At 62.1% G+C, this 45,606-nt stretch carries 39 protein-coding genes and 1 pseudogene; 16 read left to right on the top strand and 24 right to left on the bottom strand.

Annotation, left to right across the window (positions count from 1 at the left end; translation table 11 throughout):
• Positions 1 to 145: 145 nt before the first annotated feature.
• A complete protein-coding gene (acnB, locus tag AC3WN7_RS07465) occupies positions 146 to 2,746 on the bottom strand; it encodes a bifunctional aconitate hydratase 2/2-methylisocitrate dehydratase (RefSeq protein WP_095966963.1) in 2,601 nt (866 codons plus the stop codon).
• A 454-nt stretch (positions 2,747 to 3,200) separates the two neighbouring features.
• On the opposite strand from acnB, the gene AC3WN7_RS07460 reads away from it, so the two are divergent.
• A complete protein-coding gene (locus AC3WN7_RS07460; RefSeq protein ID WP_102673627.1) occupies positions 3,201 to 3,671 on the top strand; it encodes a DUF1289 domain-containing protein in 471 nt (156 codons plus the stop codon).
• A 131-nt stretch (positions 3,672 to 3,802) separates the two neighbouring features.
• On the opposite strand, the gene AC3WN7_RS07455 is transcribed toward AC3WN7_RS07460, so the two are convergent.
• Entirely contained in the window at positions 3,803 to 4,666 is an 864-nt protein-coding gene (locus tag AC3WN7_RS07455) for a universal stress protein (protein WP_095966965.1), read from the bottom strand.
• Between the two features lie 162 nt (positions 4,667 to 4,828).
• Between AC3WN7_RS07455 and AC3WN7_RS07450 the strand changes: the two genes are divergently transcribed.
• Positions 4,829 to 5,437, top strand: coding sequence for a MiaE family protein (locus tag AC3WN7_RS07450; RefSeq protein WP_102673626.1), 609 nt, complete (start codon positions 4,829 to 4,831; stop codon positions 5,435 to 5,437).
• A gap of 75 nt (positions 5,438 to 5,512) precedes the next feature.
• Here the strand turns inward: AC3WN7_RS07450 and AC3WN7_RS07445 are convergent, their stop codons facing one another.
• Positions 5,513 to 7,756 (bottom strand): TonB-dependent siderophore receptor, encoded by a 2,244-nt coding sequence (locus AC3WN7_RS07445; RefSeq protein ID WP_102673625.1) that lies wholly within the window; start codon positions 7,754 to 7,756, stop codon positions 5,513 to 5,515.
• 108 nt (positions 7,757 to 7,864) lie between these two features.
• Complete coding sequence (locus AC3WN7_RS07440) at positions 7,865 to 8,353, bottom strand: GFA family protein (RefSeq protein WP_095966967.1); 489 nt, start codon at positions 8,351 to 8,353, stop codon at positions 7,865 to 7,867.
• A gap of 341 nt (positions 8,354 to 8,694) precedes the next feature.
• On the opposite strand from AC3WN7_RS07440, the gene AC3WN7_RS07435 reads away from it, so the two are divergent.
• The 3 genes from AC3WN7_RS07435 (at position 8,695) to AC3WN7_RS07425 (ending at position 11,904) form a co-directional block, all read left to right on the top strand.
• Complete coding sequence (locus tag AC3WN7_RS07435; protein ID WP_102673624.1) at positions 8,695 to 9,579, top strand: LysR substrate-binding domain-containing protein; 885 nt, start codon at positions 8,695 to 8,697, stop codon at positions 9,577 to 9,579.
• 100 nt (positions 9,580 to 9,679) lie between these two features.
• The gene (aguA, locus tag AC3WN7_RS07430; protein ID WP_007976289.1) at positions 9,680 to 10,804 is read left to right on the top strand and encodes an agmatine deiminase; all 1,125 of its coding nucleotides are present in this window, start codon (positions 9,680 to 9,682) and stop codon (positions 10,802 to 10,804) included.
• 2 nt (positions 10,805 to 10,806) lie between these two features.
• Positions 10,807 to 11,904, top strand: coding sequence for an extracellular solute-binding protein (locus AC3WN7_RS07425; protein WP_102673623.1), 1,098 nt, complete (start codon positions 10,807 to 10,809; stop codon positions 11,902 to 11,904).
• A gap of 132 nt (positions 11,905 to 12,036) precedes the next feature.
• Here AC3WN7_RS07425 and AC3WN7_RS07420 read toward each other — a convergent pair whose 3' ends face one another.
• The 6 genes from AC3WN7_RS07420 to AC3WN7_RS07395 form a co-directional block, all read right to left on the bottom strand.
• Positions 12,037 to 12,654 carry a DNA-3-methyladenine glycosylase family protein gene (locus AC3WN7_RS07420; protein WP_102673622.1) on the bottom strand — a complete coding sequence of 206 codons (618 nt, stop codon included), beginning with the start codon at positions 12,652 to 12,654 and terminating at the stop codon, positions 12,037 to 12,039.
• 4 nt (positions 12,655 to 12,658) lie between these two features.
• Positions 12,659 to 13,471 (bottom strand): isocitrate lyase/PEP mutase family protein, encoded by an 813-nt coding sequence (locus AC3WN7_RS07415; protein ID WP_102673621.1) that lies wholly within the window; start codon positions 13,469 to 13,471, stop codon positions 12,659 to 12,661.
• Positions 13,472 to 13,506: 35 nt separating this feature from the next.
• Entirely contained in the window at positions 13,507 to 14,589 is a 1,083-nt protein-coding gene (locus AC3WN7_RS07410; RefSeq protein WP_102673620.1) for a bifunctional transcriptional activator/DNA repair enzyme AdaA, read from the bottom strand.
• Between the two features lie 70 nt (positions 14,590 to 14,659).
• Positions 14,660 to 15,616: a Dyp-type peroxidase gene (locus AC3WN7_RS07405; protein ID WP_172435744.1), complete on the bottom strand. Its 957-nt coding sequence runs from the start codon at positions 15,614 to 15,616 to the stop codon at positions 14,660 to 14,662.
• A 32-nt stretch (positions 15,617 to 15,648) separates the two neighbouring features.
• Complete coding sequence (locus AC3WN7_RS07400; RefSeq protein ID WP_095966974.1) at positions 15,649 to 16,269, bottom strand: LysE family translocator; 621 nt, start codon at positions 16,267 to 16,269, stop codon at positions 15,649 to 15,651.
• 90 nt (positions 16,270 to 16,359) lie between these two features.
• On the bottom strand, positions 16,360 to 17,256 hold the full coding sequence (locus AC3WN7_RS07395; RefSeq protein WP_102673619.1) for a DMT family transporter: 897 nt from the start codon (positions 17,254 to 17,256) through the stop codon (positions 16,360 to 16,362).
• An 89-nt stretch (positions 17,257 to 17,345) separates the two neighbouring features.
• Between AC3WN7_RS07395 and AC3WN7_RS07390 the strand changes: the two genes are divergently transcribed.
• Both AC3WN7_RS07390 and AC3WN7_RS07385 read left to right on the top strand, forming a co-directional pair.
• Positions 17,346 to 18,677, top strand: a complete 1,332-nt coding sequence (locus tag AC3WN7_RS07390) for an aminotransferase-like domain-containing protein (RefSeq protein ID WP_102673618.1) — start codon at positions 17,346 to 17,348, stop codon at positions 18,675 to 18,677.
• 86 nt (positions 18,678 to 18,763) lie between these two features.
• Positions 18,764 to 19,351, top strand: a complete 588-nt coding sequence (locus AC3WN7_RS07385; protein ID WP_102673617.1) for a LysE family translocator — start codon at positions 18,764 to 18,766, stop codon at positions 19,349 to 19,351.
• Positions 19,352 to 19,530: 179 nt separating this feature from the next.
• Here the strand turns inward: AC3WN7_RS07385 and AC3WN7_RS07380 are convergent, their stop codons facing one another.
• The 5 genes and pseudogenes from AC3WN7_RS07380 to AC3WN7_RS07360 form a co-directional block, all read right to left on the bottom strand.
• Complete coding sequence (locus tag AC3WN7_RS07380) at positions 19,531 to 20,364, bottom strand: AraC family transcriptional regulator (protein WP_102673616.1); 834 nt, start codon at positions 20,362 to 20,364, stop codon at positions 19,531 to 19,533.
• A 33-nt stretch (positions 20,365 to 20,397) separates the two neighbouring features.
• Positions 20,398 to 20,901 carry a VOC family protein gene (locus AC3WN7_RS07375; RefSeq protein ID WP_102673615.1) on the bottom strand — a complete coding sequence of 168 codons (504 nt, stop codon included), beginning with the start codon at positions 20,899 to 20,901 and terminating at the stop codon, positions 20,398 to 20,400.
• A 103-nt stretch (positions 20,902 to 21,004) separates the two neighbouring features.
• Positions 21,005 to 23,494 (bottom strand): TonB-dependent siderophore receptor, encoded by a 2,490-nt coding sequence (locus AC3WN7_RS07370; RefSeq protein ID WP_102673629.1) that lies wholly within the window; start codon positions 23,492 to 23,494, stop codon positions 21,005 to 21,007.
• A 99-nt stretch (positions 23,495 to 23,593) separates the two neighbouring features.
• A complete protein-coding gene (locus tag AC3WN7_RS07365) occupies positions 23,594 to 24,577 on the bottom strand; it encodes a FecR domain-containing protein (RefSeq protein ID WP_102673614.1) in 984 nt (327 codons plus the stop codon).
• Positions 24,574 to 25,097: pseudogene (locus AC3WN7_RS07360) on the bottom strand (sigma-70 family RNA polymerase sigma factor). The gene AC3WN7_RS07365 and the pseudogene AC3WN7_RS07360 overlap by 4 nt, the downstream one beginning before the upstream one ends.
• 367 nt (positions 25,098 to 25,464) lie before the next feature.
• On the opposite strand from AC3WN7_RS07360, the gene AC3WN7_RS07355 reads away from it, so the two are divergent.
• The 5 genes from AC3WN7_RS07355 to AC3WN7_RS07335 all read left to right on the top strand — a co-directional run bounded on the left by AC3WN7_RS07355 (position 25,465) and on the right by AC3WN7_RS07335 (position 30,662).
• Positions 25,465 to 26,619 carry an NnrS family protein gene (locus AC3WN7_RS07355; protein ID WP_102673613.1) on the top strand — a complete coding sequence of 385 codons (1,155 nt, stop codon included), beginning with the start codon at positions 25,465 to 25,467 and terminating at the stop codon, positions 26,617 to 26,619.
• Positions 26,620 to 26,791: 172 nt separating this feature from the next.
• Entirely contained in the window at positions 26,792 to 27,247 is a 456-nt protein-coding gene (locus AC3WN7_RS07350) for a (2Fe-2S)-binding protein (protein WP_102673612.1), read from the top strand.
• A 7-nt stretch (positions 27,248 to 27,254) separates the two neighbouring features.
• Positions 27,255 to 29,423 carry a xanthine dehydrogenase family protein molybdopterin-binding subunit gene (locus tag AC3WN7_RS07345; RefSeq protein WP_102673611.1) on the top strand — a complete coding sequence of 723 codons (2,169 nt, stop codon included), beginning with the start codon at positions 27,255 to 27,257 and terminating at the stop codon, positions 29,421 to 29,423.
• Position 29,424: 1 nt separating this feature from the next.
• The gene (locus tag AC3WN7_RS07340) at positions 29,425 to 30,006 is read left to right on the top strand and encodes a hypothetical protein (RefSeq protein WP_102673610.1); all 582 of its coding nucleotides are present in this window, start codon (positions 29,425 to 29,427) and stop codon (positions 30,004 to 30,006) included.
• 74 nt (positions 30,007 to 30,080) lie between these two features.
• Positions 30,081 to 30,662: a GGDEF domain-containing protein gene (locus AC3WN7_RS07335; protein WP_102673609.1), complete on the top strand. Its 582-nt coding sequence runs from the start codon at positions 30,081 to 30,083 to the stop codon at positions 30,660 to 30,662.
• 121 nt (positions 30,663 to 30,783) lie between these two features.
• Here AC3WN7_RS07335 and AC3WN7_RS07330 read toward each other — a convergent pair whose 3' ends face one another.
• Positions 30,784 to 31,209: a VOC family protein gene (locus tag AC3WN7_RS07330; RefSeq protein WP_015095381.1), complete on the bottom strand. Its 426-nt coding sequence runs from the start codon at positions 31,207 to 31,209 to the stop codon at positions 30,784 to 30,786.
• A 113-nt stretch (positions 31,210 to 31,322) separates the two neighbouring features.
• Here AC3WN7_RS07330 and AC3WN7_RS07325 point away from each other — a divergent pair, with 113 nt between their 5' ends.
• A complete protein-coding gene (locus AC3WN7_RS07325; protein WP_102673608.1) occupies positions 31,323 to 32,183 on the top strand; it encodes a LysR family transcriptional regulator in 861 nt (286 codons plus the stop codon).
• Positions 32,184 to 32,365: 182 nt separating this feature from the next.
• On the opposite strand, the gene fabI is transcribed toward AC3WN7_RS07325, so the two are convergent.
• From fabI to gloB, 8 genes are all read right to left on the bottom strand, one after another.
• Positions 32,366 to 33,160 (bottom strand): enoyl-ACP reductase FabI, encoded by a 795-nt coding sequence (fabI, locus tag AC3WN7_RS07320; protein ID WP_008028639.1) that lies wholly within the window; start codon positions 33,158 to 33,160, stop codon positions 32,366 to 32,368.
• Positions 33,161 to 33,179: 19 nt separating this feature from the next.
• The gene (locus AC3WN7_RS07315) at positions 33,180 to 34,790 is read right to left on the bottom strand and encodes an ABC transporter ATP-binding protein (protein ID WP_095966988.1); all 1,611 of its coding nucleotides are present in this window, start codon (positions 34,788 to 34,790) and stop codon (positions 33,180 to 33,182) included.
• 1 nt (position 34,791) lies between these two features.
• A complete protein-coding gene (locus AC3WN7_RS07310) occupies positions 34,792 to 35,811 on the bottom strand; it encodes an ABC transporter permease (protein ID WP_007979115.1) in 1,020 nt (339 codons plus the stop codon).
• A gap of 1 nt (position 35,812) precedes the next feature.
• Entirely contained in the window at positions 35,813 to 36,886 is a 1,074-nt protein-coding gene (locus AC3WN7_RS07305) for a microcin C ABC transporter permease YejB (RefSeq protein ID WP_007979116.1), read from the bottom strand.
• Between the two features lie 4 nt (positions 36,887 to 36,890).
• Positions 36,891 to 38,732 carry an extracellular solute-binding protein gene (locus AC3WN7_RS07300; protein ID WP_102673607.1) on the bottom strand — a complete coding sequence of 614 codons (1,842 nt, stop codon included), beginning with the start codon at positions 38,730 to 38,732 and terminating at the stop codon, positions 36,891 to 36,893.
• Positions 38,729 to 40,549, bottom strand: coding sequence for an extracellular solute-binding protein (locus AC3WN7_RS07295; RefSeq protein WP_409077333.1), 1,821 nt, complete (start codon positions 40,547 to 40,549; stop codon positions 38,729 to 38,731). The genes AC3WN7_RS07300 and AC3WN7_RS07295 overlap by 4 nt, the downstream gene beginning before the upstream one ends.
• 225 nt (positions 40,550 to 40,774) lie before the next feature.
• The gene (locus tag AC3WN7_RS07290; RefSeq protein WP_095966991.1) at positions 40,775 to 42,205 is read right to left on the bottom strand and encodes a transglycosylase SLT domain-containing protein; all 1,431 of its coding nucleotides are present in this window, start codon (positions 42,203 to 42,205) and stop codon (positions 40,775 to 40,777) included.
• Between the two features lie 99 nt (positions 42,206 to 42,304).
• Complete coding sequence (gene gloB / locus AC3WN7_RS07285; RefSeq protein ID WP_095966992.1) at positions 42,305 to 43,072, bottom strand: hydroxyacylglutathione hydrolase; 768 nt, start codon at positions 43,070 to 43,072, stop codon at positions 42,305 to 42,307.
• A 65-nt stretch (positions 43,073 to 43,137) separates the two neighbouring features.
• Between gloB and AC3WN7_RS07280 the strand changes: the two genes are divergently transcribed.
• The 3 genes from AC3WN7_RS07280 to dnaQ all read left to right on the top strand — a co-directional run bounded on the left by AC3WN7_RS07280 (position 43,138) and on the right by dnaQ (position 45,393).
• Complete coding sequence (locus AC3WN7_RS07280; protein ID WP_095966993.1) at positions 43,138 to 43,896, top strand: class I SAM-dependent methyltransferase; 759 nt, start codon at positions 43,138 to 43,140, stop codon at positions 43,894 to 43,896.
• Positions 43,897 to 43,988: 92 nt separating this feature from the next.
• On the top strand, positions 43,989 to 44,441 hold the full coding sequence (gene rnhA / locus AC3WN7_RS07275; RefSeq protein WP_007979123.1) for a ribonuclease HI: 453 nt from the start codon (positions 43,989 to 43,991) through the stop codon (positions 44,439 to 44,441).
• Positions 44,442 to 44,634: 193 nt separating this feature from the next.
• The gene (gene dnaQ / locus AC3WN7_RS07270; protein ID WP_007979124.1) at positions 44,635 to 45,393 is read left to right on the top strand and encodes a DNA polymerase III subunit epsilon; all 759 of its coding nucleotides are present in this window, start codon (positions 44,635 to 44,637) and stop codon (positions 45,391 to 45,393) included.
• Positions 45,394 to 45,606 lie beyond the last annotated feature (213 nt).

The raw sequence follows: 45,606 nt of genomic DNA, 5'->3' as shown, positions 1-45,606 counted from the left end.
CGTCATGACATTCAGCATTGATGTTGACTGACCCACCGCCTTCGCGAGCAAGCCCGCTCCCACAGGGTTTTTGGTGTTTGAACTGGATGCATAAAAAAACGCCGCTCATCTCACGATGGGCGGCGTTTTTCATTGCGTTGCAGCGTTAGGCTTGAACGACCGGGATGTTGGCGTTCGCAGCAGCCTCACGGAACTCGGCGATCTGGTCGAAGGACAGGTAGCGGTAGACATCGGCCGCCATGCTGTCGATCTTGCCAGCGTATTCCATGTACTCCTCGACGGTCGGCAGGCGACCCAGGATGGAAGCCACGGACGCCAGCTCAGCCGAAGCCAGGTAGACGTTCGCGCCGTCACCCAGACGGTTCGGGAAGTTACGGGTCGAAGTCGACACAACGGTCGAGTTCGGCTCTACACGTGCCTGGTTACCCATGCACAGCGAGCAGCCCGGCATTTCCATGCGCGCGCCGGCCTTGCCGTAGATGCCGTAGTAGCCTTCTTCGGTCAGCTGGTGAGCGTCCATCTTGGTCGGCGGCGACAGCCACAGACGGGTTGGCAGCTGACCCTTGACCTGTTCCAGCAACTTGCCGGCAGCGCGGAAGTGACCGATGTTGGTCATGCACGAACCGATGAACACTTCGTCGATTTTCTCGCCAGCAACGCTGGAGAGCAGGCGAGCGTCGTCCGGGTCGTTCGGCGCGCACAGTACAGGCTCCTTGATGTCGGCCAGGTCGATCTCGATGACTTCGGCGTATTCGGCGTCCTTGTCCGCTTCCAGCAGCTCAGGGTTGGCCAGCCAGGCTTCCATCGCTTGAGCACGACGTTCCAGAGTACGTGCATCGCCGTAGCCTTCGCCGATCATCCAGCGCAGCAGGGTAATGTTGGACTGCAGGTATTCGGCAATCGACTCTTTGGACAGCTGGATGGTGCAACCGGCAGCCGAACGTTCAGCCGAGGCGTCAGACAGTTCGAACGCTTGTTCTACGGTCAGTTTAGGCAGACCTTCGATCTCCAGGATGCGACCGGAGAAGGCGTTCTTCTTGCCTTTCTTCTCTACGGTCAACAGGCCAGCCTGGATCGCGTAGTAAGGAATGGCGTGAACCAGGTCACGCAGGGTGACGCCTGGCTGCAGTTCGCCTTTGAAGCGAACCAGGATCGACTCAGGCATGTCCAGCGGCATGACGCCGGTGGCTGCGGCGAACGCAACCAGACCGGAACCGGCCGGGAACGAGATGCCGATCGGGAAACGGGTGTGGGAGTCACCACCGGTACCGACGGTGTCTGGCAGCAGCATGCGGTTCAGCCACGAGTGGATGATGCCGTCGCCCGGACGCAGGGAAACGCCGCCGCGGGTCATGATGAAGTCAGGCAGGGTGTGGTGGGTGGTCACGTCGATCGGCTTTGGATAAGCCGCGGTGTGGCAGAAGGACTGCATCACCAGATCGGTCGAGAAGCCCAGGCACGCCAGGTCTTTCAGTTCGTCACGGGTCATGGGACCTGTGGTGTCCTGGGAGCCCACGGTGGTCATCTTCGGTTCGCAGTAGGTGCCCGGACGGACGCCGGTCACGCCGCAAGCCTTGCCGACCATTTTCTGTGCCAGGGTGAAGCCCTTGGTGCTTTCAGCCGGTGCTTCAGGCTTCTTGAACAGGGTCGAAGGTGGCAGACCCAGCTCGGCGCGAGCCTTCTCGGTCAGGCCGCGGCCGATGATCAACGGAATACGGCCGCCGGCGCGAACTTCGTCCAACAGGACCGGGGTCTTCATTTCGAAGGTGGTCAGGACTTCGTCGGTGCCGTGCTTGCAGACTTTGCCAGCATGCGGGTACAGGTCGATCACGTCGCCCATGTGCATGTTGGAAACGTCGAATTCGATTGGCAGTGCGCCGGCATCTTCCATGGTGTTGTAGAAGATCGGAGCGATCTTGCTGCCGAAGCAGAAACCGCCGGCACGCTTGTTCGGCACGTAAGGAACGTCGTCGCCGAAGAACCACAGCACCGAGTTGGTGGCCGATTTACGCGAAGAACCGGTACCGACCACGTCGCCGACGTAGGCGATCGGGAAGCCGGCGTTGCGCATTTCTTCGATCTGCTTCATCGGGCCGGTGACGCCTTGTACGTCAGGCACGATGCCGTCGCGAGCCATTTTCAGCATGGCCAGGGCGTGCAGCGGGATGTCCGGACGGGACCAGGCATCAGGCGCAGGGGACAGGTCGTCGGTGTTGGTTTCGCCGGTGACCTTGAACACGCGCAGGCTGATCTTGTCGGCCAGGGTCGGGCGCTTCACGAACCACTCGCCGTCAGCCCAGGATTGCAGCACGCCTTTGGCGTGAACGTTACCGTTCTTGGCTTTTTCAGCGACGTCGTGGAAGGCATCGAACATCAGCAGGGTGTGCTTGAGTTCTTCGGCAGCTACTGGCGCCAGTTCGGCGTCGTCCAGCAGGTTCACCAGGGTCACGATGTTGTAGCCGCCCTGCATGGTGCCGAGCAGTTCAACAGCGCGCTTCTTGTCGATCAGGGGGGATTTGGCTTCGCCTTTGGCGATGGCGGACAGGAAGCCGGCCTTGACATAGGCCGCTTCGTCCACGCCTGGCGGAACGCGGTCGGTGATCAGGTCAACGAGGAATGCTTCTTCGCCAGCCGGGGGATTTTTCAGCAGCTCGACCAGGCCTGCAGTTTGTTCGGCGTTAAGCGGCTGGGGAACGATACCCAGTGCTGCGCGCTCTTCGATATGTTTGCGGTAGGCTTCAAGCACAGTTATTACCCTCATCAGTGGTCCCAAATGGGTGTCCGGGACGCTCATCCCGAAATTGCCGTACTCATGCGCTGCATGGCGTTGTGAGCCACTTAGCCAGAATTACCGACAATTCCTTACAGAAGCTGCTTTCAAAGTTTTACGCCTGCAGAACGGGAGCTGATGAGGGTTGGCGTTGGGCTTTTCCCCGCTGGAAAAACCCCTCGCCAACACCGCTCTGAAGGAACGACTGTGCTCGTGACGCTTTGAAAACAGCTTCTAACGGACATTGGCGCCTAAAAAGGCAGGCTGATTCTACGGCAAAAAAAAATTTAAGGTAAGTCAGGTTTTATTGGACTTTGGTGGCGGCCGCTAAACGCCGATTCAGCCATGGCCCTGAACTTTGAGGGGTGATCAATGGTGGACAAAGGACTAACATGCCGGCCTGTTCTGCTTTTTCGCGTTTTGCCTACCTATGCCCAATCAGACCATCAAGACGCCGTGCGTCGGCCTTTGCTCCACTGTTTACGGTGACCTGGTGTGCCGTGGCTGCAAGCGTTTCCACCACGAAGTGATCCACTGGAACGGTTACAACGAGGAGGAAAAGCGCGCTGTATGGCTGCGTCTTGAGCAATTGCTGTCGCAAGTGATGGCCGCCAAGGTGGAAATTTTCGATCCGGCGCAGCTGCGGATGCAGCTGGAGCAACGCAAGATCCGTTTCGTACCCCATCAGTCGGAATATTGCTGGGCCTACCAGTTGATCGCCCGGGGGGCGCGGGTGATCAACAACCTGGAAGCCTACGGGATGGTGTTGCTGCCGGAGTTTCGCGACTGGAACCTGCCGGAACTGCGCGATGCCATTGATCGGGAATTTTTCCTGCTCTCCGAGGCGCATTACCAGCGCTACATTGCGCCGGGGTTTCTGAGGGATGCGTTTGGAGGCTAAATTTTTTAAAAGCTTCGCGAGCAAGCCCGCTCCCACATTTATCCCCGGTTTTACACAAAAGTTGTGTCTGCTGAAGATCCAGTGTGGGAGCGGGCTTGCTCGCGAAGACGGCCTTTCAATCACCACATATCTCAGTGCTTGCCGGCAATCTCCTCAAGATGATCTTCGATCTCCTGCGGCTTGAGCACCAATACGTCACTTTCAACCGCATCGAGCACCACTTCCGCCGTATTGCCGATCAACGCGCCTGACAACCCGCTACGCGCCACGGTGCCGATGACGATCACGGCCGCCTGCAGCTTGTGCACCATGAACGGAATCAACACGTCCGCCGGACCTTCCTCGATGTGCAGGTGATCATCGTCGATGTCGAACTCGGCCTGGAACGACTTGCATTGCTCACGGTAGCGCGCCTGGATGGTTTCGCTGAGTTGAAAGGTCGGGTCGGCCGACGACAGCATCGGCGACGGGTGGGCGCTGATCACGTGCAAACGGGCCTTGGCCAGGGTTGCGATGTCATAGCCATGATCAATGATGGTGTTGTGCAGGTGGCGGTGTTCGAGGTCGGTGTTGCCGACGTCGATGGCTGCCAGGATCACTTTGTCTTTCCATGAGCCAGCGGTTTTCACCAGCAGTACCGGGGAGGGGCATTGGCGCAGCAACTTCCAGTCCTCGGGTGTCAGCAGGGCCTTTTTCAGGGCGCTGTCGGGATAGTGCTGCTTTACCACAAGACCGCAGCCTTCGGCTTGCTGCACATCGACGATGGTTTGATGCAGGCTCTGGTTCCAGGCCTGCTCAGTGGTGACGTTGTATCCGTCTCCCTGTAAAGCGGCCTTGAGCACACCCAACATGCCACTGTGATCATGCTTGGGGTCGCACACCAGCAGATGCAACTGCGCCTGGGTCACGCCGGCGATCAGCTTCGCCCGCTTGAGCGCGAGGCTTTCGGAGTGTTCGGGGTCGATGACCACCAGAATGCTGCGTACGGCTTGCATGAGCGCGATCTCCTGAAAATAAAAAAGCACGGCGTTGCACAACTATAGTTGCTGCCTGCGATTCGGGGACTTGATGCATATCAACGGTTGGCGACTGGTGGTCTGCGGGCAGGCCGGTATAATCGGCGCCCTTCGTTTTGAACCTATTTGTCCGTGAGCCCCATGATCCTTCCCGAAATTCACGAGTTCCTTGGCTGCCGCACTCCCGACGGCTGGGTTCAAGCCGCGCTGGCCGATCAGGAAACCTTGCTGATCGACCACAAGAACTGCGAATTCAAGGCCGCCAGCACCGCGTTGAGCCTGATCGCCAAGTACCATTCCCACGTCGACCTGATCAACATGATGTCGCGCCTGGCCCGTGAAGAACTGGTGCACCACGAGCAGGTCATGCGCCTGATGAAGCGCCGCAAGATTGCGTTGCGCCAGCTGTCCGCCGGGCGTTATGCGTCGGGTCTGCGCAAGGTGGTGCGCAGTCACGAGCCGGTGAAACTGGTGGACACCTTGGTGGTGGGCGCCTTCATCGAGGCCCGCAGTTGCGAGCGTTTCGAAGCACTGGTGCCGCATCTGGACGAAGAACTGGGCAAGTTCTATTTCGGCCTGCTCAAGAGCGAGGCCCGGCATTTCCAGGGATACCTGAAACTGGCCTACCAGTACGGTGACGCCAGGGACATCGCTCAGGTGATCGACAGGGTCCGCGCCGCCGAACAGGAACTGATCGAATCCCCGGATGTGGAATTCCGTTTCCATAGCGGCGTACCGGCCGCAGCCTGATCAACTGGTGCGGTTCTGACGCGCTCCCACAGGTATTGTGCTTGACTGACTGGCTTTTTTGTCAGGTCTTCAGCTTCAGAAATCCCACGTGGTGGTCAACATCACGTTGCGTGGTTCGCCATAGTACGTGGTGTCGAAGTTGCCCAGGCCCGTCAGGTAGCGTTTGTCGAAGACGTTGTTGGCGTTGACGGTGAAGCTCAGGTTCTCGTTGAACTGGTAGCGGCTCATCAGGTCGACGAGGGTGTATCCGCCTTGCTTGATGCGGGTGTAGTCGCCCACGGTCGGGCTGTAGATCTTGCCGTAGAACGCGCTCTGCCAGCTGATGCCGCCTCCGATGGTCACCTTGTCCAGTGCGCCGGGCAGGCGGTAGGTGGTGAACGTACGCACGACGTGTTCCGGTTTGCTGGTGGACAGCGGGAAGCCGAAGATGCGCTGTTCATCGGCGTCACGGGTGCGGGCGTAGGTGTAGCCGGCCGACACGTTCCAGCCTTCGGCCAATTCACCGGCCAGTTCCAGCTCCACGCCTTTGGTGGTCGCGCCGTCAACGGCTTTGTAGATGCCTTCGTTGGTCACCGGGTTGGTGCCGATCGATTCGGCGAGGTTGTCTTGCTCGATGCGGAAGAAGGCCAGGCTGGCATTCAGTCGCCCGTCGAAGTAGGCGGCTTTCAGGCCGGCTTCGTAGCTGTCGCCTTCGACCGGCGCCAGGGTCGAACCGTTGATGTCCTTGTAGGTTTGCGGCTGGTAGATGCTGGTGTAGCTGGCGTAGGCCGAGTAGGTGTCGTCCAGGTCATAGACCACACCGGCATAAGGCGTGACCACGCCATGTTCCTTGTAGCTGGCATGGGTGTCATCGAGGCCCGCACCCGGATAGTACGAATAGTCTTCGTTGTACTTGAAGGTGCTCAAGCGGCTGCCGAGGATGATCGACAGGTCATCGGTCGCGTGCAGACGCGTGGCCAGGTACAGGCCGTTCTGGCTTTGGGTGCGTTCGTACTTGCCGTTTTTCGGGAAGTCCTGTTCCGGCAGATCGCCATTCCAGTCGTAGATGCTCCCCGGGACCATGGCGAAGGCACTGGTGTCGAAGGTCGCGCCGGTCTGGCGCGAGTGGGAGGCCATGAAGCCGGCCACCAGTTCATGCTCGCGACCACCCAGGGAGAAGGGGCCGGTGACGTTCACGTCAGCGGTGTTTTGCACGCGGTGACCTTCCCAGCGACCCCAGTACAGGAACATGCCTTCACCGGTGGCACGGTCCGGGTTGCCGCCACTGGCCGAGGCCAGGCGAGTGTCGTGATCGGTGGTTTTCTGGTCGAACGTGGCCTTGAACGTCCAGTCGTTGGCCAGGGCCTGTTCCAGGGAGGCGAAGTAGGTGATGTCGTCGAAGTCGCGACGACTCCAGTCGGCACCCGGGTTGAAGTGACGCGGGAAGTCGGTACGGCCGCCGTCCGAGAAGTACACCGGGTTGCCGGTCCAGGACGAGCCTCGCGGGGTGGCGCTGGACTTGTCGATGCCGAAGGTCAGCAGGGTGTCGGGCGTCAGGTCGGCTTCGAGGACGCCGTAGAACAGGTCCTTCTTCTGGCTGTAGTGATCCTGGTAGGAGTTCTTGTCGGAATAGGCGCCGACAAAGCGGCCACGCACGCTGCCGGAATCGTTCAGCGAACCGGAAATGTCGCCGACGCTGCGATAGGCATCCCACGATCCGACGGTGCCGCTGATCGACGCCTTGAATTCCTTGGTCGGCTTCTTGCGGATCAGGTTGACGGTGGCGGACGGGTCGCCCGAGCCGGTCATCAGGCCGGTCGCACCCTTGACGATTTCGATGCGGTCCAGGCTGGAGGCGTCGTCGCTGTTGTTAGGGTTTTCACCGTAGACGCCGTCATAGGGGATGTTGATGCCGTCGTACTGGAAGTTGGTGATGGCAAAGCCACGGGCGGAAAACTCGGTGCGGTCACTGTCGTACTTTTGCGTCGAAATCCCGGGGGTGTTGCGCAGCGCGTCGCCGATGGTCTGCACGCCGCGGTCGTCCATCTGCTGGCGGGTGATGACGGTCACCGATTGCGGCGTTTCGCGGATCGACAGGGGCAGGCCGGTGGCCGAAGACGTTGAACCGGTGGTGTAGGAGTGGGTGCCTTCGGTGGTGGCGCCCAGCGCCTGGGCGGAAATGTTCGTTGCGCCCAGCTGCAGTACGCCGTCGTCCTTCGCCGGCTTCTTCTCGGCATCGGTTTCAGCGGCGTGGGCGGCGAGGCTCATCAGGGCGGCGGGCAGGGCCAGCGCCAGAGGGCACAGGGCAAAACGGAAACGGGCGACAAGCGGGTGCGACATGGGGATCCCTTTGCATCGAATCGATCGGTAGTTGAAGTGCTTCTGAGGGGTTAACCGAACGAAAAATGCAAAGGGGAACTGCCGCCTGAAAAAACTGATCATTATTTCTCAGCGAGCCAGGCCGAGACGCTGATGCCACTGGGCGATGGATTCTTCAGGGTACAGATCGAACTGCTGATCCCCGGGCTGCGCCTGGACCTCCACCCACGGCGCTTTCGAGCCGAGCATCAGGTGCGTGTGCTCCGGCGGTACCGGCAGCGGTGTGTCGATGGCGCAAGCGAACGGGTGAATCAGTTCCGGCCACTGCGGGCTGAACAGCCACAGGCCCGAGCCGCAGACCGCACAGAAATGCCGCTCGGCGCTGCTGCTGTGGGCGCGTTTGTCGCCTTCTTCCTTGAGCCGCGCATGGTAAATCGCGATGTGCTTGCGCCCGCGCACCTTGAGGCTGGCGGCATCGCCACCGAGGTTGATCGCATAGCCGCCACCGCCCTGGGTCTTGCGGCAGATCGAGCAGTAGCAACGCTGGTAGGGGTAGGGGTGGGCGCAGGTCAGGCTGAACGACACCGCGCCACAATGGCAGGAACCTTCGAGTTGCATGGGAGCCTCCGGCTGTCTTGAGCGTACCCGGGACAGCCTAGACCCTTAGCGTGAGTGGACAGGCGCGAAAAGCCAGGGTGATTTCGGCTTCGCCACTTTGTGCGCGGGTCACGTCCAGCATGTGCCGGGTGCGGGTGGATGTCATGATCCATAAGGGAAGGTGATGGGTGGGTGGATTTGTGGTGAGTGGGCCGGCCCATTCGCGAGCAAGCCCGCTCCCACATTTTGAATGCGATCCCCTGTGGGAGCGAGCCTGCTCGCGAAGAACGATAACGCGGTCCCACTGGACGCCTGCCACAGGCCAAGTCAGCATGTCCCCCTCGAAACCGGGACACGACCTGATGCGACGATTACCTTCCCTGGCAGCCCTGCGAACCTTCGAATGCGCCGCCCGCCATGCCCATTTCGGCCGGGCGGCGGCCGAGTTGTGTGTCACCGACAGCGCGGTCAGCCACCAGATTCGTCAGCTCGAGGAGCAGCTCGGTGTGCCGCTGTTCATGCGCGAAGGCCGGCAGATTCGCCCGACCCTGGCCGCCGGGCGCCTGATGCAGAGTTTGCAGCAGGCTTTCGAACTGATTGGCGATGCCTGCGACGAGCTGCGCGATCCTTCATCGCTTGCGGTGCTGCGTCTGGCGGTGACCGCCGAGCTGGCGCAAAAGTGGCTGATGAGCCGTCTCACGGATTTCTATGCGCGCTATCCGCACATCACCCTGCATCTGTACGAACAACCGATCGACGCCACGGCCCCGGGGGAAGACATCGACCTGGCGATCACCTACGGCACCGGCCCGGTGGACAGCAGCGCGTATTTCGTCCGGCCACTGCCGGCGTTGCAGTTCTTCCCGGTGTGCAGCCCCGGCCTGTTCAACCAGGGCTCGCTGAAAACCCCGAAGGACCTGGCCCGTCACTGCCTGCTGCACGACGACCAGGACGGCAAGACCTGGACCGCGTGGCTCACCAGCCACGCCGGCGACCAGCGCCCCGACCGCCAGTTGTATTTCGCCCATGCCGGGCTTGCGCTGGAGGCGGCGGCGCAAGGGCAGGGCGTGGCCATGGGCGACAACCTGACGGCCCAGGAAGATTTGCTCAGCGGTCGCCTGGTACGGCCGTTCACGTCGAGCATGACCGCCCTGGGCCAATACGCGCTGGTGTGCGAACGGGTGCGGCTGGAACGTCCGGCGGTGGCGCAGATGCTGGAGTGGTTCAACGATCAGTTGCTCGATTGATGAGTTGAATTCAAGTATTCCGAAATAATCATCGTTGGCGAGCCAGTCGCCAACACCCTTAGCCTGTGGTCATTCCAATCCCTGCTGAAGAGGTTTGACCATGGCCCGTTTGCTCGACACCACTCCCAAACAGGACGGTTTCCGTCTGCCCGGCGAATTCGAAGCCAAGTCCGGTTGCTGGCTCGGCTGGCCGGAGCGCACCGACGTCTGGCGCAACGGTGCCAAGCCTGCGCAGAAAGTCTGGGTGCAGATCGTCACCGCCATTTCCATGAGCGAACCGGTCACCGTGTGCGCCTCGGCGGCACAGTTCGCCACCGCGCGCCGCCAGTTGCCACCGCAGGTGCGTGTGGTGGAAATGACCTGCAACGACACCTGGTTCCGCGACAGCGGCCCGTGCTTTGTGGTCAATGACCAGAGCGGCGAAGTGCGCGGCGTCGACTTCGAGTTCAATGCCTACGGCGGACTCGACGGCGGCCTGTACTACCCGTGGGACAAGGACGACCAGATCGCGAGCAAGATCCTCGAAATCGAACGCTTCGACCGCTATCGCGCCCCCTTGATTGCCGAACTGGGCGGCATCCAGAGCGACGGCCAGGGCAGCATCCTCACCACCGAGCAATGCCTGCTCAATCGCAACCGCAACCAGCATCTGGGCAAGGACGAAGTCACCCGTCGCCTGACCGACTACCTCGGCGCCGAGCAGGTGATCTGGCTGCCGCGGGGCTGCAAGTTCGACGAAACCGATGGCCACGTCGACGACCTCGCCTGCTTCGTGCGCCCCGGTGAAGTGGTGCTGCAATGGACCGACAACCGCGACGACCCGCAGTGGGAAATCTATCAGGAAGCCTATGACATCCTGCGCAGCACCCGCGACAGCCGCGGCCGCGAGCTGATCGTGCACAAGCTGCCGCAGCCGGATGTGCTGGAGTGGACGGCCGAAGAAGCCGAAGGGCTGGACCAGCAGGACAGCACCCATACCCGTCAGGCCGGGACCAAGATTTGCGCGTCGTACATCAACTACTACGCCGGCAACAGCGCCATCGTGGTGCCGCTGTTTGGTGATCGCAACGACAAGGTGGCGCTGGCGACCCTGGCCGAGCTGTTCCCGAAACACAGCATCGTCGGCATCGAAAACTCCCGGGAAATCCTCCTCGGCGGCGGCAACGTCGCGTGCATCACCATGCCGCAGTACGCCGGCACTGCTTGCAACAAAAAGGGAGTCTGACCATGGGCCTGCACAAACTGACTCAAGCAATACTGCTGGTGCTTGCACCCCTGTGTGTGCAGGCCGCCGACACCGCCAAGCCGGTGGTCAACCTGTATATCTGGGGCGAGTACCTGGCCCCGGATACCCTGAAAAACTTCGAGGAAAAAACCGGCATTCATGTGGTGGTCGACCACTTCGATTCCCTGGAAACCGTCGAGACCAAGCTGCTCACCGGTCGCAGTGGCTACGACCTGGTATTGACGGCGGGGCAGCACCTGTCGCGCGCCATCGAGAGTGGCGCAGTGCAGACGATCGACAAGCAGCAACTGCCGCATTTCGCCGGCGTCGGCGAGGAGTTCCGCCAGCACATGGCGGTGTTCGATCCAGGCAACCGCTATGCCGGGATCTACGCCTGGGGCACCACGGGCGTGGGTTATCAGGAACAGGCCGTGCAACAACGCCTGGCCGACGCGCCGACCGACAGTTGGGCGATGCTGTTCGACCCGGCCGTGGTGTCGAAATTCGCCGATTGCGGGGTCAGCCTGCTCAACGATCCCAATGAAGTGTTCGCGGCGGTCATGAAGTACATGGGGCTGGATATCAACCGCCAGAACCTCGACGACCTGAAACTCGCCGAGCAGCAACTGGCGAAAATTCGGCCGTACATTCGCTACTTCGACAACGACCTGAACATCAGCGACCTGGCCAACGGCAACACCTGCGTGGCGATGTCGTGGAACGGCAACGTGGGCATCGCGGCGGGCCAGGCCGAGGCGGCGGGCAAACCCTATTCGCTCAAGTACCGGATTCCCAAGGAGGGCACGTTGATCTGGTTCGATGCCATGGTCATTCCCAGGGATGCGCCGCATCCGAAGGCCGCTCTTGCCTTGATGGACTACCTGATGACCCCGCAAGTGATCGCGCCGATCACCGACACCATCCATTACGCCAATGCGATCACGGCGGCCGATGGCTTGATCGACCCGGCGATCCGCAATGATCCGGGGACGTATCCACCGGCCGCGGTCAAGGCTTCGCTGTACACCAAGAATGACAATGGCAAGGCGTTCAACCGGGCGTTGATCCGGGCGTTCAGCCGGTTGAAGTCGGGGTTGTGATTGGCCCTTGATGGTGTGTTGACTGGACTGACGTCTTCGCGAGCAAGCCCGCTCCCACAGTTGACCGCGATCTCATTTGAGAACTCGGTCAACTGTGGGAGCGGGCTTGCTCGCGAAGAACGATAACGCGGTTTACTTGTTTGGAACCCGCCACAAATACCAGGAGGCCACCGTCCGATACGGGCTCCACGCCGAGCCGATCTCGATCATCTGCTTGCGCGTCGGCTGCACCTCCAGGCCCTTGAGCCGGCGATAACCCTCACGCACGCCAAAGTCGTCGGCCGGCAGGATGTCCGGGCGTTCCAGGCTGTAGATCAGCAGCATCTCCACGGTCCAGCGCCCGACGCCGCGCAACGTGATCAACCGCTCGATCAGCGCTTCATCGTCCATGGCCAGCGCCGTGGCGTAATCCGGCACCACGCCGTCCAGCGATGCCTGGGCGATACCCTGGATGGTCGCGATCTTGCTCGCGGAAAACCCGCAACTGCGCAATCGGTCGAAATCCGTGGCGACGATCTGTTCAGGCCGGGGAAAGGCGCCCGAACCGAACAGCGCCAGCAGCCGCCCGACAATCGCATCGCCGGCCTTGGCGTGCAGTTGCTGATAGGCAATCGCCCGCACCAGCGACTCATAGGGATCACGCGCCGCATGCGGCTGGTGCAGGCACGGGCCGATGGCGTCGATGTGGCGGCGCCAGTCGTCATCGATGGCGGCCAGGAACTCACTGGCGGCCCGATAGCCGTCGGCCATGGGCTCAGGCTTTCCCGGACGGTTTCAACAGGGCGTTGATTTCGCCATAGGTGAAAGCCTTCAGGTTGTGGCTATCGAACTTGCCGGTTTGCAGAAAGCTTTGGGCAATGCCGGCCATGGCACCGTAGAGGAATTCGGCGATGCCGGAACCGGCGCTCAGACGGCGTACGCCGAGCGCTTCAAGCGCTTCGGGCGACGGCAGGCCCGGGACCCCCAGCACATTCAATGGCAACGAGGTGCCGTGGCACAGCGCCTTGATCTCGTACTCGGCGGTAACGCCCGCCGCAAACAGGCCATTGGCACCGGCTGCCTGATACAGCGCGGCGCGCCTGAGGGTTTCGGCGACGCGGTCTTCGGCAGGCACCAGGCCGCGCAGGTAGACATCGGTGCGCGCATTGATGAACAGGTTCACGTTACGTCGATCGGCCACCTGGCGCGCGATTTCAATCTTGCGGATCAGCAACTCCGGCGGCGAGGAACCGTCTTCGATATTGATCCCGACCGCGCCGGCGGCGATCACCGCGTCAACCACCTGTGCCACCCGCTTCAGGTCGTCGGAGTAACCGGCCTCTATGTCCACGGTCAGCGGCACCGAAATGACCCGGGCAATCGACTCGACGGTTGAGACCAGGCGCTCAAGGGGCAGGGTGTTGCCGTCCGGGTAGCCATGTACCCAGGCCACCGCGGCGCTGCTGGTGGCCACCGCCTTGTTGCCCAGTTGCTCCACCAGCCGCGCCCCGGCGGCGTCGGCGACGTTGGTGAGGATCAGCAAACCCTCGTGATGCAGTTGGTGCAGTTGATGGTCGAGCCTGTCCATCGAGTTTCCTTCCTTATGAAAAGCCTGTGGGGGGATCAGAGCGTCAACTGCTCCGTGAGCTGCACCGCAGCGTTTTCCAGCCTGAGCAGGAACGCCTTGCGTGGCTGGCCTCCAGCGTAGCCGGTCAGCGAGCCGTCGGCGCCGATCACGCGGTGGCACGGCACGACAATCGATAAGCGGTTATGCCCGTTGGCCAGGCCTACCGCCCGACTGGCACCGGGCTTGCCCAAGGTCGCTGCAAGGGTGCCGTAGGTGGTGGTCTGGCCGTAGGGGATCTTCGCCAGTTCCGCCCAGACGCGGCGGGAGAACTCGCTGCCGGGCATGTGCAGGGCAACGCTGAACTCAGTCAACGTCCCGGCGAAGTACGCCGACAATTGCGCTTCGATCTGCTGCAAATGGGTGTTGTGCCCCGGGGCCACGGCATAACCGAAACGGTTTTGCAGCGCTTCGATCGACGGGGTCAGTGAGGCCTGATCGAGAAACTCCAGCAGCACCAGCCCACGCCGTTCGGCCATGGCGATCATCGGCCCCAGCGGCGTGGTCAGGCGGGTGAACAGCAACGGCTCGCTGTTGGCCGCACGGCCCGGGGTGATGTGAAACGACTTTTGAAAGGCATCGCGAAAGCCGCTCAGGGACTCGTAGCCGGAATCGAAGGCGACGGCGTCGATGGAGTCGCCCTGTTTGATCCCGCCCAACGCAGTGCCCAGGCGCCGGGCGCGTAGCCATGCGTGGAAGGTCATGCCGAAATGCTGCTTGAACCAGCGGCGCAGTTTCAGCGGCTCGATGCCCGCGGCCAGTAACTGGGCGTCGGTCCAGCGCCGCTCAGGGTCGGCGTCTACCGATTTGAACAGCTTCTGCACCCAGTCCGGCGCGCTGGCGGCGGTGTCCAGCGGTTTGCAGCGCAGGCAGGCGCGGTAGCCCGCCGCCAGGCATTGCTCGGCGTTGGTAAAGAACTCGACATTCTCAGGCTTCGGGCTGCGGGCGGTGCAGCCGGGGCGGCAGAAGATGCCGGTGGTCTTGACCGCCGTGAAGAACACGCCCTCGTAAGAGGTGTCTCGTTCGAGCATGGCGCGAACCATCTCGGCGCGGGGCGGGAGCAGCGTTTTTTGTAGGTTCATGGACGCAGCATAGAGGGCGTCATGGGTGGCCTCCACCGGAAAATCGACAGCGAATTTCAGTTGTTTCCAATCAGGTGTGGGGTGGTTCGCGATCGGCCAGTTCTTCCAGCAGATCGGCCGAAGGCACAAAGAACAAGCCACCCGTGACTGCCGTGCTGAAATCCAGCAGGCGGTCGTAATTGCCAGGCGGCTTGCCGACAAACATGTTCTCGAGCATTTGTTCCATAGGCTCAGGCGAACGGGCATAGCCGATAAAATACGTACCGAACTCACCGGCACCGGGTCGGCCAAACGGCATGTTGTCGCGCAGGATTTTCACTTCCTGCCCGTCCTTGGTGATTGTCGTCAAGGCGCTGTGGGAGCAGCTGGGTTTAATCGAGTCATCCAGTTCGATATCGGACAATTTCGTGCGTCCGATCACCCGTTCCTGGGCCTCGACCGAGAGCGCGTTCCAGGCCGTCATGTTGTGCAGGTATTTCTGCACCAGCACATAGCTGCCCGCGGCAAACAGCGGGTCTTCATCGCCGACCATCGTGAAGTGGGCAGCCTTGCGACCGACCGGGTTTTCGGTGCCATCGACAAAGCCGATGATGCTGCGCATATCGAAATAGCGAAAGCCCTGAACTTCATCGACGACCGTGACCGCGTCTCCAAGGGACGAGAGCAATTGCGTGGCCAGTTCGAAGCACAGGTCCATCTGCTCGGCGCGAATGTGCAGCAAGATGTCGCCCGGCGTTGCCACCGCTCGACGTCCTTCGGCGCCGAACTCGCGAAACCCGTGCAGCGAAGCCGGGCGCGGGCCGCTGAACAAGGTGTTCCAGGCACTGGAGCCAAAGCCACAGATGCACGACAAATTGCCGGAGGGAACACGTTTGCCGACCGAGCGCGTGAGGGCCGCGATGTCTGCACACCAGGCCCGCACTTTAGCGGCCGCATCCCCGCCGGGCGTCAATGTGGCGACGATGAACATCGCGCTGCCGGTGATGGGGCTGCATACCGCTTGAGGCTCTGGTGTTGGGTTATCCATTGGCATTTGCACTCCATGAGCAGGCGGAATATTCAGGCGCGTCGCGCCATCAGCAAAACTGAAGCCGCCGCCGACAGCAACCCGGCGCAGCAGCGGTTGAACAGGCGCTTGCCGGACGGCCGGGCGAACCAGCGGCGCATGTGCAGGCCCATGTAGGCATAGGCGCCGATGGCGATCCATTCCAGCACCAGGAACAGCGCGCCCAACACCACGAACTGCGGCGCAATGGCTTGGGTCGAGTCGACGAATTGCGGCAGGAACGCGGTGAAGATCAGGATCGCCTTGGGGTTGCCGGCCGCCACCAGGAACTCCTGCCGCGCCAGTGCCAAGGTGCCCGCTGGCGCGCTGGTGACGACGTTCTCGACACCGGGATCGGCGCGCCACAATTGCCAGGCGAGGTAGAACAGATACGCCGCACCCAGGATCTTGATGGCGTAGAACAACAGTTCTGAAGTTTGCAGCACCACTGCCAGCCCCGCCGAGGCCAGGGCAATCATCCCGGCGAACGCCAGCAACCGGCCGATGCCGGCCACGCACGCGGTGCGGTAGCCATAGCGGGTCGAATTGCTGACCGACAGCAGGTTGTTGGGGCCGGGTGCCATGTTGAGGGCGAAGCAGGCCGGCAGAAACAGGGTGAGGGTGGCGAGGTCCATGGTCGGCTCCTGAAGCAAGAGCGCTATTTTTATCACAGCCCGGCGGTGGTCAGACCCATACAGTGATGGGCGTAAACCACCGTATCAGGGCTATTTAGCGAATTTTTTCGCCCCGGCGACGCACAGGATCACCGCGACGGTCACACCCAGCATGCCGAGGCTGACCTGTTCATGCAGCAGGGTCGCCGCGAGGGTCAACCCGAAAAACGGCTGCAGCAGCTGCAACTGCCCAACGGCGGCGATGCCTCCTTGGGCCAGGCCGCGATACCAGAACACGAAACCGATCAGCATGCTGAACAGCGAGACGTACGCCAGGCTGAACCAGGCTGGGGTGCTGATGCCGCTGAACGAAGCCGGCATGCGCATCCAGCTGAGCAGCGCCACGACCGGCAGCGACAGCACCAACGCCCAGGAAATCACCTGCCAGCCGCCGAGGGTGCGTGACAGCTTGGCGCCTTCGGCATAACCCAGGCCACAGGCAAGGATCGCCAGCAGCATCAGGATGTCGCCCTGCGGGGAGGCGCTCAGCCCCTGGGACAGGGCAAAGCCGACCACCAACAGGCTGCCCAGCACCGAGAAAATCCAGAACGCCGCCCGTGGTCGTTCGCCGCCGCGCAGCACGCCAAACACCGCCGTCGCCAGGGGCAACAGACCGACGAAGACGATGGAGTGCGCGGACGTCACGTATTGCAGCGCCAGGGCCGTCAGCAGGGGGAAACCGATGACCACGCCGAGGGCGACTATGATCAGCGGGACCAGTTGCTGGCGCGCCGGACGTTTTTCCTTGAATAACCCCAGCAGGCACAGCGCCAGGGCCGCCGCGATGGTCGCCCGCGCAACCGTCAGGAACACCGGGTCGAATTCCAGCACCGCCACCCTGGTCGCCGGCAGCGAGCCGCTGAAGATCACCACACCGATCAGTCCGTTGATCCAGCCGCTGGTGCTGTTTTCCAGCGTCCGGTGTTGCAGGTTCGAAGTCCGTTCCATTTGGCTCACGCTCATTGTCTGATTGCACGAAACCCATCGTATGAGCGAGTATCGATACAATCAAAAAATTGTCATGGATACATCTCGACATGCCTCGATCCCGTTATAAAACGCTGGTGGATGCCTTTGCCGCCGACATCCGTTCCGGGTGTTTGCCGCCGGGCACGCGCCTGCCGACGCACCGGCAACTGGCAACCGAGCACGGTCTGGCGCTGGTCACCGCCAGCCGGGTCTATGCCGAGCTGGAGGGCATGGGCCTGGTCAGTGGCGAAACCGGTCGCGGGACCTTTGTCAGGGAGACTTCGCTGCCGCCGGGGCAGGGCATTTCGCAGCACGTGGTGGCGGCGGGGATGATTGACCTGAATTTCAACTACCCGTCATTGCCCGGCCAGGCCGACCTGCTGCGCCATGCCTTGCGTCAGCTGGCGCTGTCTGGTGACCTGGAGGCGCTCCTGCGTTACCAGCCCCACGCGGGGCGCCTGCACGAGCGGGCCTCGGTCGCCCGTCATCTGGTCGAGCGCGGGCTGAACGTGCCGGCCGAGCAGGTGTTGATCGTCAGCGGTGCCCAGCATGGCCTGGCGGTGACGCTGATGACGCTGCTCAAGCCCGGCGATGTCATCGCCGCCGATGCGCTGACCTACCCCGGTTTCAAGACGCTGGCCGAAACCCTGCATCTGGAAGTCTTGCCCATTCCGGTCACCGATACCGGGCCTGATCTGCCGGCCCTGGCAAAACTCTGCCGCAGCCGATCGGTGCGCGCCGTTTATTCGATGCCGACCTTGCATAACCCGCTGGGCTGGGTGATGGACGCCGATCAACGCGAGCAACTGGTGGCGATAGCGCGCCAGCATGACCTGACGATCATCGAGGACGCCGCCTACGCGTTCCTGGCCGAAAACGTACCGCCACCGCTGGCCGAGCTGGCGCCGGAGAGAACGGTGTACGTGTCCGGTCTGTCGAAGAATATCGCCACTGGCTTGCGCGTCGGCTTTATCGCCGCACCGGCGCAATGGATCGCCGCCTTCGAACGCACCATCATGGCAACCACCTGGAACACCCCCGGCGTGATGACCGCCATCGCCACGGCCTGGCTCGACGATGGCACCGTCCTCCAGCTGGAAGCGCAAAAACGTGCGGACGCCCGGGCCAGGCAAGCCTTGGCCCGCGAGACGTTGGCGGGGCTCAGGACCATCAGTCACCCGAATTCCTACTTCATCTGGTTGCCGTTGGCGGAAGACGCCCGGGCCGACCAGATCGCCATGGCGCTGATGCGCGAGCAAGTGTCGGTGTCGCCGGCCGAGCCCTTTGCGATTTCAGCCCATGTGCCCCACGCGATACGCCTGGCGTTGGGCTCGGTGGACATGGACTCGCTGCGCATTGCCCTGACCAAGGTGAAAAGCGTCGTCGGTTATTACTCATAGCGCTGCAGGGCAGTTTTGTTCAATACGCGAATCGCTCGGCTCTTTACCTTGAGGGCCTTGTTCAATTCGATGGAAGAAGGTGTGCAATGAGTCTGATGATATCCATGGCGGCGTTTGCGCTGGTCGCGTCCATCACCCCGGGGCCGGTCAATATTGTGGCGTTGAGCGCCGGCGCGCGGTTTGGCTTCCGGGCCAGCCAGCGTCACGTGGCCGGGGCCACGCTGGGGTTTGTCCTGTTGTTGGTGCTGATGGGGCTGGGCCTGCATGAGTTGTTGCAACAGTGGCCGGCGTTGACCCAGGGGGTGCGATGGGCCGGCGTAGCCTTTCTGTTGTACATGGCCTTCAAGCTGGCGGCCGACAATGGGCGGGTGCAAGCCAGTGAATCGGCGCAAGCCCCGTCAATGCTGTATGGCGCCATCATGCAATGGCTCAACCCCAAGGCCTGGCTGGCCTGCGTGGCCGGCATGGGCGCGTTTGTCGCCGATGGCGAGGCACGCCTGGTCTGGCAGTTTGCCGCGATTTATCTGGTGATCTGCTATGCGTCGGTGGGGTGCTGGGCGTATGCCGGGACGTTTTTGCGCGGTTTTCTGAACAACCCGGCAGGGATGCGGTTGTTCAATCGGGTCATGGCGTTGCTACTGGTGGTGAGCGCGGTATACCTGTTGCTGCCGTAACTGCAGTCGCTACAGCTTTTGTGGCGAGGGAGCTTGCTCCCGCTGGGCTGCGTAGCGGCCCCCGCTTTTCTTCAGATCAATCATGTAGGCAGGTTTTGCGACGGCTTCGCCGCCGAGCGGGAGCAAGCTCCCTCGCCACAGATTTAACCGAACCACAGATCTAGGTAAAACCTCGGGTATTACCCCCGATACTGCCCCGGTGTCGCCGCCAAATGCTGTTTGAACGCCCGCTGGAAATGCGCCTGATCGGCGAACCCCGCTTCCAGTGCCACGTCCGCGATCAGCTTGCCGCTGCGCAATTGATCCTGGGCGAACTGGATGCGCCGGTTCACCAGGAACGCGTGGGGCGTCATGCCGTAATGCTGTTTGAAGGCGCGGATCAGGTAGGACGGCGACAATTGCGCGGCCTCGCAAATGTCTTCGAGCCTGAGGGTTTGGGTGCAGTGGTCGCGGATGTAATCGGCGGCACGCTCGAGCTTGAAATTGGGTTCGCGCAGCGGTTGATCGACCGGGTTGAGTCGTAGCTGAACCTCCGTAAAGAACTCCACGGCCACGCTGTGTTTGCGCAGGACATCCTGCTGCGGATCGACCAGCACTTCATACAAGCCCGCGAGGCCGGCAAACAGGTTGGCATCGCGCGTATGGGTCGTTGAAAAACGGCGAAACGCCGCGTCATCGCTGAACCCGAGCTGGTGCTGTAAATCGGTCAGCCACGGCGTATCGACGTACAGCATCAGGTACGACCAGGGTTGGTCTTCGATCGGGTTGCAGGCGTGGACGTCGCCGGGGTTCATCAGCACCACCGTGCCGGCGCTGACCTCGAAGGCTGACTGCTCATGGAGATAGGTGCTGCGCCCGGCGGTGATCGCCCCGATGGAAAAGTGTTCGTGGGCGTGCCGGGTGTAGCAGACCTCGCGCCCGTCGGCGATGGCGCGGGCTTCGATGAAGGGCAGGGCGTCATCGCGCCAGAAGCGCGGGGCCTTGTCGGCGTTCTTGGCAACGGCGTGCTTCATGCTCTCTCCTCGGCAGGTCAGTGCCGGAGTGTATTAGCTCTCGCCGTCAAAGGCTCGTTGCAGTGTGGCGATATCGAGTTTTTTCATTTGCATCATCGCCTGCATGGCCCGTTGGGATTTTTTCGTGTCGGGGTCTTTGATCATGTCCATCATCGCGATGGGGACGATCTGCCACGACAGCCCGAACTTGTCTTTCAGCCAACCACATTGCTGGGCCTCGGGCGCGCCACCGGCCGACAGGTTGCCCCAGTAATGGTCGACTTCTTCCTGGCTCAGGCAATTGACCTGAAACGAAACTGCCTCAGTGAATTTGAACAGGGGGCCGCCGTTGAGGCCGGTGAAACTCTGGCCGTCGAGTTCGAAGCTGACGGTCATGACCGAGCCTTCGGGCCGCCCGTGGAATTCGAAACCGGCGTGGCCGTAATGGGTGACGGCCGTGATTTTCGAATGGTCGAAGATCGAGCAATAGAACTTCGCCGCTTCTTCGGCCTGATCGTCGAACCACAGGCAGGGCGTGAGTTTTTGTACGCGTTGCATGGCGGGCACTCCTCGGCAGGTTATGCATGCAGGAATACAGCGTAGTCAGCCTGAGTGGGGTCGGCAGTACCGTAGATCGCCAAACAGCCGTTTCAGGGCGCGATTAGAACGCCCACCGGGTGGTCAGTTGCACGGTGCGCGGTTCGCCATAAAACCCGGTGCCGAAGTTGCCCAGCCCGGTGTAGTAGGTTGTATCGAACAGGTTCTTCACGTTCAGCGTAGTGCTCAGGTGCTCGTTGAAGCGATAGCGCGCCATCGCGTCCACCAGGGTGTAGCCCGGTTGGGTGATCGTTGTGTACTGACCGAAGTTCACCGTATCGGTGGGGGCGGGACGGAACACCTTGCCGAAAAATTCGCTTTGCCAGTTCAGGCCGGCGCCGACGATGAGCCTGTCCCACGCGCCCGGCAGGCGGTAGGTGCTGAAAACCCGCACCAGCTGTTCCGGTGCCGAGGTTTGCAGCACCGAACCGTAGACGTAATCACCCTGGGCATCGCGGGTGTGGTTGTAGGTGTAGCCACCCGCCAGGTTCCAGCCGTCGCGCAACTCGCCGGCCAGTTCGAACTCGAAGCCTTGGGTGGTGGCGCCCTGGACGGCGCGGTACACCGACTCGGCATCATCGCCGCTGACATGTTCGGCGATGTTGTCCTGTTCGATGCGGTACAGGGCGAAGCTGGCGTTCAGGCGCCCGCCAAAGTATTCGGCCTTGATGCCCGCTTCAAGACTTTTGCCCTGTACCGGATCGAGCAGTTGCCGGTTGGCGTCCTTGCTCATTTGCGGCTGATAGATGCTGGTGTAGCTGGTGTACACCGACCAGGTGTCGTCGAGATCATAGACAAACCCGGCGTAAGGCGTGACGACACCGCTCTGGCGATAGCGGTCGCGCAGGTCGACGCTGTTCGGGTCGCTGTAGTCCAGGTCGTCGTGTCCGCTGAAGTTACTGACGCGCGCGCCGAGGATCAGCGCCAGGTCGTCGACGGGTTTGAGCCGGGCGGCCAGGTAGGCGCCGGTCTGGCGCTGGACGATGTCGTCGGTGCCCACCCGGGGGATCTCGGGTTTGGCAAACTCGCCGCGCCAATCGAAGATACTGCTGTCCACCGGCGGATACACCGAGCCGTACACCGGGATGTCCTGGCGGGTGTTCATCGACATGAACCCGGCGATCAGTTCGTGCTCGCGACCTGCCAGGGTGAACGGTCCGCTCAGGTTGACGTCGACGTTGTCCTGCACCTGGTCGCCCTTGAACTTGCCCATGTACATGAACATGCCGTCACCGCTGACCGGGTCCGGGTTGCCGCCACTGGCGGAGGCGAGGAAGGTATCGTGCCGGCGGTGCTTGCGGTCGTAACTGACCTTGAGTGTCCAGTCGTTGGCCAGTTGTTGCTGCACCTTGGCGAACAGCGTCTGGTTGGTGAAGTCGCGGCGGCTCCAGTCGGTGGCCGGGTTGAAGGAACGGGAGAAATTGGTGCGCGAGCCGTCGCTGTCGTACATCGGGAAACCGGTCCAGCTGGCGCCTCGGGAGCGGGTGTCTTGCTGGTCGATACCGAGGGTGACGAGGGTGTCCGGGGTCAAGTCGGCCTCGACAATGCCGTAGGCGATGTCCCTGGAGTTGCGGTAGTGATCGACGTAGGCGCTGCGATCCTGATAAACCCCGACCAGACGCCCGCGAACATTGGCGCTGGCGCTCAGCGGGCCGGAAATGTCGCCTTCGCTGCGATAGGTGTCCCAGGAGCCGACGGTGCCGCTGACCGAGGCTTTGAATGCCGGGGTCGGGCGCTTGCGAATCAGGTTGACGGTCGCCGAGGGATCACCCGCCCCGGTCATCAGGCCGGTCGCGCCCTTGATGATTTCGACGCGGTCATAGGGGGCCATGTCGGTGCTGGTGGTGCCGTAGTCGTAGACACCGTCGTAGTCGGTATTGACGCCGTCGTACTGGAAGTTGGTGATTGGCAGGCCACGGCTGGAAAACTCCCAGCGCTCGCTGTCGTAGTTTTGCACACTGATGCCGGGCGCGCGGCGCAGGGCGTCGACGATGCTGGTGGCGCCCTGGTCGTCCATGAGTTGGCGGGTGATGACCGTGACCGATTGCGGCGTCTCGCGCAGAGACAGCGGCAGGCCGGTGGCTGAAGACGTCGAGCCGACGGTGTAGGAGTGGGAGTCTTCGCTGATGGTCCCGGGTGCCTGCCCGGAAATGTTGGTCGCCCCCAGTTCCAGCGCATCTTGTGCCACGGGGGCGGCGTGCAGCACATACCCGCCGTTCCCCTGGCGTTGCGCTTGCAGACCGCTGTCTTGCAGCAGTCGATGCAAGGCTTGCTGCTGGCTGTAGACACCGTTGAGGCCAGGGCTGCGTTTGCCGGCAGCGAGTTCGTTGTGTCCGGCGAGGAAAATCCTGGCTTGTTCGGCAAAGCGGTTGAGTACGCTCACCAGCGATCCGCCGGCGATTGCGTAATGGCGTGTCTGGTTGCCGGGTTGTTCGCTCTCGACCAGAGGGGCGGCTTGACTGCGCGACACGTCCAGGCCCGGCAAGACCACCGCCAGCGCCAGCACCAGCGGATGCAAGGCGAAGCGTTGGTGAGTACGGGTGGCGCGTGGCATGGAGTTCCCGGAAGTCGGATCAATCTGCATTCGAAGTGCTTGAAGGATTAACCGAGCGAAAAAGGCAAAAGGGAACCGACGCGCCAGAAAAAACGCTCATCAGGTTTTCGGGCCTACGTTGACCCACCACTGCAGCGGCTTCTGCACCCGTACCGGTAATGCCGCTTCCAGCAGGCGCAAGGCCTGATCGGTGTCCTTGAGCGGGAACGCACCCATGACCGGCAGCCCGGCCACCGCCGGGTCACATCCCAGATGCCCGGGGCGATAGCGACTCAGTTCTTCGAGCAACTGCCCCAGCGGCAGGTTGTCCGCCAGCAACAGGCCGCGGCGCCAGGCTTCGCGGCCGGCCGACGAAGCGGTCGGTGTCGGTGTGTGGTCTTGTGTAAAACACAGCTGCTGTCCGGCCTTGACCACCTGCACCTGACCCTGGGTGGTGCGGACTTCAACGGCGCCTTCGTAGACATTCAACAGCGTTTGCCGGTCTTCCTGGCGCACGCTGAAACGCGTGCCCAGCGCGCGCAGGCGGCCCTCGACGGTTTGCACCAGCAGCGGGCGGCTGGTGTCGCTGGCGGTGTCGATCAACACCTCTCCGGCCTGCAACAGCAATAACCGTTTTGCGGTGTCGAAACGTACATCCAGTGCACTGAGGGCGTTGAGCCAGATTCGGCTGCCGTCGCTGAGCCGGGCTTCCCGGGTTTCACCGGTGCCGGTGGAGAGGTCGGCGGTCCATCGGGTCAGGGTCAGCGGCAGGGCGCTTTGCCGCCATGCGCTCCAGCCGAGCCAACTGCCCGACACCAGCACCAGCAGGCTTTTGACCATCTGGCGGCGGCTGATGGAAGCGCGGCCGCTGTTGCGTAACACGTGGCCGGCCGCTTGTTGATGAGTGTCCTGCAGCGCGGCAAAGCGCTGGCTCACACGCTCGACGTAGTGCCACGCGGCCTGATGCTCGCCGCTTTGCGCCAGCCAGGCTTGCCAATGCTCGCGTTCCTGCTCGCTGGCGTGGTGATCGTTGAGTTGCACGTACCAGCTGGCTGCCTGTTCGAGGCTGGCGTGGCTGATGGCGTGGGTGGCGGCGCGGGTCATTGAATCAGCAGGCCGTCGAGTTCGGCTTCGAGCATTGCGCAATGCATCAGCGCCTGGGCAGGTACTTTTTCACCATGCGCTCGCTCACGCCGATTTCTTCGGCAATGTTTCGGTAGGGCAGCCCATGCACCTGCGCCAGAACGAACGCATCACGCACCCGCTGGGGCAAGCGCTGCAGCATGGCATCCACTTCGTACAGGGTTTCGACGATGATCGCCCGCTGCTCCGGCGAAGGCTGGACGGCCTGGGGCTGCGCGGCCAGGGTCTCGAGCCAGGCCTGTTCCAGCTGGCGACGACGCCAGTGGTCAATGCACAGGCCTCGGGCGATGGTCGCCAGGTAAGAGCGTTCGTGGGTTTCCCCGTCAAACACCTGCGGACGTTTGAGCACCCGTATGAAGGTGTCATGGGCCAGGTCGGCGGCATCGAACGCATTGTTCAAGCGTCGGCGCAGCAACTCGTGCAGCCAGTGGTGGTGGCTGGCGTAGAGGTTCTGGACGCAGGAGGAATCGGCAACCGTCATCGTGAGCACATGTCCAAGGGCGATCCGTACGCTTATGTAAATAAGAATTGATCGCGATTAAAACAAAAGGCCTATGACTGTGCAAATGATATTGGTTTGCTTTTATCCGGTTGGCCCCAGGCTTGAATGAGGTTGTAGTCATAATGACGCTTATATGTGTCATAAAGACCATTTCATGTGTGAGTCAAATTGACTGCTACTCTCTGAGGTCATTGATTTAACTGAAGATATCTCGTTGGCACGAAACATGATGCATGAAACAGGCAAGGTACAACTGAACGCCTTCAGGAAAACGCAAAATGTCCGACTACTTCAGCAACCCTCATAGATATCGCCAGAGCCCAAGCCTGCTCCGGGTGGTGGCTTGATGCGTAAGCTTGGCGCTGCAGCGCTTTTCAGTGTTGGTTTTCGCCCGTTCTTTCTGGCCGGAGCCGGGTTCGCCAGCCTCGCCGTGGCGGTCTGGGCAGTGTGGCTGTACGGCCGTTTACCCCAGGCGCAACCCGTGGGCGGCATGCTGGCCTGGCATCGACATGAAATGCCCTTCGGCTTTGCCGCGGCCATCATCGCCGGGTTCCTCCTGACCGCGGTGCCGAACTGGACAGGTCGACCGGGGCTCAAGGGCTGGCCGCTGATCGGCCTGGTGCTGGTGTGGCTGCTGGCGCGACTGGCCTGGTGGCTGCCGATGCCTGCATCCTTGCTGCTGGCCTTGCAGGTGCCTTTTCTGCCGCTGCTGGCATGGGCGTTGGGGCGCGACCTGGTGGCGGCGGGCAAGCGCGAGAATTATCCGATTCTGTTGATGGTGTCGCTGCTGGCCGGGTGTCAGGCATTGACGTTGCTGGGTTTAGCCGTTGATGACGGCAACCTGCAACGGCATGGCGTGCTGGCCGCCCTGTGGCTGGTCGGTGCGCTGATGAGTGTGATTGGCGGGCGGGTGATTCCGTTCTTTATCCAGCGCGGCTTGAGCCGCCCGGCAACAGCTGCGGCCCATCCGTTGCCGGGCAAGGTGTTGCTGGTCAGCGCCATGCTGGCGGCGCTGTCCTTTGCCGCCGGTTTGAATGACGTCCCCCGTGTGTGGCTGGCGCCGCTGTTTGCGTTGATCAGCGCTTTGCACCTGCTGCGCCTGTGGCGCTGGTATGACCGCGGCCTGTGGCGCGTGCCGCTGCTGTGGTCGCTGTACCTGGCTTACGCCTGGCTCGCCGCGGCGACACTGGCCATGGCGCTGTGGCACCTGGGCTGGCTGGCGCAACAAAGCCTGGCCACCCATTCGCTGGCCGTCGGCGGTATCGGCGGGTTGATTCTGGCGATGATCGCGCGGGTCAGCCTGGGGCATACCGGGCGTTTGCTGCAGCCCTCCGGAGCGGTCGTGGCGGGGTTTGTCCTGGTGTTGCTGGCGGGGGCGTGCCGGGTAGGGCTGGTGCCTTTTTCCGGTCTTGGATTGGCGCTGTCGGCGCTGTTGTGGTGTAGCGCTTTTGCGGTGTTTGTCTGGCGCTATACCGGGATCTTATTGGGGCCAAGGCTCTAGCGAAGGGTTCCAGGGCCGTCCATCGAGGCGGCCTTTGCATGACCGGTGGTCGATGCGCCAAGGTCTGGCGGCAAATCTGCGCTTAGCTGAAGGGATAACCCGAGGCGCGCGCAGGTTGTACAAGGCTGCAGCGACGCCCCTTCAGATCACCGTGAGTCTGAGGAACCGCGCCATGCTCACCCTGAACATCAATGGCCAGGATCAGGAGCTGGATGTCCCCGCCGACATGCCGTTGCTCTGGGTCTTGCGCGATGTCGCCCACCTCACCGGCACCAAGTTCGGTTGTGGCATGGCCCAATGTGGCGCCTGCACGGTGCACGTCGACGGCGCGCCGCTACGCGCCTGCATCACGCCAGCCACTGCCGTCGCCCATGGACAAAAGATTCTCACCATCGAAGGCCTGTCGGCGGACGGCTCGCACCCGGTGCAACAGGCCTGGGCGGAACTCGACGTGGTCCAGTGCGGTTACTGTCAGTGCGGGCAGATCATGTCGGCGGCGGCGCTGCTGGCGAAAATTCCCAAACCGACCGACAGCGACATCGATCAGGCGCTGTCCGGCAACATCTGCCGCTGCGGCACTTACCCGCGGATTCGCGCGGCGGTCAAGCGCGCCGCCGAGCTGGGTTGAGGTGGCCATGAACAGCATCAACGCGTTATCGCGCCGGGGTTTTCTCAAGGGCAGTGCTGTGCTGGGCGGTGGGCTGGTGGTGGCGTTTGTCATGCCCGGCGCCCACCGGTTCGCCATGGGCGCGGAGAATCAGGGCAAGGTGTTTGCGCCCAACGCTTTCCTGCGCATTGGCAATGACAACAGCGTCACCGTGTTGCTCGGCCATTCGGAAATGGGCCAGGGTATCTGGACCGGCCTGACCATGCTGATTGCCGAGGAACTGGACGCCGACTGGTCGAAGATCCGCGTCGAGCATTCCCCGGCATCGGCCGCCGATTACGGCATGCCCGGGTTTGGCGGGATGCAGATCACCGGCGGCTCGACCTCGACCTGGATGGAATTCGATCGCTATCGTCTGGCCGGCGCGGCGGCGCGCTTGATGTTGATCGATGCCGCGGCCAAGCGTTTCAACGTCGCTCCCTCGGCGATTCATACAGAGTCGGGCGTGGTGGTTGCCGGTGAGCATCGCGCCACCTACGGCGAGTTGGCCGATGACGCCGGACAGCTGTCACCGCCGGACCCGGCCTCGATCAAACTCAAGGACGCGAAAGACTGGCGGCTGATCGGTAAACCCACCCAGCGTCTGGACACACCGGAGAAAATCACCGGCCGGGCGAAGTTCGGCATGGACGTGCAGTTCGAGGGGCTGATGACGGCGATGGTCGCCCGTTCACCCACCTTCGGCGGCAGCGTCAAATCCTTTGAAGGCGCCGAGGCGCTGGCGATTCCCGGCGTGCACAAAGTGGTGCAAGTGCCGACGGGCATTGCGGTGATTGCCGATCATTACTGGGCGGCGAAGCTGGGGCGCGATGCGCTGAAAGTCGAGTGGAACCCGGGGCCGAACGCGGGGCTCAATAGCCAGGCGCTGCTGGAAAGCTTCCGCAAACTCGCCACCACCCCCGGCCTGAACGCCGGTCAGGCGGGCGATACCCAGGCTGCGCTGGCGAAAGCGGCCAAGACCATCGACGCCGAATACAGTGTGCCTTATCTGGCCCACGCGCCGATGGAGCCGCTTAACTGCACCGTGAGCATCAGCAAGGACAAGTGCGAAATCTGGACCGGCACCCAGTTCCAGACCCTGGACCAGATGGTCGCCGGGCAAATCACCGGGCTCAAACCCGAGCAGGTCGAGATCCATACCGAGTTTCTCGGCGGCGGCTTCGGGCGCCGGGCCAATCCGACCTCGGATTTCGTCAGCGAAGCGGTGCATGTCGCCAAGGCCGCCGGTGTGCCGGTGAAAACCGTGTGGGCACGGGAGGACGACATCCGTGGCGGCTATTACCGTTTGGCGTTCCTGCACCATGCGCGTATCGGGCTGGGCGCTGACGGCCTGCCGCTGGCCTGGAAGCATGTGATGGTCGGGCAGTCGATCATGGCCGGGACCTCGCTCGAAGCGAGCATGGTCAAGGACGGGATTGACAAGACCTCGGTCGAAGGCGTGGCCGACAGCCCCTACATCGGAGGGCTGGCCAATCACCAGATCGAATTGCACTCGCCACAAACCGGGATCAGCGTGTTGTGGCTGCGTTCGGTGGGCCATACCCACACCGCGTTTGTCATGGAGTCGCTGATCGATGAACTGGCGACGGCGGCGGGCAAGGATCCGCTGGAGTACCGGCGCACCTTGCTCAAGGACCATCCGCGCCACCTCGGTGTGTTGAACCTGGCGGTGGAGAAGGCCAACTGGAAGGCGCCGCTGCCCGATGGCCATGCCCTGGGTGTGGCGGTGCATGAATCCTTCGGCAGCTACGTGGCCCAGGTGGCCGAGGTGTCCCAGGACAACCTCGCCATCCGCGTGCACCGGGTGGTGTGTGCGGTGGATTGCGGCATTGCGGTCAACCCGCAGAGCATCGCCGCGCAAATGGAGTCGTGCATCACCTTTGGCCTGAGCTTCGCCTTGCACAGCAAGCTAACGCTCAAGGACGGGCAGGTGGTGCAGTCCAACTATCACGACTATCAGGTGCTGCGCCTCAATGAAATGCCGGTGGTCGAAGTGCATATCGTGCCCAGCAGCAACAAACCCGGTGGTATCGGCGAAGCCGGTGTGCCACCCACGGCGCCGGCGGTGGCCAACGCGGTGTTTGCCCTGACCGGGCAGCGCCTGCGCGAGCTGCCCTTGCAGCTGTCGGGGGTGTGAGATGAAACGTCATCACTGGTTGCTCGGGACGGTGATTCTGATCTGTCTTGTGGCCTACGCGTCGCATGTATTCGCCGATGACCGCGAGGCCTTGCAGGCGTTCGACACCGTGCAGAAGGTCTTCCAGAGCCCGCGTTGCCAGAACTGCCACATTCCCGGGGATTCGCCGCTGCAATTCGATGCCGGCGTGCCCCACGCCATGAATGTCGTGCGTGGCATGGACGGCAAGGGCGCGGCCGGGTTGCCCTGTGCAACCTGCCATGCGCAAAGCAATCCACCGGCCAGCTATGGTCCTCATGCGCCGCCCGGGGCGCCACACTGGAGCCTGCCGCCGGCAGCGCAGCGGATGGCCTGGATCGGTCTGCCGGCCGACCGTCTGTGCGCGATGATCAAGGATCGCACCGGCAACGGCGACCGGGACTTCGCCGCGCTGATCAAGCACGTCAGCGACGACAAACTGGTGCTGTGGGGCTGGAACCCGGGCGGCAATCGCGCGCCGGTGCCGGTGCCGCACGACATCTTCGTCAGCCAATTCAAACGCTGGGTAGACGCAGGAGGGCCGTGCCCGGTGGCGGGTAGCTGACCAACGGCACGCTTGCAGGGAGTCAATGCGGGTATGGGCGACTCTAAAGTGCATACCAGCAATGGGAGTGAACGATGTTGATCTCAGGCAAAACGGGCAAATCGGGCCGTTCCGCGAGCCCGTTGCTCACGCCACAGCAAGAACGGGAGCGGCTGCGTGAAATGGCGCGCCAGGCCGAGCGAGAGCTGGCGGGTGTGCAAATGGCAAGCATGGATGAGCTGACGCTGCTGTCCAACCGCCATGGCTTCACCGCGCTGGCCCGACTCGGGCTGGAGGCTTGCCGGGCGCTGGAGACGCCGGCGACGCTGCTGTACTTCTCCCTCGATGAGTTCAAGCGCATCAGCTATCTGTATGGCCGGGCCAAAGGTGACGATGCGCTCAAGACCTTCGCCGATGTCCTGCGTATCGGGTTTCGAGAAAACGATGTGGTCGGCCGGCTCGAAGGCGACCGCTTCGTGGCGCTGCTGACCGGGTCTGGCAGCGTGGAGACCGGGGCGATCAAGGCGCGACTCAATGAGATACTCGATGAGCGCAACGCTGCGGCGCATCGCAGTTATGACATTCACTTCAGCGTCGTGCAGGTCGAATATGACCCGGTTGTTCATGGCTCGATTGAGGAGCTGCTGGAGGAGGCCGAGAGTGTGATGAGTCGTTAGTATCAGGCTGGCTGGGCGGGCCCAATCGCGAGCAGGCTCGCTCCCACATTGACCGGCGTTGGCCACCCACTAACCCCTGTGGGAGCGAGCCTGCTCGCGAAGGCGTCCTGACAGACGCCACCTATTTGGCAAACAACTGCCCAATATCCTTGAACGCCTTGAACTCCAGCGCATTCCCGCAAGGATCGAACAGAAACATCGTCGCCTGTTCCCCCACCAGCCCCTGAAAACGGATCCCCGGCTCAATCACGAAGCGAGTTCCCAGCGACTTTAGCCGCTCGGCCAGCGCTTCCCACTCCGCCATCCCGAGCACCACGCCAAAATGCGGCACCGGCACATCGTGGCCATCGACGGCGTTGGTGTGGGCTGCTTCTTGCGAAGGGTTTTTCGGCGCCAGGTGAATCACCAGTTGATGGCCAAAAAAATTGAAATCGACCCAATGGTCGCTCGACCGACCTTCTTCCAGGCCAAACACCGCGCCATAGAAGTGCCGGGCGGCGGGCAAGTCGTAGACCGGAATGGCCAGGTGAAAAGGGGAGAGCTGCATCGGGCGAACCTCGTTGGTGGGTGGGCGTGGGTTGAGTTTAGTCCTGTGCTTTTTGATTGAAAGACGATAATTTTTGCGTCGAGCTCAAATAATTTCGATCAATCGAGGCCGCCATGCTGCGAGAACTGAAAACCTTTGTCGCCGTGGCGCGTCACGGCACGTTCGCCGCGGCCGGTATGCACATCGGCCTGACGCAGTCGGCCGTCAGCGCGCAGATTCGCAATCTGGAACAGGCCCTGGGCATCCGTCTGTTCGACCGTACCGGCCGCCAGGCGCTGCTCAATGCGGCGGGGCAGCGTGCATTGCCGATGGCCAGGGAAATGCTCGAGACCTTCAGCCGCATGGCGGTCAGTGACGATGTCAGCGAGTACCGTGGCGAGTTGAAAATCGGCGCGGTGGCGACCGCCCAGACCGGGCTGCTGCCCCAGGCGCTGCTGCGATTGCGCCAGCAGGCGCCCTTGCTGGAGCCCAAACTGGTGCCGGGTGTGTCACTGAACCTGCTGAGTCAGGTGGACACCGGAGAAGTGGATCTGGCGATCCTGATCAAGCCGCCATTCGAGTTGCCCAAGGAGTTGTCCGCGCAGGTGATACGCCGGGAGCCGTTCGTGCTGATCGTACCGGCGGACCAGGACGGCGATGATCCGTTGCAACTGCTCGCCGAGCACCCGCATGTGCGTTACGACCGCAATTCATTTGGCGGGCGACTGGTGACGCGGTTCTTGCGCGAACAGCAGATCGAGGTGCTCGGGGCGCTGGAGCTGGATGAGCTGGAGGCCATTGTCAAAATGGTTGAGTGTGGGTTGGGGATTTCGTTGTTGCCGCAGGCGGGGTTGTGGCTTGAGCATGGGGCCGGGGTGCGAGTCATTCCCTTGGGCGAGTTGACGTTCTATCGGGAGATTGTGTTGTTGCAGCGCTATAGTCAGCGGACTCAGCCGATTCAGCAGTTGTTCGCCCAATGCCTGACACAACTCTAACCCTGTAGGAGCGAGCTTGCTCGCGAAGGTCGTTAACGATAACGCGCAGTCTGGATGAACGCGGCGTGCCCGGGTTTTTCGCGAGCAAGCTCGCTCCTACAGGGGGCGGCTGCATCGGCCGGGGAAATCACAGGCATAAAAAACCCGCCAAAAAGAGGCGGGTTTTTCAGGCTGACCGAAGATTACTCTTCGAGGCTGCCCATGGCCGTGGTGTTGAAGCCACCGTCCACGTACATGATTTCACCGCTGATGCCGGACGCCAGGTCCGAGCACAGGAAGGCGCCGGCATTGCCGACTTCTTCGATGGTGACGTTGCGGCGCAGCGGGGTTTGCGCTTCGTTGGCGGCCAGCATCTTGCGGAAGTTCTTGATGCCGGAGGCGGCGAGGGTACGGATCGGGCCTGCCGATACGCAGTTGACGCGAGTACCGTCCGGGCCCAGGGAGCCGGCCAGGTAACGTACGCCGGCTTCCAGGGAAGCCTTGGCCATGCCCATCACGTTGTAGTTCGGCATGGTGCGCTCGGCGCCCAGGTACGACAGGGTCAGCAGGCTGCCGTTGCGGCCTTTCATCATTTCGCGGCCGGCCTTGGCCAGGGCCACGAAGCTGTAGGCGCTGATGTCGTGAGCGATGCGGAAACCTTCACGGGTGGTGGCTTCGGTGAAGTCGCCGTCCAGTTGGTCGCCCGGGGCGAAGCCCACGGAGTGCACGATGCAGTCCAGGCCGTCCCACTTCTTGCCCAGCTCAACGAAGACCTTGGCGATTTCTTCATCGCTGGCTACGTCGCACGGGAAGCACAGGTCAGGGTTGGAGCCCCAGCTCTGTGCGAACTCTTCGACACGACCCTTGAGTTTGTCGTTCTGATAAGTGAAGGCAAGCTCAGCGCCCTCGCGATGCATGGCGGCAGCAATGCCGGATGCGATGGACAGCTTGCTGGCGACACCGACGATCAGTACGCGCTTACCGGCGAGAAAACCCATGTGTTGCTCCTCTTTCAGGTTATTGCGCAGTGGCCGGAGCCAAAAAAGCGGCTTCCAGCAACTGCTGTGTATACGGATGTTGGGGGGCGGCAAAAATGCTTTGCGCGTCTCCCTGTTCGACCACTTGGCCATGCTTGACCACCATCAACTGGTGGCTCAGCGCTTTCACCACAGCCAGGTCATGGCTGATAAACAGATACGTCAGGTTGTACTTGGTTTGCAGCGAACGCAAAAGCTCCACTACCTGGCGTTGAACCGTGCGGTCGAGGGCCGAAGTCGGCTCGTCCAGCAAAATCAACGCCGGTTTTAACACCAATGCCCGGGCAATGGCGATTCTCTGCCGTTGCCCGCCGGAAAATTCGTGGGGGTAGCGGTGCCGGGTGTCCGGATCCAGGCCTACCTCCTTGAGTGCTGCAATGATCGCTTGTTCCTGTTGCGCCTCGGTGCCCATCTTGTGGATCCGCAGGCCTTCGCCAACGATGTCGTTCACGCACATCCGTGGGCTCAGGCTGCCGAACGGGTCCTGAAACACCACTTGCATCTCCCGCCGCAACGGCCGGACCTGTTGCTGTGTCAGGCTGTCCAGCGGCTGGCCCTCAAAGCGAATGGCGCCTTTGCTGGCGATCAACCGCAAAATGGCCAGGCCCAGGGTCGATTTGCCGGAACCGCTTTCACCCACTATCCCCAGGGTCTGGCCCTGGGGCAGGCTGAAGTTGATGCCGTCGACCGCCTTGACGTAATCCACCGTGCGCTTGAGCAAGCCTTTCTTGATCGGAAACCAGACTTTCAGGTCCTCGACCGCCAGCAAGGGCGGGCCGATCACGTTGCTGGCAGGCTTGCCGCCAGGCTCCGCTGCCAGCAGTTCCCGAGTGTACGGATGCTGCGGCGCGCGGAACAATTCTTCGCACGATGCCTGTTCGACGATGCAACCTTGCTGCATGACACATACGCGATGCGCAATTCTTTGCACAAGGTTCAAATCGTGGCTGATCAGCAGCAGCGCCATGCCCAGGCGGGCCTGCAATTGCTTGAGCAATTCGAGGATTTTCAGCTGAACGGTCACGTCCAGCGCGGTGGTCGGCTCGTCGGCGATCAGCAGTTCCGGTTCGTTGGCCAGGGCCATGGCGATCATTACCCGCTGACGCTGGCCGCCGGACAATTCGTGGGGCAGGGCCTTGAGGCGCTTGTGCGGCTCGGGGATGCCGACCATCTCCAGCAGTTCCAGGGTGCGTTTGGTCGCGACCTTGCCGCTCAGGCCCTTGTGGATGCCCAGCACCTCGTTGATCTGCTTTTCGATCGAGTGCAGCGGGTTGAGCGAGGTCATCGGCTCCTGGAAGATCATTGCAATCCGGTTGCCACGGATGTGGCGGATGGTTTTTTCCTTCAGGTCCAGCAGGTTCTGCCCGGAATACTCGATGGTGCCGGAGGGATGGCGGGCGAGCGGGTAGGGCAGCAGGCGCAGGATCGAATGCGCGGTCACCGATTTACCGGAACCGCTCTCGCCGACCAGGGCCAGGGTTTCGCCGCGCCTGATGTCGAAGCTGACGCCTTCGACGGCCCGCTGACAACGATTGCCGACGACAAACTCGACGGACAGGTTGCGCACTTCGATCAGATTGTCCTGATTCATTTCACTTCCTCGGGTCGAAGGCATCGCGAGCGGATTCGCCGATGAACACCAGCAGGCTCAACATCAGGGCCAGCACCGCAAAGGCGCTGATGCCCAGCCAGGGCGCCTGCAGGTTGGATTTGCCCTGGGCCACCAGTTCACCCAGCGACGGGCTGCCCGCCGGCAGACCGAAACCGAGGAAGTCCAGGGCGGTCAATGTGCCGATGGCGCCGGTGAGGATGAATGGCATGAAGGTCATGGTCGAGACCATCGCGTTGGGCAGGATATGGCGGAACATGATCGCACCGTTCTGCATGCCCAGGGCGCGGGCAGCGCGTACGTATTCCAGGTTGCGCCCGCGCAGGAATTCGGCGCGCACCACGTCCACCAGGCTCATCCACGAGAACAGCAGCATGATCCCCAGCAGCCACCAGAAGTTGGGTTGCACGAAGCTGGCAAGGATGATCAGCAGGTACAGCACCGGCAGCCCGGACCAGATCTCCAGGAAGCGCTGCCCGGCCAGGTCCACCCAGCCGCCGTAAAAACCCTGCAAGGCGCCAGCGATCACGCCGATGATCGAGCTGAGCACGGTCAGGGTCAGGGCGAACAGCACCGAAATGCGGAAACCGTAGATCACCCGGGCCAGCACGTCGCGGCCCTGATCGTCGGTGCCCAGCAGGTTGTCCGTCGAGGGCGGGGCCGGGGCCGGGACTTTCAGGTCGTAGTTGATGCTCTGGTAGCTGTAGGGAATGGGCGCCCAGAGCACCCAGGCGTCCTTGGCCTTGAGCAGTTCGCGGATGTACGGGCTCTTGTAGTTGGCTTCCAGCGGAAACTCGCCGCCGAAGGTGGTTTCCGGGTAGCGCTTGAGCGCCGGGAAGTACCAGTTGTTGTCGTAATGCACCGCCAGCGGCTTGTCGTTGGCGATCAGCTCGGCGCCGAGGCTTGCGCCAAACAGGATCAGGAACAGCCACAGCGACCACCAGCCACGCTTGTTGGCCTTGAACAGTTCGAAGCGCCGGCGATTGAGAGGGGACAGGTTCATCTCAATGCTCCCGGCTTTCGAAGTCGATACGCGGATCGACAAAGGTGTAGGTAAGGTCGCCGATCAGTTTCACCACCAGCCCCAGCAACGTGAAGATGAACAGCGTGCCGAACACCACCGGGTAATCGCGGTTGATCGCCGCTTCGAAACTCATCAGGCCCAGGCCGTCGAGGGAGAAGATCACCTCCACCAGCAGCGAGCCGGTGAAGAAGATACCGATGAAGGCTGAAGGGAAACCGGCGATCACCAGCAGCATGGCGTTGCGGAACACATGGCCGTACAGCACGCGGTGGTTGGTCAGGCCCTTGGCCCTGGCGGTGATCACGTACTGCTTGTTGATCTCGTCGAGGAAGCTGTTTTTGGTCAGCAGGGTCATGGTCGCGAAGTTGCCGATCACCAGCGCGGTCACCGGCAGCGCCAGGTGCCAGAAGTAGTCGAGGATCTTGCCGCCCATGCTCAGCTCATCGAAGTTGTTCGAGGTCAGCCCGCGCAACGGGAACCAGTCCAGATAGCTGCCGCCGGCGAATACCACGATCAACAGGATGGCGAACAGGAACGCCGGGATCGCGTAGCCGACGATGATCGCCGAACTGGTCCAGACGTCGAAATGGCTGCCGTGTCGCGTGGCCTTGGCGATCCCCAGCGGGATCGACACCAGGTACATGATCAGGGTGCTCCACAGACCGAGGGAGATCGACACCGGCATCTTTTCCTTGATCAGGTCGATGACCTTGGCGTCGCGAAAGAAGCTGTCGCCAAAATCCAGCGACGCATAGTTCTTGACCATGATCCACAAGCGTTCCGGCGCCGATTTGTCGAAGCCGTACATGTGCTCGATTTCCTTGATCAGCGCCGGGTCCAGGCCCTGGGCGCCGCGATAGGCCGAGCCTGCCACCGAGACTTCGGCACCGCCGCCGGCGATGCGGCTGGTGGCGCCTTCGAAGCCTTCGAGCTTGGCGATCATCTGTTCCACCGGCCCGCCCGGGGCGGCCTGGATGATCACGAAATTGATCAGCAAGATGCCGAACAGCGTCGGAATGATCAGCAACAGTCGACGAAAAATGTACGCCAGCATCTGATTACTCCGTGCCCGCAGGATCGGCCTGCAGTATGGTTTCGACTTCTATCGCCGGCTTGATGTCGGGCTTGACCCACCAGGTGGCCGTGCCGATGTCGTACTTGGGCGAGACCTTCGGGTGGCCGAGGTGGTTCCAGTACGCCACGCGCCAGGTCTTGATGTGCCAGTTGGGTATTACGTAATAGCCCCATTGCAGAACGCGGTCCAGCGCGCGGGCATGGGCCACCAGGCTTTTGCGCGATTCGGCGTTGATCAGTTGCTCGACCAGTTGATCGACCACCGGATCTTTGAGGCCCATGGAATTGCGGCTGCCGGGTTTGTCGGCGGCGGCCGACATCCAGAATTCCCGTTGTTCGTTACCCGGTGAGCTGGACTGCGGGAAGCTGCCGACGATCATGTCGAAGTCCCGGGAGCGCACGCGGTTGATGTACTGCGAGACGTCGACCCGGCGGATCACCAGGTCGATACCCAGGTCGCTCAGGTTGCGCTTGAACGGCAGCAGCACCCGTTCGAATTCGGTCTGGGCCAACAGGAATTCGATGACCACCGGCTTGCCGGTGGCGTCGACCATTTTGTCATCGACGATGCGCCAGCCGGCCTCCTGCAGCAGTTGATAGGCTTGCCGTTGCTGGGCGCGGATCATGCCGCTGCCGTCGGTGCTCGGGTTCTGGAAGGCTTCGCTGAACACCTGCGGCGGCAGCTTGGCGCGGAACGGCTCGAGGATCGCCACCTGCTCGGCGTCAGGCAGGCCGGTGGCAGCCATTTCCGAGTTCTCGAAGTAACTGCGGGTACGCACATAGGCCCCGTTGAACAGTTGCTTGTTGGTCCATTCGAAATCCAGCAACAGCGACAGGGCCTGGCGCACACGCACATCCTGGAACACCGGGCGACGCATATTGAACACGAAGCCTTGCATGCCGGTCGGGTTGCCGTTGGGAATCTGCTCCTTGACCAGTCGGCCCTCGGTGACCGCCGGGATGTTGTAGGCGTTGGCCCAGTTCTTCGCGGTCATCTCCAGCCAGTAGTCGAACTGCCCGGCCTTGAGCGCTTCCAGGGCCACGGTGTTGTCGCGGTAGTAATCGGTGGTCATCACGTCGAAGTTATAGAAACCGCGATTGACCGGCAGGTCCTTGCCCCAGTAGTCCTTGACTCGCTCGTAGCGCACCGAGCGCCCGGCCTTCACTTCGCTGACCTTGTAGGGGCCGCTGCCCAACGGGATTTCAAGGTTGCCCTTGTTGAAGTCGCGGTCGGCCCACCAATGCTTGGGCAGCACCGGCAACTGGCCGAGGATCAGCGGCAGCTCGCGGTTGTTGGTGTGCTTGAACTTGAACAGCACGGTCAACGAGTCTTCGGCGATCACATCGGCCACGTCATTGTAGTAACCGCGGTACATCGGTGCGCCGTCCTTGGTCAGCATCTGGAAGCTGAACACCACGTCTTCGGCGCGTACCGGATGACCGTCATGGAAGCGCGCTTCGGGGCGCAGGTAGAAGCGCACCCAGCCGTTGTCCGGGGCTTTCTCGATCAGCCGGGCGATCAGGCCGTACTCGGTGAACGGCTCGTCCAGGCCTTGCTTGGCCAGGGTGTCGTAGATGATGCCGATATCATCCGCCGGCACGCCTTTGCTGATGAACGGGTTGAGGCTGTCGAAGCCACCGAACCCGGCCTGGCGGAAGATCCCGCCCTTGGGCGCGTCGGGATTGACGTAGTCGAAGTGCTTGAAGTCGGCCGGGTATTTCGGCGGCTCGTTGTACAGGGTCACTGCATGTTGCGGGGCGGCGCAGGCCAGCCCGGCGAACAACAGGCCGCCGGCCTGCAGCAGCAGGGTGCGGATGGGGTTCATTGATCTTTCTCCGAAGATTTCAGCCACCACGCATTCAGGCCCAGGGTATAAGGCGGCGTGGTGACAAAGGCGAGCCGGTTACGGTACGCCAGACGGTGATAATTGAGGTACCAGTTGGGAACGATGTAGTGCTGCCACAGCAGCACGCGGTCCAGGGCCTTGCCGGCGGCGACTTGCTGGTCACGGGTCTGGGCGGCCAGCAACTGTTCGAGCAGATGGTCGACCACCGGGTTGGCAATGCCGGCGTAGTTCTTGCTGCCCTTGACCCCGGCCTGGCTGGAGTGAAAGTACTGCCATTGTTCCAGGCCCGGGCTTAGGGTCTGGTTGAGGGTCATCAGGATCATATCGAAATCGAACTGGTCGAGGCGCTGCTTGTATTGCGCGCGATCGACCGTGCGCAGTCGCGCATCGATGCCGATGCTGGCGAGGTTCTCGACGTAGGGCTGGAGGATGCGTTCCAGGTTCGGGTTGACCAGCAACAGCTCCAGGCGCAAGGGTCGGCCTGCGGCGTTTTGCAGGTGCTGGCCATTGAGCTTCCAGCCGGCTTCGGCGAGCAGGCCGAGGGCTTTGCGCAAGGTCTCCCGGGGGATGCCGCGGCCATCGGTCTGCGGCAGGCTGAATGGCTCGGTAAAGAGCCTGGCCGGCAGTTGTTCACGGTAGGGCTTGAGCAACAGCCATTCATGCCCGACCGGCAAGCCGCCGGCCGAGAACTCGCTGTTGGGGTAATAGCTCATGGCGCGTTTGTAGGCACCGCTGAACAGTGCACGGTTGGTCCATTCAAAGTTGAACATCAGCCCCAGTGCTTCACGGACCCTGGCATCCGAGAAAGTCGGTCGGCGGCCGTTCATGAACAGGCCCTGGGTCTGGGTCGGGATCTGGTGGGGAATCTGTGCCTTGATCACATCACCACGGCGTAGGGCGGGGAAGTTGTAGCCGGTGTCCCAGTTCTTCGCCTGATGCTCGATATAGATGTCGAATTCACCGGCCTTGAACGCTTCGAACGCGACGTCGCTGTCGCGGTAGAACTCGACTTCCATGCGGTCGACGTTGTACTTGCCGCGATTGACCGACAGGTCCTTGCCCCAGTAATCCTTGACCCGTTCGAAGACGATCTGGCGTCCTGGCGTGACCGACGTGATGCGGTACGGCCCGCTGCCCAGTGGCGGTTCGAACGTGGTGGCCTTGAAGTCACGGCCCCTCCAGTAGTGCTGTGGCAACACCGGCATTTCGCCCAGGCGCAGGATCAGCAGCGGATTGCCGGCGCGCTTGAACACGAAACGGATGCGCTGGGGGTTGAGGATGTCGACCCGCAGCACCTCCTGAAGGTTGGTGCGGTACAACGGATGCCCTTCCTTGAGCAGCGTGCGGTAGGAGAACGCAACGTCGAAGGCGGTAATCGGCGTGCCGTCATGGAAGCGTGCTTCAGGACGCAGGTTGAACACCACCCAACTGCGGTCCTCGCTGAACTCCACCGACTGGGCGATCAGGCCATAGCTGGACGCGGGCTCGTCACCCGACGGCGCGTACTGCCCGGTGCCGACCATCAGCGGTTCGTTGAGTTCGTTGATGCCGTATTGCAGGAAGTTCGGCGTGGTGACCGGGCTGGTGCCCTTGAAGGTGTACGGGTTGAGCGTATCGAAGGTGCCAAACGCCATCACCCGCAACGTACCGCCTTTGGGCGCTTGCGGGTTGACCCAGTCGAAGTGGGTAAATCGGGCCGGGTACTTGAGCGTGCCGAACTGCGCATAACCATGGCTTTCGCTGATCGTCGCGCTTGCGGTGGAGCTCAAGGCCAGGCTGATCAGGAGCAGGGGCAGGGGACGCTTCAAATAGGAGATCCGATCCAGGCGGCTTGGGCTTTGTGGACCGTACAGTAACAGCTTGTATGGACAGGAAAAAGACGGGGGATTTGGGCGGTCGCAATCCTGTAGGAGCGAGCTTGCTCGCGATGGTGGTCAACGATGACGCGGGGCGCCTGAATCAACTCGGTGCCCTTGGGTTTTTCGCGAGCAATCGAACGTCGACCGGCTGCTCCTACAGTTTTAGTGCGGATTGGCCACCGTCAACATCTGGCCGGGCTTCAGCGCCTGGCCGACACGAGGATTCCAGCGCTTGAGGTGCTGCATCTCGACGTTGAAGCGCTTGGCCACGATGTACAGCGAGTCACCTTGCTGGACCTTGTACTTGGTCTGCTGCTTTTTGGAGTTGGCGGCAATCACGGTGTTGACGCGCCCGGAGCTGCGTTTGCTGTTGTCCTGCATCACCAGGGTCTGGCCGGGCTTGAGATTCTTGCCGGTCAGTTTGTTCCAGCGTTGCAGGTCCTTCACGTCAACGTTGTTGGCCTTGGCGATGGAGCCGAGGTTGTCCCCCCGCTTGACCCGGTAGGACCGCCTGGCGCTGGCGACCTGGGTGTCATCGGCACCTTCGAAGACCGGCTTGAGCGATTTCTTGCTGATCAACTCTTCAGGACGCATGGTCTGCAGGCTGCTGGTCAGCAGTTGCGCCTTGGAGGTCGGCACCAGCAGGTGCTGCGGGCCGTCGATGGTGGTGCGCTGCTTGAAGGCCGGGTTGAGCTGGAACAGTTCGTCTTCGTCGATGTTGGCGACTTCAGCAACCTTGGAGAGGTCCATGCGCTGGTTGATTTCGACGACCTGGAAATAGGGTTCGTTGGCGATCGGGTTGAGGTTCACGCCGTAGGCTTCCGGCGCCATCACCACTTGCGACAGCGCCAGCAACTTCGGCACGTAGGCCTGGGTTTCGGAGGGCAGTGGCAGGTTCCAGTAATCGGTTGGCAGACCGAGACGCTCGTTGCGCTCGATGGCCCGGCTGACGGTGCCTTCACCGGCGTTGTAGGCCGCCAGGGCCAGCATCCAGTCGCCGTTGAACATGTCGTGCAGGCGGGTCAGGTAATCCAGCGCGGCGGTGGTCGACGCGGTGATGTCGCGGCGGCCATCATAGAAACGGGTCTGGCGCAGGTTGAAGTAACGCCCGGTGGACGGGATGAACTGCCAAAGACCCACCGCGTTGGCCCGGGAATAGGCCATCGGGTTGTAGGCACTCTCAATCACTGGCAGCAGGGCCAGTTCCAGCGGCATGTTGCGTTCTTCAAGGCGCTCGACGATGTAGTGAATGTAGAGGCTGCCACGTTCACCGGCGTTTTCGAGGAAAGACGGATTGCTGGCGAACCACAGGCGCTGCTGCTCGATACGCGGGTTGACACCCAGCCCGTCCTGCAACTGGAAGCCCTGGCGCATTCGCTCCCAGACGTCCTGTGGAATTTGCGGGCTGGGCTTTTCGCTGAGCCAGACCGGCTTCTGCTTGGCGCGCGCGGCGATGTTCTGCGTGTGCGCCGCATCGGTCTGCGGCGCATGGCTGGAACAGCCCGCCAGGGTGGCGGACACAGCCACCGCAATGGCTTGAGCCAGGCGGGTCAATGCGTCGGAACTGATGGCTTTGCGAATAGGTGACGACATTGGCTGGAAGTAAGTTCCGGGCAAAAATGTCGGGCGATTCTAGAAAGCGCACCCTGCGCGGTCAACCTTTCAGAATTGTTACAGCCTTTGGGGACCCCTTTAGAACGTGTCTTTCCAAGCGCGAAGCGCAGCAAAAACCATATCGGGCGCCGAGTTATCGGTGCCGGTCCGTTCGTCCGCTTTTTCTTTAACGGATGTTTCACCGGCGCGCAAAAACGGGTTTGTCAGCTTTTCCAGTGCCAGTGTCGACGGCAGCGTCATGATCCCGGATTCCCGTTGGCGGGTGACTTTGGCCAGGCGTTCGGCCGTATCCGGATTGTTCGGTTCGACGGCTGCGGCAAACTTCAGATTGCTCAGGGTGTATTCGTGGGTGCAGTAGACCAGCGTGTCTTCCGGCAACTCCGCGAGACGTGTCAGCGAGCTGTACATTTGCTGTGGCGTGCCTTCGAACAACCGCCCGCAACCGGCGGCAAACAGGGTGTCGCCGCAGAACAGCAAGCCGTGATGGTAATAGGCGATATGGCCCAGGGTGTGGCCGGGGACCGCGAAGATATCGAAGTCCAGCCCGAGCACGCTGATGCGCTCGTTGTCCTTGAGCGCTACGTCCCGCGCCGGGATCTTTTCGCTGGCCGGACCATAGACTTTCGCGTCCGTCGCTTTTTTCAGCTGTTCGACCCCGCCGACGTGGTCATGATGGTGGTGAGTGATCAAAATATCACTCAGTACCCAGCCCGGATTGGCCGCAAGCCAGGCATGTACCGGGGCGGCATCACCCGGGTCGACCACCGCGCAGCGTTTGCTGCGGTGGTCTTGTAACAACCAGATGTAGTTGTCGGTGAAGGCGGGCAGGGCTGTGATCTGTATCATCGTCGGATTCGCCAAGCGGAAAACAATGGCGCATCTTAGAACTTCCTGGCGCGTTGGAGAATGCAATGACTGATAAAGCGTTCGCACAGGCTGATCCTGACTGGCTGGCGTTGATCAGCGCCGCCCGCGAGTGGCTGGAAGGTCCGATCGGGCAATTCCTGCTGGACGAAGAGCGTCGCATGCTCGAAGACGAGCTCGGGCGGTTCTTTGGTGGCTATCTGGTGCATTACGGTCCCTCGGCCCAGACCCCGCCATCAGCGCCGCAGGTGCAGCGCAACGTACGCCTTGGCGCGCCGTTGCCGGGGGTCGAGATCGTCTGTGAAGAACAGGCCTGGCCGCTGAGCGAGCACGCTGCCGACGTGGTGGTGTTGCAGCATGGCCTGGATTTCTGCCTGTCGCCCCACGGTTTGCTTCGCGAAGCGGCAAGCAGCGTGCGCCCCGGCGGGCATTTGCTGATCATCGGCATCAATCCCTGGAGCAGTTGGGGCCTGCGGCATGTGTTTGCCCAGGATGGGCTGCGCAAGGCGCGCTGCATTTCGCCGTCACGGGTTGCGGACTGGCTGAACCTGCTGGGCTTCGCGCTGGAGAAACGCCGCTTCGGGTGCTATCGTCCGCCGCTTGCGTCTGCGGCGTGGCAGACCCGCCTGGCCGGATGGGAGCGCAAGGCCGGTGACTGGCAACTGTCGGGCGGCGGCTTCTATTTATTGGTGGCGCGCAAGATCGTGGTGGGTCTGCGACCGGTCCGTCAGGAGCGGCGCGAGCCGATGGGCAAGTTGATTCCTTTGCCGATGGCCAAGGTCAACCGTCGCAACATCGAACCGTAATACACACTTTTCATTTGCGGCCGGGCTTGTCCCGGCTTCGGGCGTCGTCGATCTGCGATCGGCGGGCCGGCGCATTTTCTGGATAGATTGGCATGAGCGATAGCGTAGAACTGTTCACCGACGGCGCCTGCAAGGGCAACCCTGGCCCTGGCGGCTGGGGCGCACTGCTGGTGTGCAAGGGCGTTGAAAAGGAACTCTGGGGCGGCGAAGCCAATACCACCAATAACCGCATGGAGCTGATGGGCGCGATCCGTGGCCTGGAAGAGCTCAAGCGTCCCTGTGAGGTGCTGCTGGTGACCGACTCCCAGTACGTGATGAAGGGCATCAACGAGTGGATGGACAACTGGAAGAAGCGCGGCTGGAAAACCGCGGCGAAGGAACCGGTGAAAAACGCTGATCTGTGGAAATTGCTCGACGAGCAGGTCAACCGCCACAAGGTCACCTGGAAATGGGTGCGCGGGCATATTGGCCATCACGGCAACGAACGCGCCGACCAGTTGGCCAACCGTGGCGTCGACGAAGTGCGCGGGTACAAGCAGGGCTGATTCCGGTACTACCGATGCACCGCGCCGCGGCCTTCGCGAGCAAGCCCGCTCCCACATTGATCTCCATGCGCCACAGATCCCTTGTGGGAGCGGGCTTGCTCGCGAAGGTGGCGACTCGGTATATCTGAAAGCCCCTGCAAGCGTGATAACATCGCCGCTTTTGCACGATTGACCGATTGAGAGCTGAGCACTGATGGCCACCAGATCCGTTGTACTCGACACCGAAACCACCGGCATGCCGGTGACTGACGGCCACCGGATTATCGAAATCGGTTGTGTCGAGTTGATCGGCCGGCGCCTGACGGGCCGGCACTTTCACGTGTACCTGCAGCCCGATCGTGAAAGTGACGAGGGCGCCATCGGCGTCCACGGCATCACCAACGAATTCCTCGTGGGCAAGCCGCGTTTTGCCGAGGTGGCCGAAGAATTCTTCGAGTTCATCAAGGGCGCGCAGCTGATCATCCATAACGCGGCGTTCGACGTTGGCTTCATCAACAACGAATTCGCCCTGATGGGGCAGCAGGACCGCGCGGACATCACGCAGCACTGCACGATCCTCGACACCCTGATGATGGCCCGGGAACGTCACCCGGGGCAGCGCAACAGCCTCGACGCCTTGTGCAAACGTTATGGCGTCGACAACTCCGGCCGTGAGCTGCACGGCGCCTTGCTCGACTCCGAGATTCTCGCCGACGTCTACCTGACCATGACCGGCGGGCAGACCAGCCTGTCCCTGGCCGGTAACGCCTCCGATGGCAATGGCTCCGGTGAAGGGGCGGACAATTCGGCCACCGAAATCCGTCGTTTGCCGGCGGATCGCCAGCCGACGCGCATCATCCGCGCCAGCGAAGACGACCTGGCCCGCCACGCGGCGCGCCTGGAAATCATCGGCAAATCCGCTGGTGCCCCGGCGTTGTGGGTGCAGTTGGCTGAGGCTGAGGCGCAGGCGTAACTCCCCCCATTTTGCAACCACTGCTTTTGTGGCGAGGGGGCTTGCCCCCGTTCGGCTGCGAAGCAGACGTAATTCCATTCTCTGCGGTTTATCCGAAAGATTGTTGGGGGTCGCTTCGCGACCCAACGGGGGCAAGCCCCCCCGCCACAGGGAAGCGCTCTCGTCGCCACAAAGTGGTGCATCCCGCTCGCCACTTGCGCGGTAACACTCTAC

Source organism: Pseudomonas sp. FW305-70 (genome assembly GCF_058783925.1).
This window is presented reverse-complemented; position numbering and strand designations above follow the sequence as displayed.

Excerpts from the sequence above, each read along its gene's own strand:
- AC3WN7_RS07460 (WP_102673627.1), top strand. The coding sequence starts at position 3,201 with ATGCCCAATCAGACCATCAAGACGCCGTGCGTCGGCCTTTGCTCCACT.
- AC3WN7_RS07455 (WP_095966965.1), bottom strand. The coding sequence starts at position 4,666 with ATGCAAGCCGTACGCAGCATTCTGGTGGTCATCGACCCCGAACACTCC.
- AC3WN7_RS07450 (WP_102673626.1), top strand. The coding sequence starts at position 4,829 with ATGATCCTTCCCGAAATTCACGAGTTCCTTGGCTGCCGCACTCCCGAC.
- AC3WN7_RS07445 (WP_102673625.1), bottom strand. The coding sequence starts at position 7,756 with ATGTCGCACCCGCTTGTCGCCCGTTTCCGTTTTGCCCTGTGCCCTCTG.
- AC3WN7_RS07440 (WP_095966967.1), bottom strand. The coding sequence starts at position 8,353 with ATGCAACTCGAAGGTTCCTGCCATTGTGGCGCGGTGTCGTTCAGCCTG.
- AC3WN7_RS07435 (WP_102673624.1), top strand. The coding sequence starts at position 8,695 with ATGCGACGATTACCTTCCCTGGCAGCCCTGCGAACCTTCGAATGCGCC.
- aguA (WP_007976289.1), top strand. The coding sequence starts at position 9,680 with ATGGCCCGTTTGCTCGACACCACTCCCAAACAGGACGGTTTCCGTCTG.
- AC3WN7_RS07425 (WP_102673623.1), top strand. The coding sequence starts at position 10,807 with ATGGGCCTGCACAAACTGACTCAAGCAATACTGCTGGTGCTTGCACCC.
- AC3WN7_RS07420 (WP_102673622.1), bottom strand. The coding sequence starts at position 12,654 with ATGGCCGACGGCTATCGGGCCGCCAGTGAGTTCCTGGCCGCCATCGAT.
- AC3WN7_RS07415 (WP_102673621.1), bottom strand. The coding sequence starts at position 13,471 with ATGGACAGGCTCGACCATCAACTGCACCAACTGCATCACGAGGGTTTG.
- AC3WN7_RS07410 (WP_102673620.1), bottom strand. The coding sequence starts at position 14,589 with ATGAACCTACAAAAAACGCTGCTCCCGCCCCGCGCCGAGATGGTTCGC.
- AC3WN7_RS07405 (WP_172435744.1), bottom strand. The coding sequence starts at position 15,616 with ATGGATAACCCAACACCAGAGCCTCAAGCGGTATGCAGCCCCATCACC.
- AC3WN7_RS07400 (WP_095966974.1), bottom strand. The coding sequence starts at position 16,269 with ATGGACCTCGCCACCCTCACCCTGTTTCTGCCGGCCTGCTTCGCCCTC.
- AC3WN7_RS07395 (WP_102673619.1), bottom strand. The coding sequence starts at position 17,256 with ATGGAACGGACTTCGAACCTGCAACACCGGACGCTGGAAAACAGCACC.
- AC3WN7_RS07390 (WP_102673618.1), top strand. The coding sequence starts at position 17,346 with ATGCCTCGATCCCGTTATAAAACGCTGGTGGATGCCTTTGCCGCCGAC.
- AC3WN7_RS07385 (WP_102673617.1), top strand. The coding sequence starts at position 18,764 with ATGAGTCTGATGATATCCATGGCGGCGTTTGCGCTGGTCGCGTCCATC.
- AC3WN7_RS07380 (WP_102673616.1), bottom strand. The coding sequence starts at position 20,364 with ATGAAGCACGCCGTTGCCAAGAACGCCGACAAGGCCCCGCGCTTCTGG.
- AC3WN7_RS07375 (WP_102673615.1), bottom strand. The coding sequence starts at position 20,901 with ATGCAACGCGTACAAAAACTCACGCCCTGCCTGTGGTTCGACGATCAG.
- AC3WN7_RS07370 (WP_102673629.1), bottom strand. The coding sequence starts at position 23,494 with ATGCCACGCGCCACCCGTACTCACCAACGCTTCGCCTTGCATCCGCTG.
- AC3WN7_RS07365 (WP_102673614.1), bottom strand. The coding sequence starts at position 24,577 with ATGACCCGCGCCGCCACCCACGCCATCAGCCACGCCAGCCTCGAACAG.
- AC3WN7_RS07355 (WP_102673613.1), top strand. The coding sequence starts at position 25,465 with ATGCGTAAGCTTGGCGCTGCAGCGCTTTTCAGTGTTGGTTTTCGCCCG.
- AC3WN7_RS07350 (WP_102673612.1), top strand. The coding sequence starts at position 26,792 with ATGCTCACCCTGAACATCAATGGCCAGGATCAGGAGCTGGATGTCCCC.
- AC3WN7_RS07345 (WP_102673611.1), top strand. The coding sequence starts at position 27,255 with ATGAACAGCATCAACGCGTTATCGCGCCGGGGTTTTCTCAAGGGCAGT.
- AC3WN7_RS07340 (WP_102673610.1), top strand. The coding sequence starts at position 29,425 with ATGAAACGTCATCACTGGTTGCTCGGGACGGTGATTCTGATCTGTCTT.
- AC3WN7_RS07335 (WP_102673609.1), top strand. The coding sequence starts at position 30,081 with ATGTTGATCTCAGGCAAAACGGGCAAATCGGGCCGTTCCGCGAGCCCG.
- AC3WN7_RS07330 (WP_015095381.1), bottom strand. The coding sequence starts at position 31,209 with ATGCAGCTCTCCCCTTTTCACCTGGCCATTCCGGTCTACGACTTGCCC.
- AC3WN7_RS07325 (WP_102673608.1), top strand. The coding sequence starts at position 31,323 with ATGCTGCGAGAACTGAAAACCTTTGTCGCCGTGGCGCGTCACGGCACG.
- fabI (WP_008028639.1), bottom strand. The coding sequence starts at position 33,160 with ATGGGTTTTCTCGCCGGTAAGCGCGTACTGATCGTCGGTGTCGCCAGC.
- AC3WN7_RS07315 (WP_095966988.1), bottom strand. The coding sequence starts at position 34,790 with ATGAATCAGGACAATCTGATCGAAGTGCGCAACCTGTCCGTCGAGTTT.
- AC3WN7_RS07310 (WP_007979115.1), bottom strand. The coding sequence starts at position 35,811 with ATGAACCTGTCCCCTCTCAATCGCCGGCGCTTCGAACTGTTCAAGGCC.
- AC3WN7_RS07305 (WP_007979116.1), bottom strand. The coding sequence starts at position 36,886 with ATGCTGGCGTACATTTTTCGTCGACTGTTGCTGATCATTCCGACGCTG.
- AC3WN7_RS07300 (WP_102673607.1), bottom strand. The coding sequence starts at position 38,732 with ATGAACCCCATCCGCACCCTGCTGCTGCAGGCCGGCGGCCTGTTGTTC.
- AC3WN7_RS07290 (WP_095966991.1), bottom strand. The coding sequence starts at position 42,205 with ATGTCGTCACCTATTCGCAAAGCCATCAGTTCCGACGCATTGACCCGC.
- gloB (WP_095966992.1), bottom strand. The coding sequence starts at position 43,072 with ATGATACAGATCACAGCCCTGCCCGCCTTCACCGACAACTACATCTGG.
- AC3WN7_RS07280 (WP_095966993.1), top strand. The coding sequence starts at position 43,138 with ATGACTGATAAAGCGTTCGCACAGGCTGATCCTGACTGGCTGGCGTTG.
- rnhA (WP_007979123.1), top strand. The coding sequence starts at position 43,989 with ATGAGCGATAGCGTAGAACTGTTCACCGACGGCGCCTGCAAGGGCAAC.
- dnaQ (WP_007979124.1), top strand. The coding sequence starts at position 44,635 with ATGGCCACCAGATCCGTTGTACTCGACACCGAAACCACCGGCATGCCG.